This is a genomic window from Paradesulfitobacterium aromaticivorans, from assembly GCF_054657415.1.
Genome location: NZ_BAAHYT010000010.1, coordinates 1,087,236 through 1,144,553 on the forward strand (window position 1 = coordinate 1,087,236; position 57,318 = coordinate 1,144,553).

Consider the following 57,318-nt stretch of genomic DNA (forward strand, 5'->3'; position numbering starts at 1 on the left):
AGTCTATTATCGACCTTATAAGTTCGCGCACTGAAGGAGGGTCCCGGCTGGCGTTTGCTCAGTTAAGCGGTGGGCTCTCGGATAAAATACTGGGCGTGCGGGAACAGGTTTTGGAGATACTGGCCTTTATCGAAGCAGGGATCGACTTTCCTGAAGATGATGTTGAGGATTTAGACAGACAGGCTTTGCAAGAGCGCCTTCAGGCTATTCTGATTAAGGTGGACGAGATTCTGGCCGGGAGCAGAACAGGAAAGATCTTGCGCGAGGGGCTTATGACCGCAATTGTGGGGCTGCCTAATGTTGGTAAGTCAAGCTTGCTTAACTCCCTGGTGCAGGAAGAGCGGGCCATCGTCACGGACATACCGGGGACAACCCGCGATGAAATTCGGGAAGGTGTAAATGTTGGCGGGATTTTGTTGCAGCTTATAGATACTGCCGGTCTAAGGGAAAGTGCTGACCCGGTCGAACGATTGGGCATTGAACGGAGTTGGCGCTCGATTGACAAAGCGGATCTTATTCTCTTGGTAGTTAGAGCTAACAGCTCTTTAGCGCCGGAGGAGCAGAAAATTATTGAAGAACAGCCTGACAGAGTTATCGTTTTAGCCAATAAGGTCGATTTGCTTAAAGACCGGGCAGAATTTGCGCCGAGCTTTGATCAGGGAACTTGGATTCCGTTTTCCGTACATAAGCGTCTGGGGTTTAAGGAACTGGAAGCAGAGATTAAAAGCAGGGTGTATCGTGGGCAAGCGTTAAGTAAGGATGAACCCCTTTTGTCTAATGTCAGGCAAATTTCCGCTTTAGAAAGCTGTCGTTCCTCTCTGGGTTCTGCTTTAACTGCAGTGGAAAGCGGAGTCCCGTGGGACATATTATCAATAGATGTCCGCCAGGCGCTGCAGGCGGTCTCTGAAATGACAGGAGATGAAATTCAGGAAAATCTCCTGGAAACTATTTTCTCCCGATTTTGTATAGGAAAGTAGGACAGGGTTAAATGGAGTACTTTGCCGGAAAATATGATGTGATCGTTGTCGGTGCCGGGCATGCCGGGTGTGAAGCAGCTTTGGCCGCTGCCCGCATGGGGTGTGAAACTTTACTTGTGACCCTTAATCTTGACACTGTTGCCCATATGCCTTGCAATCCTTCGGTCGGGGGACCGGCTAAAGGGCACTTGCTACGCGAAATTGATGCCTTGGGCGGGCAGATGGGGATAGTAGCGGATGAGACTTCGCTCCAGGTAAGAATGCTTAATACCGGCAAAGGGCCGGCGGTCCATGCCCTGCGCGTGCAGTCAGACAAGAAGGCTTATCACCGCCGGATGCTTGCTGTCTTGTTGGCCGAGCCCAAGTTAACTTTGATCCAGGCCTTGGTTGAAAAGCTGGTTGTGCAGGAGGGCGGAATCGCAGGAGTCCTTACCCGTACGGGGGCCCGTTTTGAGAGCCGGAGTGTGGTGGTTACGAGCGGCACATATTTGCGCGGCCGCATCATTGTAGGTGCCGCCATGTATGAAGGCGGGCCTAATGGCCAGATGCCTGCAGTTAACCTGTCACATAATTTGTGCGAACTTGGGGTGGAACTGGGCCGGTTCAAGACCGGGACTCCGCCGCGGATACACAAGCCTTCGGTGGATTTTAGCAAGTTTTCTATCCAGCCGGGAGATGAACGGGCCTGGCGCTTTTCCTTCCTGCCCACTGTGAGCAAGTTTTGGCAGGGAGACGCAAGCAAACAGGTTCCGTGCTGGCTAGGCTACACCACCTCTCAAACTCATGAGATTATTCGCAATAACCTTTACCGTGCCCCTCTCTTCAGTGGGAAAATCGAGGGCATTGGCCCCCGCTACTGTCCGTCGATTGAGGATAAGGTTGTGCGTTTTGCGCATAGGGAGGCACATCAGATTTTCTTGGAGCCTGAAGGTTGGGAAAATAACGAGATGTATGTAGCTGGACTCTCCACCAGCATGCCTGAAGAGGTTCAGGTCGAGATCTTGCAAAGCATTCCCGGGCTGGAGCATGTCAAGATGCTGCGCCCAGGGTATGCGATTGAATATGACTATGTCAAACCACACCAATTGGCTTTGACGCTTGAGGTAAGGCAACTGCCCGGCTTGTTTACCGCCGGGCAGTTAAACGGCACCTCCGGGTATGAGGAAGCTGCAGCTCAAGGGTTAGTAGCCGGAATTAATGCTGCGCTTAAGATCCTGGGGCAAGAACCTTTTGTTCTTAGACGATCTGATGGATATTTGGGCGTGCTGGTGGATGATCTGGTGACAAAGGGGATTAAGGAGCCGTACAGGCTTTTAACTTCCCGGGCTGAATACAGGCTGGTTTTGCGCCAGGATAATGCGGATTTGCGCTTAACCGCCAAAGGAAGGGAAATTGGGCTGGTAAGTGATGAGCGCTGGCAGAGGTTTTGCGTAAAACGGGAAGGCTTAGAAAAAGTAAAATTACTATGGCAAGGCTCCATGTTTTCCCCTCAGAGAGAAGATGTGCAGGAAGTGTTAGAGCGCTCGGGATCTGCTCCGCTTAGGAGCGGAGTAAGTGCTGCTGATTTATTAAAGAGACCGGAGATTACCCTTTCACACCTTAAAGAGTTCCTCCCGGCGAGTTCGGACTGGGATGATGAAATTTTAGAAGAAGCAGAGATTGAACTAAAGTATGACGGATATATAGGAAAGCAAGTGCAGGAAATCGAACGGTTTGCTAAGCTGGAGGAGCGCAGTCTTCCGCCTTCTTTACTTTATGAAGATATCCGTGGCTTATCCACGGAGGGCAGGCAGAGGCTGATGGAAGTTCAGCCGTCTAATATTGGGCAGGCTTCCCGTATCACCGGGGTTACTCCGGCAGATATATCTGTACTTCTCGTCTATCTCGAACAAAGGCGCAGAGGTGGTTCGGGCAATGTTTAAAGATTTTGCTGCCTACTTGGAAGAAACCTCCACGGCCAAGCTGGGGGTTAAGCTCAGTTCTGTGCAAGTTGAACAATTCTGCCGCTATGGAGATATGCTTGTTTTTTGGAACGAGAGGGTGAATTTGACGAGTATTGTCGAACCAAGGGGAGTTATACTTAAGCACTTTATCGATTCTCTGGCGTTGGCACGCTGGCTTAGTGGCGGAAGGCTTGCCGACATTGGCACAGGGGCAGGGTTCCCGGGTATTCCCCTCAAAATCTGGCTGCCTGAGCTTGAGGTTGTACTCATTGATTCCCTGGGTAAAAGGGTTGAGTTTTTACAGGAAGTGATTAAGGAACTTAACTTAAAGGCCACGTGCGCGGTTCATGCCCGGGCCGAGGAGGCAGGCAGAAATAAGGACTATCGCGAGCAATTTGACTACGTTTCTTCACGGGCAGTTGCGCGGCTTCCGGTGCTCCTTGAATATGCTATTCCTTTGCTAAAGATTGGAGGGCGTTTTTTAGCTGCCAAAGGGTCACAAGTTGAGGAAGAGGTCACAGAAAGCAGTAAAGCGCTGGAAATATTAGGATGTAGAATCAGCGCGGTCGAGAAATTCAGCTTAGGTGAGGAGGCAGAACATCGCGCTGTGATCGTGGTAGAGAAAATGCGGTCTACTCCCCCGGCCTACCCGCGTAAGCCTGGGCTACCTGGAAAGAAGCCTTTGGGCTAGGCGCAGCCTGCCAACTCTATTATAAGCTGTGAATATTTTCGTAGCTCCCGGATGGGCGCTTTTTTTCTGTGGGTGCTTCTGGTACTATAAGGAGGGAGCAGCGACTGCAATTGCAAATCGCTAGGGGATGTCTCAGTTTTGCCGTGAATAGGGGTAAGTTTGGAGAAAAGAAGGTGCGCACTTATGACCAGGGTTATTGCCATTGCCAATCAAAAGGGAGGTGTTGCCAAGACTACCACTGCTATTAATTTGAGTGCTTGTCTGTCTGAATTGGGCAAGAGAGTGCTCCTTGTTGATTTAGATCCGCAGGGCAACGCTACCAGCGGGCTGGGAATCCCTAAACATAAGCTGACGCACTGTGTGTATGATGTACTTATTGACGAAGTACCGCTTGAAAATGTCCTAGAGAAAACAGATTCCCGAAATTTGAAGATTGCTCCGGCCCGCATCGAGTTAGCGGGGGCGGAGATAGAGTTAGTTATGCTGGAAGGGCGGGAGACGAAGTTAAAAGATGCGCTCTCTCAGGTTAAAGAGCAATATGATTTTGTATTTATCGATTGTCCTCCGTCATTAGGTTTGCTTACCCTTAATGCTTTGACAGCTGCCACGGATGTGCTTATTCCGGTTCAGTGTGAGTATTATGCCTTGGAGGGCTTAACCCTGCTTATGAATACGCTCGAAAGGGTGCGCAAATCTCTTAATCCTGGGCTAAACATTATTGGGGCTTTACTTACGATGTTTGATGCGCGCACCAACCTAGCTATTCAAGTTGTGGATGAGGTTAAGAAATACTTTCGGCACAAGGTGTTTCAGACTATTATCCCGCGTAATGTCCGGTTAGGAGAGGCTCCGAGCCACGGGAAACCGATTGTGCTTTACGATTCTCGTTCGCGAGGTGCGGAAGTTTACAGGGATTTAGCGAAGGAGGTTTTGGAGCGTGTCTAAAAAGGGTTTAGGAAGAGGACTCGAAGCCTTAATTCCGGACGAGGGGCCTCGGACTGAGGGGATACGGGAGCTAGCCATGCGGGACATTGAAGTTAATCCGGATCAACCCCGTAGAGAGTTCGATGAGGAAAGCTTGAAGGAGCTTGCGGATTCTTTGCGGGTGCACGGCTTGCTCCAACCCATTTTAGTACGGCCCGACGGTTCGAAGTTCATGATTATTGCGGGGGAGCGCCGTTTTCGGGCTGCCCGCTTAGCCGGATTTGAGAAAATCTCCTGTATTGTGCAAGAGTGCAGCGTGCAAGAAATGACGGAAAGAGCCTTGGTCGAAAATATTCAGCGGGCAAATCTTTCTCCTGTGGAAGAGGGTTTGGCCTACCGCAGGCTGATGGATGAGTTTAACCTGACACAGGAGCAAGTGGCGCAGAAAGTCGGGAAAGGCAGGCCCACCATAGCAAATTTGTTGCGCGTTATTCAGCTGCCGGAGCCGGTATTAAAGGTATTAAGAGAGGAAAAAATTTCTTTAGGGCATGCTAAAGTACTGGTTGGTTTGGATGACTCGGCCTTACAAGTTCTGATAGCGGACAAGGCTGCGCGCGAACAACTTTCAGTACGGGCGATGGAAGAACTGTTGAATAGTCTCGGTGGGAAAAAGGCTGAGACTAAGGTTACAAAGCAACTTCTTCCGGCCTTGCGCGGAGTTGAAGACAGGTTGAGATCTGTATTCCAGACCAAAGTTCGTGTTAACGGCAGTGAGGAACGCGGGAAGATCGAGATTGAGTACTTCTCTCAAGACGAACTGAATCGCCTTTTAGACTTGTGGAAGATTGAAATAGAATAAGAATGTTCCACGTGGAACATTAGCCGCAGAATTCCAGGTAATTGTTCCACGTGGAACATTGATGTCGGAATACTATAAAAGAAAGGACAAGAATACCTTGCTCGGTACAATAGTAAATACGGTTGCAATCGTGATGGGAGGCTTGCTCGGGCTATTGTTCGGCAGGGCCTTGACTGATAAGATAAAAACTACGGTCATCCAAGGGATTGGCTTAGCAGTGCTCCTGATTGGCTTAAGCATGGCCTTGCAGACCCAAAACCCCCTTGTGCTTATTGCAAGCCTGGTTATAGGAGGGATTATGGGGGAAATAATAGATATTGAGCTGCGTTTGCGCCGGTTCGGGCAGTGGCTAGAAAAAAATATCTCCCACGGTGGGGAGTCTGGGCGCTTTACAAAAGCATTTGTCACGGCCAGCCTGATATATTGCGTGGGTGCTATGGCAATTATGGGTTCCTTAGAGAGCGGGATTAAAGGCAATCATAGTATTCTGTATGCAAAATCAATGCTTGATGGTATTTCTGCTGTGGTGTTTGCGTCCTCCATGGGGGCAGGAGTAATAGTTGCTGCCGTGCCAGTCTTTTTATATCAGGGAGGAATAACGCTTTCAGCGGGTTTGATCCAAGGGGTTCTCTCGAGCACCGTGATAGCGGAAATGAGTGCGACAGGAGGCCTATTGATCCTGGGGATTGGCCTGAACATATTGGAAATAACTGAGATTAGGGTGGGGAATCTCCTGCCTGCAATATTCGCAGCCATCCCATTAACCCTAATATTAACAGCTCTCAATATCGGATGAACGAAAGAAGGATAACTAAATGCAATTAGATATGATTATCTGGCTGGTAATCGGAGTTCTGGCAGTATTGATTATAATTATGCTAATAACAGTGCTAATGCTCAGACGCCGCTTGCAAAAATTTGAAACTGCTTACTTAGCTTTGCAGACATTTCTCTCAGGTAAGAACCTGGATGAAATGCTTGAACAATATGTGACTAAAGTTCAAAGCCTGGAGAAGAGGCTGAGCGCAGCGGATGCCAGACTAGAGCGCACGGAAACTGCTGTGCGACGCTCGATCGACAGAACTGAATTACTGCGTTATAATGCCTTCGAAAACATGGGTAGTGATCTCAGTTTTGCCTTGGCAATACTTAATCAGGTAGGGGATGGAGTAATACTCTCTTCAATACATAGCCGGGAGGAATCGCGTGTTTACGCTAAACCTCTAATTAAGGGAGAGTCCAGCTATAACTTGAGTAAGGAAGAACAGGAGACTATAACGAAAGCGCTTGCCCGGGAGAAGTTATCCGATGGGTAATTCTACTGGGCACACCGATTTTTAACATAGGCGTGGGAAATGATTGAACTCATGGATTCTGCCATGTGCCATACCAAGCTGAGGCGGGTGTTCTGCAGGACCATATATTCCATAAAACCGCCGACATTTACGATCCCGGTTAAGTGGGCTTCGCCCACTTCAGGTAAATTCTTATGTACCCCTGCCCCCGGACGCAGCGGCCCTTCTGACAGGGTGATACAGCCTACTGAATCTAATCTTCCCAGGCAGGCGTCGATCGCAATAACAAACGGATTTACAAAAGATTTATCGATCATGGTTAAATGTTCCACTAAGTTAGTTGCATGCACGGGCTGATCCAAAGTGCCGAAAACATTGAGTTGGGGCAGGCCCAAACGGCTGAGATTAGTGCCAATTAGCGGCCCCAGGGAATCCCCCGTGGAACGATCAGTACCGATACATAGCACAATGGCTGGTCGTTGCTGTGCTGACTGAAACAAGTTGATTAAACGATTTTCCAGTTTGGCTGTGCCTAGGTTATCGTCCATATGTGCCTTCAATTTCTGTGGTTCGGTGAAAACTGAGAGTAAATTCACGGTAAGGCCCTGCGCTTTCATTTTAGGTATTCTCTTAGAATATTTCCAATCCTCAAACCATTTATGCATGAGATAGGCTTTTAGCCCATATGCATGATGCGAGGAGGGAAGTACATGAGCTGGAGAATAGCTTTTCAAGTCGCGGCTACTTATGTCGGGGCTGTTATGGGAGCGGGATTTGCCTCGGGCCAGGAGATTCAGCAGTTCTTTGCCCGTTACGGGGCATACGGGCTCTGGGGAATAATTATAAGCGCAGGCTTGTTTGCACTTTTGGGCTGGATGATGTTAGATCTGCAGGAGCGTTGGAAAATATATTCCTACTCTCAGTTCTTCAGACGCCTCTTTGGGCATAGATGGGGGCAACGTGCAGACGTTCTTGTCAGTGTCCTGTTATTTATAGGAATGCTCGCCATGCTGTCCGGAGCGGGTGCCCTCTTTGAACAGTACTTTGCGCTCCCGCGCTGGGCAGGGATTTTTCTGACCGGGGTGGTGATAGCTGCAGCGCTCTGGCAACGGGGAGAAGGAGTTTTATGGATTAATACAGTATTAATACCTCTTAAGTTTGTATTTTGTTTGGGTATAGGGGTTGTGGTGGTATTGTGGGCTCATCCCGGTGAAAGTGAAGGAGTAGCCCAACTGTCAAATCCGATAGTAAATAATTGGATTTTGGCTGCCGTGCTTTATGTTTCCTTTAACCTGACGTTGGCGATGGTGGTTTTTGCCTCCCTGGGCAAAGAAGTTCATAAACCCGGGGCGCGTATGGGCGCGATGTTGGGCGGGCTTGCCCTGGGGGCATTTGCCCTGGTCATTGCGCTTGCTCTCTTGCGCTTCCCGGAAGTGCAGGGTCTGGAAATTCCGATGGTAGCTGTAGCCGGAAAACTTGGAAAATGGGCGGCATTCTTATACATGGTCGTGCTCTGGTTGGCTATGGTAACGGCAGCAATCGGAAACGGGTTTAGTCTGGTCAGCAGGGTGGCAGCCGGCGGTTACCTTGGCTACGCTCAAAGTACCTTGCTGTTACTCGCTTTGGTAATGCCAATGGCTGGAATTAAATTTTCCCAATTAGTACAAATAGGTTACCCTATCTTTGGCTACGTTGGCCTCATCTTTCTGCCGACTTTGTTTTATAACTGGCTTAGGCGCTAGATGACTCCCGTGAAATGGGAGTCGACTAGCGATTAGCCATCGGATATTGGGTAAACTATCCTAAAGTGTGTGAGGGGTGAACTTGCTTGACTTCTTTATATGAACATGCCTTAGAGCAGATAGAAGCCGGGAAGCTCGCTGAAGCAGAGTCATCACTAAAACTCCACCTGCAGGCAAACCCCGGGGATGCCCAGGCTCACAATAAGTTAGGTGTAGTGTATGCGAAGGAAAATCGGTTTCAGGAGGCAGAAAGGTGTTTTGAAGATGCTTTAAGGTGTGATCCCGGCCTGCCTCACGCCTATAATAATTTGGGCAACTTGGCCCGCCAGGCCGGAGATGTGGACAAGGCCCGCGAATATTACGAGAAGGCAGCTTCCCTGGACCCGGATTATAGCGTGCCCCATCATAATTTGGCTGTTGTCTATAAACAGCTAAACTGCTATAGTGAATTTATACGGGAAATGAAGCTGGCCAAAAGATTAGACAATAAACATAAGTTAGGGGCTAAGAAGAGCTGGCGTCAGGTTTTTGCACACATTTGGCCAAAATCACAGCAATGAGGGGGAGCACAATGGATGACCGCCATTTTCTAATAGGGACTGCAGGGCATGTTGATCATGGCAAGACCGAGTTGATAAGAGCTCTCACCGGCATTGAGACAGATCGCTTGAAAGAAGAAAAACAGCGAGGGATCTCCATCGAACTTGGATTTGCGCACATGACTCTTCCCAGCGGACGGTCGGTTGGGATTGTTGACGTGCCGGGGCACGAACGCTTTGTGCGCCAGATGCTGGCAGGAGCCAGCGGTATGGATGTAGTGCTGTTAGTGATCGCTGCAGATGAGGGTATAATGCCGCAGACCAGGGAGCATTTAAGCATTCTGAATTTGCTGGGAATAAAACGTGGGATTGTAGTCTTAAGCAAAATTGATCTCGTCGATACTGAATGGCAGGAACTTATAGTAGAAGAGATACGGACAGACCTGGCGGGCACGCTCCTGGAGGATGCTCCTCTTTGCCCTGTCTCCGCCGTAACAGGAGCAGGGATACCGGAACTGATGCAAATTATCGAGGATCAGTTGGACGAGGCCGAGAGCAAAAAAGCTGACGGTCCGGTGCGCATGCCCCTTGACAGAGTTTTTAGCGTTCAGGGTTTTGGGACGGTGGTTACAGGGACCCTCTATAGTGGTACCGTAGAACTTGGTCAAGAATTAACAATTGAACCGGGGCACCTCTTGACTAAGGTCCGTTCCCTTCAAGTTCATGGGACAAAAGTGATTTTAGCCTATGCCGGACAGCGCGTAGCCATAAATCTGGCCGGGGTAGAGGTGGCCGAGGTCGAGAAGGGAGCAGTGTTGGCCACTCCTAAAGCTTTTGAAGTGGGAAATATCCTGGACCTTAAACTCTTAAATCTTGCATCTGCGGACAAGCCTATCGTGCAAAGGCAAAGAGTGCGTTTTCACTTAGGGACAAGTGAAGTGCTAGGCAGAATTCATTTGCTTGAACATGAGGAACTAGTACCTGGAGCGGAAGGGTATGCTCAGATTCTGCTCGAATCCCCGGTGCTGGCAGCGCCGGAAGACCGGTTCGTGCTACGTTTTTACTCCCCCGCATTTACGATTGGCGGCGGTAAAGTTTTAGGGGTGTCTGAACGCAAACAGAAACGCTTCAAAGAGGGAGTACTCGCGCAGATGGCACTCAAAGATCAGGGTGACCCTTTACAGCTTTTGGAAGAAGAACTTAATGAGCCGCGCACACTCTCTGAACTGGGAAATATCCTGCATGCTCCGGTAGCAGAGCTTAAAGAACTGCTCGGAGAACTAAAAAACCAGGAGAGGTTGGAGATCTGGCAGGAAGAAGGGTCGGAGCTTTTTTGGGCCAAAGCCCCTGCCACAGCCTGGCGGGGGAAACTTGGTGCCATTGTCAAACAATACGAGCAGGAATACCCTTTGCGGCTTGGCCTCGGGCGTGAAGAATTAAAGGCAGGCCTGGGGGTGTCCTGGGGCCACCGCCGGTGGCAGATAGTACTGGAGGAAGGAGCGAAGCGGGGCTATTACCGGATCAGCGGCGGGAAAGTCCAATCTCTGGCAGGTGCAGAGCTGTCGTCAGGGATTGCGCAAAGGCTGGATTGCCTGCGCGGGCGCTGGCATGAAGCCAGGCTTACTCCCCCCGAGCTTGAGGCTATTGCCGCAGACTGCGGCATTCCCAAAGGATCAGCTGTGGAATATGCCCAATATCTCTTGGAGTTAGGAGACTGGAGTATGGCAGGGGGATTTTACTTTGAAAAGCAAGTGCTGGAGGAGGCAAAAAAAGCGCTCGTCACATACTTAAACGAGCACGGAGAAGTTACGGTGGCAGATGTTCGCGAACTATGGAGCACTTCCCGTAAGTACGCTGTTCCCCTGCTCGAGTTTTTTGATCAGCAAAAGATTACCCGGAGATTAGGAGACAAGAGGGTTAAGTTTTAGACAACGGCTTTTTACAAAACACTATTTAGAGAGCAAAATTGCCAAAAGTGCTATCGGTAATTTATGGCAATGTGTTTGAAACACGAATTAGTTATTGACAAGGTATTTTCCTGCCTTTAATATAAAAAAGAAGTTTATAGTGGTAGGATGGTAGAACAGTAGGAGAAATGCCGCGAGAGCACTCCTATGGAGTGTTTTTTTGGTGCTTTTATATATTCCGACTGCCGTTTAACACCATTTCGCACTAATCTGAATTCATTGACAATTACTTTCATAAGTTTTACTATGCAAGTAGTACGGTAGAATGGAATATAAAACTACATAAGGGTAGTTTTGCCGCTGAACGACAAGGCTTAACCCGAGAATTATGAGGAGGGAAATATTGAACATGAAACTTAAAAAAGTTGTGGCTCTGGGATTAAGTTTGGTAATGGCACTGGCTCTTGCGGGCTGCGGCTCATCAACTGCTGGCTCATCAACGAATGGTACATCATCTGCAGCAAATTCAGGCACGGACAAAAAAGCAATCAAAATAGGGATTATCCAGATTGTTGAACATCCTGCATTGGACGCCGCGCGCCAAGGGTTCTTAGAGACGCTTAAAGCCAACGGTTATGAGGAAGGGAAAAACCTCACTGTTGATTACAAAAACGCGCAAAATGACCAATCCACACTCAATTCCATTGCGCAAAAATTTGCTTCAGACAAACTCGATTTGGTCTTAGCCATCGCTACCCCGTCTGCTCTGTCCATGGCCACCGCTTCGAAGGATGTGCCGATTCTCATCACCGCAGTTACAGACCCCGTCACGGCCAAGCTCGCAAATAGCATGGAAAAACCAGGCATGAATGTTACAGGAACTACAGATATGAACCCGGTTAAACAGCAGTTTGAACTTCTGAAGAAACTTATCCCTAATGCGAAGAAAGTTGGAGTGATCTACAATGCAGGGGAAGTTAATTCTCAAGTCCAGGTAAAATTAGTTAAAGAGGTAGCCGTCGGTATGGGCCTTACGATTGTAGAGGCTACTGTAACCGGTACTGCAGACGTGATGCAGGCGACAGAATCCCTGGTTGGCAAAGTTGACGCAGTCTATGTCCCCACTGACAATACGGTTGTAACGGCTGCCGATGCAGTTCTGAAAGTTACTGACAAGAACAAGATCGCGGTAATTGCCGGAGAAAGCAGCGTTGTAGATAAAGGCGGCTTAGGCACAATCGGGATTAACTACAAGAACTTAGGGAAACAAACCGGGGAGATGGCTCTTAAAGTCTTAAAAGGCAGCAAACCGGCGGATATGCCCATAGAAAGCCAAAAAGAGTTCGATACCGTAATTAATAAAACCAATGCCGCCCTGCTTGGCATTACCATTCCGGATGATTTGAAATCAGCTAAACTGGTAGAAACTAAGAAGTAAAGTATCTTAGATATAAGGCTTTGTAAGTGAGTTTTATTTGTAGAACGGCATTACGGTTGAACTACAAGCCATAGCAGATATTGAGGTGTTTGTAATGCCCTTGCAAATATGGTTGGGTACGCTCGAACAGGGATTAATGTACGCGCTCATGGTTTTGGGTGTGTACCTTACTTTCCGCGTTCTCGATTATGCAGATTTGTCGGTAGATGGCAGCTTCACCCTGGGAGCTGCCATTGCCGCTATCTTAATTTCTTCAGGGTACAACCCTTGGGCCGCTACAGCGCTGGCCTTTATCGGGGGCTTACTGGCCGGTATTTTCACCGGTGTGCTGCACACAAAATTTAATATTACTCCGCTTTTGTCCGGGATTCTTACGATGACTGCCCTCTATTCCGTAAACTTGAGGGTAATGGGCAAAGCCAACATTTCTCTCTTGCGCACACGCACGATTTTTACGGACTTCGAAAAGCTCCCCTTTATGGGAACGCATGGAGTGTTGGCCTTAACTTTAATTACGGTTATCATCGTTGGGATTGTCATTTATTTGTTCCTGGAGACGGAGATCGGCCTGGCCTTGCGGGCTACCGGGGACAATGAAATGATGATTAAAAGCCAGGGGGTCAACACCGATGTCATGAAGATTCTGGGTCTGGCGCTTTCCAATGGCTTAGTGGCTTTTGCCGGTAGCTATGTCGCGCAAAACCAGCAGTTTGCCGATGTCGGCATGGGCATCGGGATGATTATTGCCGGACTTGCTTCCGTAATTATCGGTGAGGTTCTGATCGGAACTTCGACGATTCTGCGCACGATCATTGCGGTCATAGTCGGCGGGGTTCTGTACCGGGTTATTATCGCGGTTGTGTTGCAGTTGGGCTTGAAACCGACTGACTTGAAGCTTGTTACAGCGCTCATCGTTATTTTCGCTTTAATCTCACCTGCTCTCAAAAAGAAGTTCAAGGCTAGAAACCCTGTCGCGAGCGGAAAGGGGGAGAATTAAATGCTCTCCATGCGCCAAATCGTTAAAGTCTTCAATAAAGGCACCATCAACCAGAAAGTGGCACTCGATCATTTAAGTCTCGAACTTGCTCCCGGGGATTTTGTTACTGTCATTGGGAGCAACGGTGCCGGCAAGTCTACCCTCCTTAATTCCGTAGCCGGGAATTTTCCAGTTGACAGCGGGGAGATTGTGATTGACGGCCAGAAAATTACGAATTTTCCCCAGCATAAAAGGGCTGCGCTCATTAGCCGCGTCTTCCAGGATCCGATGCTCGGGACAGCAGCCAGCATGACGATCGAGGAAAACATGGTGATGGCTTTGCGCCGGGGGCAGACCAGACGACTCAGACGGGCGATCAGCCCGCGCGAGCGCACTTTGTTTAAGGAAAAGCTCGTCCTCTTAGGCCTCGGCTTAGACAACCGCTTGACGAACAAGGTCAGCCTGCTCTCAGGCGGCCAGCGTCAGGCTCTGACCTTGCTCATGGCTGCTTTAGAGGAGCCAAAGCTACTGCTCTTAGATGAACACACTGCCGCGCTCGATCCCAAGACAGCGGAAAAAGTTTTGGATTTAACATCGAAGTTCATCGAAGGGGGAAACTTAACTACCCTGATGATTACGCATAACCTGGACCATGCCTTAACTTACGGTAACCGCACGATCATGATGCATGAAGGCCGGATCATTTTGGATATCAAAGGGAGCGAACGCTCTAACATGACAATCGCCCGCCTCTTAGAAATGTTCGAGAAAGCGAGCGGCACGCACATTAACAATGACCGCATGATATTAGCCTAGTCTTCAAGGGCTAGGCTAATATTATGCAAGGAGCTTTTTGTGTCCTGAAAGGATAAGCGCAAAATAGGATAATTTTGGATGTGGATACTATGAGTATGAGCACTAATTTACAAGTAAGTGAGTACAATTTACACGTATCACTGTCAACGTGGTACGTGGTAAATTTCTTTTGTGAGCGAGCTAAAAGCACGTTGACACACGGATAAGTTGCATATAAAATATTCTTAGAAAGTTAAATTTATCACAAAGAGGTGAGGCCTAAGTCAACAAGACTTTTGTTTATTGACTTGGGTCTTTTTGGTGTAAGCTAATTCGAGGGGGTGGTTATCAAAGACCGTAATTTTTCATATCGTTCACTTGTATGCTAAATACGGGTTGGTAATTGAAAGGAAGTGGTTACATGTTCGTGAGGCAATTAATGACGACAGATCTTATTACGGTAGCCCCAACTGATACGATTGCAGATACGATGGCCTTAATGCGGGAAAAAAAGATTCACCGCTTGCCGGTCGTTGAAAATGGAAAAATTGTTGGTTTAGTGACTGAGGGGGACTTGCGTGAAGTTTCTCCATCCCCCGCTACTACGCTCAGTATTTTTGAATTAAATTATTTGGTCGCGAAAACTACGATTCGTGAAATTGCCATTAAACACGTGATTACATGTAGCCCGGATGCCAGAATCGAAGATGTAGCACTAGTAATGCGGAACCACAAAATCGGAGGCCTTCCGGTTGTTGAAGACGGGCGTCTGGTCGGGATTATTACGGAAACGGATGTTTTGGATGCCTTCCTCAATATTCTCGGCCTTCGCAGCCCAGGTGACCGCATTGTGATCGAAACAACAGATAAAGTCGGTGTGATGTGTGATGTGGCTGCAACAACCAAGGAGTTTGGAGTGAATATAGCCAGCTTAGCCATCTACCATCCGGGAGAAGACAGGATTAAAATGCTGCTTAGATTAAGCGGGGAACGGGTAGAGGAAGTGGAAGGAGCTTTGACTGATAAGGGATATATCATTGAAAGCTAAGGTAAATTATCTTTGATTCATAACAAGATCACATAACCATATCAATGATAGGGCCGGATGATCCAACTGATTATCCGGCCTTTGCGAATGGGTTAATATGATATTTGCTACCTTAACCAAAATAGCATAAACTAAGTAAAAAGGGTTTTGAGGGAGCAGATAAAATGTATGTATTTAACAGGACGATCAACATCAACATACAGAGTGAGGATGAAGGAAAGACCGTTGCAGTTAACGGAGTGTTCATTGACAGTTTTCATGAAGTCTGTCTGACACTTCAGGTTGATATGGCTAATTTTGCGATCACGGCGGCCGATGGGGAGTTAAGGCGGTTTCCTCATCCTGACTGTAAACAGACCGCTAACAGGATACATAACTTAGTCGGGTTGAAGCTAGCCCGCGGAGTGAGAAAGCAGATTCTAGAAGCTGTAGGATCGCAGACTGGATGCACTCATTTGGCGGATCTGGCGTTGGAATGTGTGAAGGCTTTAGTGCAGGCAAAATACAGCCTTATGCGCTTGACTCTAAAGGAGGAAGATATCCTAAGGCAGACCGAAGACTATCTGAGGGGAAGCTGCTATCATTTCAGGGTAAACCAATAGTGAAGATATCTAATCCAATCGGATGGTGAAATACTATAACTTCTAAAATCAGAAAACAGGGCAAATAGCCTGCCCTGTTTTCCGTTGCTCAAACAAATTTTTTTGCTAGGATAAGTACAAAAAATTTAAGACGTATCTGACGAAGATTGAACCTAAGAATACCTAGATTAGGCCTTAGTGTAAGCAATTAAGACTTTTTGCACACCGGAACCGGAGTTCAGCTTTTGTTCAAGCGCTGTCACTTGATCCAGTTCTTGTTTTGACAAACGGGCAACTGGGTAAGTTTGGTCAGTCAAGCCTTCGACCTCCTCATTTTTCAGACTTAAGTATAGTCTTGCCTTAATTTTTGGTGGCAATACTACTTTTGCGAAATATTGCAAAAAGTTTTTAAAAGATATTTTGGCGAAGTAGATTAAATTATGTTATAATAACAACCCGGAATACAAAATGGGGATGGATGGTGGCTGGTGCTGCCCCCGGACTTCAAATCCGCGTGTCGGGACGCAGAACGTTCCGAGGTGTGTTCGATTCGCACGCATCCCCGCCAATTCAAAAGAAAATCAAAAACATTGCTAATAAAGTTTTAAGGTAGCATCGGTACTCCTTTTTCGTTTGTGTAAAAGGGTACGGGTGCTACCTTTTTGTTCTGGGGACCATTATACCGACTTTCTTGCAGGAATTTTTCCTGCCTGGAACGAATACTTATATTTCTTGAGATAGAATAGGGTATATTTAGTTTTCCTGCAGTGAGCGGACCGTTTGGAAGGGAATCAAGGCACTTTTTCGCTAGAGCTAAGAACAGGAGGATGGTATGAATCTTGTAGACGTCCTGATTATTGGTTTTATATTGCTTGGTGCTTTACAAGGGTATCGCAAAGGGCTTTTGACCGGACTTGTTAATTTGCTTGCCAGCATTGCGGGTCTTGTGCTTGCTGCCAGCCAATACTTGAATGTTTATAACTGGCTGGAAAGGACATTTTCCCTTCAGGGAATGCTTGAAGGGAGGGTATATAAACTTATTCTGCCCAGACTTGAGAGTCAACTGACTACCCAAAAGGGCTTAGGCGATGTATTGGCAGCTTTGCCGGATGGCTGGCGGGATTTGCTCGGCGGCTTACCGGCATTACCGAATCTCTCAGCGCAGACGATTCCGCAGTCGGTTTTCGAGGAAGCAGCCCACCGCCTAGCAGGGATAATTAGTCAGAATCTGCTCTACCTGCTGGCTTTTGCACTGGTGTACTTGGTAATTGTTACCCTGGTTCAGCTTGTCTGGGCCATGATTATGGCACCGTTTGGCATGGTCGGGGGTGCTGCCAACCGCGGAGGTGGGCTTGTTCTCGGCGGGCTTGGTTCGTTATTAGGTTTGGCAGTTTTAGCCGGATTAGTTTCTCCACTGGTCAAGCTTGGTTTTGACGGAAATGCGTTCACCCTTATCCAAAGTTCTTATTTATATCCCTATCTGCTTAGTATCTTTGATCTTCTCATCAAAGTATTTTCGGTAAAAGTAACGGAAAATTTCTGGCTTAATATTCCTAAAGGACTATGGTATTAAGTGCGCACAGGATTGAGCGCGCAAGATCTGCAGATACTAGCAGAGGGAAGTTAACATCTGAACTTGCCAAGCCTGAAGGATCAGACGGATGCCTTAAAGCGGTTAACCAAAGGTATCCGTCTGGTGAAGGATTGCTTACCCGAAGTATAGCTTAAGGAAGAAGAGTGCTATGACCGATTGGTTTACAGCCGCCTGGAATCTAAATTGGCAAGATATTGCCAGCAAAGCTCTAAACGAGCTTATTTATGCTGTTCTGGTTTTAGTTATCGCCAGAATTTCATACGGAGTTTTAGTTTACTTGTTGCACCGTCTTTTGCTGGTGCGCACAAGAAAAATTCTATTCGATGAAAGTAAAGCCAATACGATTTATCACTTATTGCGCAGTGTTGCCTTTTACGTGATAACATTCACCGTGATTGTGCACTTGCTTGAACGGGTGTTTAACTTTGATACCCGGACTTTACTGGCATCAGCGAGTGTGCTGGGAGTTGCGTTGGGCTTTGGGTCGCAAAGTCTGGTTAAAGATATCATAGGTGGATTTTTTGTCCTTTTTGAAAATCAATTTTCCGTCGGGGAATACATAAAAGTCGGGGAGTTTGCGGGGACTGTAGAAGAGATAGGTTTAAGAGCTACGCGTTTACGGGATTGGGGCGGGGAACTGCACATTATCCCGAATGGGAGCATTACGGCAGTGACCAACTATAATCGCGGCAAGATGCGCGCCATGGTGGACATCCAAGTTCCGTATGATGAAGATTTAGACCGAGCCATGGAAGTTATGCACGCAGTCTGCGAGGAGGTTAGCCAGGAATATCAGGATAAAATTGTTGAGCCTCCTTCTGTGCAGGGAGTGATTCAATTCGGGGAACGCAATGCTGTACTGCGGGTTATCGCTTATACTAAGGCTAATGAACAATGGGAATTGGAGCGGGAACTCAGGCGGCGGATTCATAAAGCATTTTTGGAGGAAGGAATACGGATACCACAGCCGCAGAATATTGTTATAATGGGTGAAAAATCACGGTAGGGAGGTAGCCCTTTTGATTCAGTTAAATGTCGGAGATGTCGTGAGGCTGCGCAAGCCACATCCCTGCGGCAACTATGACTGGAAAGTGATGCGCACGGGGATGGATTTCCGGATTCAGTGTCTTAAATGCAGTCATCAAGCGTGGATTCCGCGGGTCAAGCTTGAAAGGCAGATTAAAGAGATTCTTTCTAAAAGTGAGTAATTTGTATAATTACCAGGTATGAACTTGAATCAAATAACGGGCTTGTAGTTTTGAGATGGTTGCGTGGTAGTTTAACATAACATATAATCAGTACAGGCAAATTCAGGGCATTTTTTCACTTGGAGGGTACACATGAGTTTACAAGCTGGAATTGTCGGGTTGCCCAATGTGGGAAAGTCGACTTTGTTTAATGCTATAACGCAAGCGGGTGCAGAAGCGGCCAATTATCCCTTCTGCACCATTGATCCAAATATCGGAATTGTTCAAGTCCCGGATGAGCGGTTGCAGGTCTTAGCCGCAATGGTGAAACCGGATCGGATTGTTCCGGCTGCGGTAGAATTTGTGGACATTGCCGGCTTGGTAAAGGGTGCTAGCAAAGGGGAAGGGCTGGGGAACAGGTTTTTGTCCCATATCCGGGAAGTTGATGCCATTGTCCACGTTGTGCGCTGTTTTGAAGACAGTAATGTCGTGCATGTGGAGGGCAGTGTCGATCCTAAACGGGATATTGAAACGATCGAGTACGAACTGATCCTGGCCGATTTAGAGAGCGTGGACAAGCGCTGGGAGCGGACTTCTAAACTCTTAAAATCCGGGGACAAGAAAGCGCAGGCCGAAGTTGCGCTGTTGGACAGGCTTAAAGAGACCTTTGATCAGGGGCGTCCGGCACGTGCGCTTACTTTTACGGAAGAAGAACTGGAGATTCTCAAAAGTTTTCCGTTGCTTACGGCTAAACCGGTACTTTACGCGGCCAATGTGAGCGAAGACGGGATTAGCACGGCGGATAAAAACCCATATGTGCAGAAAGTACGCGAAATTGCCGTGGCCGAAGGCTCGGAAGCGGTGGTCATCTGTGCTAAAATCGAAGCGGAAATCGCTGAACTCGATCCCGAGGAAAAAGGGGATTTCCTGGCTGACTTAGGGTTACAGGAGTCAGGGCTTGACCGCTTAATTAGGGCAGCCTTCCGCCTTCTGGGGTTGATGACCTTTTTTACGGCAGGCCCGATGGAAGTAAAAGCATGGACAATTCGGGAAGGGACAAAGGCACCGCAAGGGGCCGGAGTTATCCATACAGATTTTGAACGCGGGTTTATCCGGGCTGAAGTTGTTTCGTATAAAGACTTTGTCGCTAACGGCGGGGTCGCCGGAGCCCGGGACAAGGGCTTGGTGCGCCTTGAGGGCAAGGACTATATTATGCAGGACGGGGATATCGTACACTTCAGGTTCAATGTTTGACACTCCTACGACTGAGGCCGTAAGGCAGAAACTAAAAAAACCTATGGAGGGGTTGCAGGGATAGCGAACCATTTCGACAGAGGAGCGTTAAGCGAGTGTAGTCGGCGAAGCGTTAAGACGCACCGAAGGTTCACATGCAGTAATACAAAGGGGTTTCGGATGCGTCAGCGGAGCCGACAAGCGAGTAGCTCCGGCGTCATGGTGAGCGCCCTGCAACTCCTCCATTGTAAATGAATTAATAAAGTTTGCGTTTTCTTCCTTAAACTGCTATAATTTTTTATTGGCAGCTTTGCCAAATCCCTGCTCCGCTAGACGGGGCCGCTAAGTCCGAGGGGAGGTGCACACATGCAAGTGTACGAAGTATTGTATATCATCCGGACTGATCTGGATGATGAGGCGATTGCCGCCGAAGTGGACAAGTATGGTGAGATTGTTAACACCAACGGTGGGTCTGACCTGTCCATTGACAAATGGGGCAAACGCCGCTTGGCCTACGAGATTAATGATTATCGGGAAGGGTATTATGTCCTGATGACCTTTAATGGCGAGGCCCGTACAGCGCAAGAAGTGGAACGGATTATGAAAATTTCCGATACCATTTTGCGTTTCTTGACTACCAAGAAAGAATAGTAGGAATTTTTAGGAGGGGTTCCCGTGTTGAATCGCGTCGTTTTAATTGGCCGTTTAACGAAAGACCCCGAGTTGCGTTACACTCCGAATGGGATAGCTGTTGCTAATTTTACCTTAGCTATTGACCGTAATTTCAAAAACTCGCAGGGCGAACGGGAAGCAGACTTTATTCCCTGTGTAGTCTACCGTCAATTGGCAGAACTGGTGACAAATTATTTGGCTAAGGGAAAATTGGCTGCTGTTGACGGCCGCATTCAGGTTCGTTCTTATAATGCTCAGGACGGGCAAAGACGGTGGGTTACGGAAGTTATCGCAGAAGATGTTCGCTTCTTAAGCCCGAAAGATTCACAAAATACCGGCACTGAACACGCTGCCGGCGCTGTTGGCAGTTATGGGCATGAAGTAAGCTTAGATGATGATATTCCGTTTTAGGCCATTTCGAATGGAGGGTAGGGTATGAAGCGTGAACGTGGACGCCGTCCGCGCAAAAGAGTATGCAGCTTTTGTGTGGATAAGGTAGAGTCCTTAGATTACAAAGAGACCGGTAAACTCCGCAAGTTCGTTACTGAACGCGGTAAAATTTTGCCGCGCCGCATCTCCGGTAACTGTGCCAAGCACCAACGGCAAGTGACAGTTGCGATTAAACGCGCGCGTAGTATTGCATTGTTGCCATATAGTGTGGAGTAAAGAAAAGGGAGCACGTCTCCCTTTTTTCGTTTTTAGCAGGAGAATTTTTGCCAGATAACGAATTCATTACCAAGGTGGAGTTTGCCCCAGTATTTATTTTTTGGGAGGAATCGGCCTTGGAGCAAATTGAAGTTGATGTAGTGAAGAGTTTAAGAACAATTGAGGAGCTTAAAGTTAATCTGCTTCAGGCACAATGGCTCTTTCAGCACGGTACTGTAAGCGGAGCGGAAAATGAGATGGTTCAGGGATTGGCGGACATGGTAGCCTTAAGCTACCTCGTGAGCAAGCGCTTAGGCTTTGATTTTTCCCGTTTGGACAGAACTTTGATCAAGCGCCTGGAAGAATGGCGGGCACAGGATATGGCGGGTCTTGAAAGCCAGTGGGGGGATTTGAGCTTGCTTTATAGCTACCTTGCCCCCGAAGATTAAGCTGGGAGTAATGCTTTAATGTATATCAGCGATGAGAAGGTCATTGATTATCTGGGACTGGTTCTGCTTTTGTTTCTGCCGCTGCTAGGAATAGCCTTGAACTTATGGGGCTGGTTCCTGGAAATTCTGATCATGCTGGCGGTATTTGTGGCGATCAGGCGTCACGGTCCCGGCAGGGCAATGTTATTCCTGGGCGCAGGCTATGTTTTACCTTTAATAATTCACGGTTTATCAGCCTCTGCGCACATGAGCTTTGTTCCTTGGGCTGCCATGTTGGCGGGGTTGGGGTTGCAGAAACTGTGGCCACAGCGGGTGGTCTACTTCTGGAGTTTAGTCTTAGCCGGAGTCTTAGGCTCCTTGCCTTTTGTAACGATTGCGCTTCAGAGTTTGGAAGCACAGTCAATTAAAGACTTTACCAATTATGCGCTTGAATTCTACCGCTCTTCCGGTATGCTTAGTGCGATTCAGCAACAGGGAGTGGACGAGTATCAGCTGCGCCTTTTTCTAGAGCAGTATCTTCCGTTCTATGTCATGTTAACTCCGGCATTTACTGCGCTTGCGAGCATGCTTGAATTTGGAGTGGTTGCTTATTTTGCCCGGCGCTGGTTTTATAAGAATGAGGGCATGGTTCCGTTTGCCCGCTGGCGTTTGCCCTGGTATGCGATCTGGGGGGCTATCCTTGCTCTCGCCAGCTACCTTTTGGGAGATGAGTTAGCCTGGCATGCTTTACGCGGAGTGGGGCTCAACCTAATGGTTGTGTATGTGGCTTTGGCTATGGTCATTGGGATCTCAGTCTACCTTTATTTTTTACAGTCGCCGCAGGTGCCCAGGTTCCTTAAGTGGATGCTTATTCTGGTCAATCTCTTTTATTTCTTTTTCAGTTTCGTCAGTATTATTATGTTCGGCCTTTTTGACATGGTGCTTAATTTTAGGAAGCTGCCTGAGTCGAAGGGTTAAACGATGTGGGGTGAGTTGAGATGAAGGTTATTCTGAAAGTTGACGTTAAAGCCTTGGGCAAGCAAGGACAAGTGTGCGAGGTTGCAGATGGGTATGCGCGCAATTTCCTGTTCTCCAAGGGCTTGGCGGTGGAGGCCACCTCCGGCAATCTCCAGGACTTGGCTCATAAAAAGGCGGTCGAAGAAAAACGCAAAGACAAGGAAAAGCAAGATGCGAGCGAGTTGGCTAGCCGACTCAATTCCCTGGTCGTGGAAGTGGGTACGAAAACCGGGGAAGGAGGACGCTTATTCGGTTCGGTCACTACGAAGGAAATAGCGGACGCTCTTAAGAAGAATTACGGCATCGAGCTGGATAAGAGGAAGCTGGAACTTAAAGAACCGATTAAAGCTTTAGGGGAGTATACGCTTGCGGCTAAACTCCATCCGGAAGTCAGCGCCCGCATACAGGTAAAGGTTATCGCCTCCTAAACTCAGACTGGAAGGGGACAGCGATGAAAGGGCTATTAACAAAATGGTTGCAGCATAATACTTGGAGCGAACGGTTGGACGACGAGGAGCAATGGCAGCGTGAGGTCGATGCCCTTTACGGATTGCTGGCAAATTATTACGGTTCTGATAAACTCGTGTTAAAAGCGAGTAAACTTGAAGCCTTGAGCCTAATGCGTTCAGATAGCCTGCCCGAGCGGGTGGCCGGGCTGCAAAAGCTTATTAGTGATGACCCTACGGTCAAGCCAACTCCCCGGAAGCAGGAGATCCCTGCGCTTCTGGATGAGATTGAGGAAGAGATTGCGGATTTATTGGCCCGCCGCTCGGTGGAAGACCGCTTGGAAAAAGCGGTCGCCGACAAAATGCAGGAGCGGCATGAAGATTATGTTAAAGACATAAAAATGCAGGTCCTGAAAGAAACTTCAAGCCCGGAAAATGCGCAGACTTTGAAGAAACTAGCGATGCTTGAGGTTATGAACCAGACTAAACTGGGGAGTCAGGCTGCGGATATTCTTCGCCCCCAGGCCGTGGAGGAGATTATTGGGCAAGAAAGTGCAGTCAGAGCCTTGCTGGCAAAGCTGGCCACTCCTTACCCCCAGCATATTTTGATTTACGGGCCGCCGGGAGTTGGAAAAACGTCCGCCGCCAGGGTGGCATTGGAGACGGTGAAGAAACATCCTCATTCCCCGTTTGCCTCTAATGCTCCTTTTGTCGAAGTGGACGGCACGACATTGCGCTGGGATCCCCGGGATGTGACCAATCCCCTCTTGGGCTCGGTGCATGACCCTATTTATCAGGGAGCTAAACGCGATCTGGCTGACACTGGAATTCCTGAGCCCAAGCTCGGTCTGGTGAGTGAATCTCACGGCGGGATTCTCTTTATTGATGAGATTGGGGAAATGGACAGTCTCCTTTTAAATAAGCTCTTAAAAGTATTGGAAGACAAGCGGGTGTCATTTGATTCATCTTATTACGACCCGGGCGACCCCTATATTCCACAGTATATTAAGAAATTATTTGAGGAAGGCGCGCCCGCTGATTTTGTCCTGATCGGGGCGACCACACGCGATCCCGGTGAACTTAACCCAGCACTCCGTTCCCGCTGTGCTGAGGTTTACTTTGTCCCGCTGGAACCTGCGGATGTTCAGAATATCGTGCGCCAGGCAGCTTTCAAACTGGGAGTGAGCCTGGAGAAAAATGTGTCGGAAATCATTAGCGAGTACGTGATTGAAGGCCGCAAAGCAACCAGCCTTTTGACAGATGCTTACGGCTTGGCGCGGTTTCGTAACCCTGAGCAAGAGAGGATTACGGTCTCCGGTGCCGATGTTTACGAAGTCCTGCGTTCAGCGCGCCTTACTCCCTATAATGCCAATAAGGCGGCATTCAAACCGGAAACCGGACGTATCTTGGGGTTGGGAGTGGCAGGTTTTGTAGGGTCTGTGTTGGAGATTGAAGTGATCACTTTTGCTGACCGCAACGGGAAAGGCTCGGTTCGTTTTAATGAAACGGCTGGGAGCATGGCCCGCGATGCGGTGTTTAATGCCACGGCGATGATCAGGAATCTGACGGGGGAAGACCTGAGCAATTATGACGTGCATGTTAATGTAATTGGCGGGGGCAAGATTGACGGGCCTTCGGCCGGGCTAGCCACAACCTTGGCTATTTTCAGTTCTCTCAAAGGACAGCCTTTGCGGCAGGATGTGGCAGTTACGGGGGAGATTTCCGTGCGCGGCAAGGTTAAGCCCGTGGGCGGGATTTATGAGAAGATTTTCGGGGCCAAGCAGGCAGGGGTGCGCTCGGTTCTGATTCCGGCGGAAAACATGGTTGATGTCCCGGAAGGGTTGCGTGGGATAGAGGTTATTCCTGTAAGCACGATTGAAGAGGCACTTAAACAGGTGCTGCCTGTTGGTGTATAATAGTCAGGTGATGAATTATTAATTTTCCTTCTCATAGGAGTTGTGGTTTTTCGTACAAGATTAAGGCCGGACAAAACGTCTCTGGCTTTTCTTTTTCTTTTTTACGGGAGGAGATGTGAGATGGAGCTGCCGAAAGTTCCACCCCAAAGCCTGGAAGCGGAGCAAGCGGTTTTAGGCGCTTTAATGCTAGACCCTCAGACCGGGAGCAGTGTCTTTGAAATTCTGCAGGCTGAGGATTTCTACCGTGACAATCACCGTTTAGTGTTCACGGCTATCAGGGGACTTTTTGAAAGCGGAGAACCCATCGACCTTGTTACGGTGGCGGAAGTGTTGCGCCGCGAAGGCAGGCTGGAACAGGTGGGGGGGCTTGCCACCATCGCGGAGATTGCTCGTTCTGTGCCCACAGCAGCTAATGCTGACCATTATGCGGTTATGGTTGGGGAGAAGTCCCTGATGCGGCAGTTGATCAGAATTGCTGCCCAGATTGCGGAAAGAGGGTATGAACCGGGGGAAGAAGCAACTCAGCTATTGGAAGAAGCGGAGAAAATGCTCTTAGAATTATCCCTCAAGCAGGTAAAAAATGATTTTATCCCTATTCGGACAATTTTACTGAATACATTTGAAAAGATTGAACATCTCTCTAACAATAAAGGGAACTTGACCGGGGTCCCGACTTTTTTCCATGAGCTTGACCGCATGACCTCAGGCTGGCAGGCAGCGGACTTGATAGTTATTGCTGCCCGACCTTCGATGGGAAAAACGGCTTTGGTCTTAAACATGGCTCAGAATGCGGCAGTAAGGTCCAAAGTCCCGGTAGTGGTCTTCAGCCTGGAAATGTCTAAGGAACAACTTGTACAGCGGATGCTCTGTTCCGAGGCTATGGTCGACCAGCAGCGGGTGCGCACAGGGGAGTTGTTGGACAGCGACTGGCCCAAGCTTACCCGTGCAGTCGGGCCTTTGTCGGAAGCGCCTATTTTTATCGATGATACAGTCGGTATTTCCTTGGCTGAGCTGCGTTCCAAGGCACGGCGGCTAAAAAGGGAGAACGGTCTGGGGTTGGTTGTTATCGATTATTTACAGCTAATGACGGTAGGGAAACGGGCTGAGAGCCGCCAGCAGGAAGTGGCCCAGATTTCGCGCGGGCTAAAAAGTATTGCGCGTGAGCTTAAGGTTCCGGTGATCGCCCTGTCTCAGCTGAACCGCGGAGTTGAGCAAAGGCAGGACAAACGTCCGATTATGTCTGACCTCTTAGAGTCAGGAGCAATCGAAGCGGATGCCGATGTTATATCTTTTATTTATAGAGACGAGTATTACCATCCCGACTCCGAGAAGAAAGGGATTGCAGAGATAATAGTGGCCAAACACCGCAACGGCCCGGTCGGGACTTTGGAACTGGGGTATCTTAAGGAATTTACTAAGTTTGTAAACCTTGATCGAAACCACTCCGGCATGTAAACGCGAACACAAACACAAATTAAGCAGTATTGTTAGGGATCATGTCGAATATTTTTCAGATGAAACAAGTTAATGTTCGATTTATTCATTGACAACGACCTTTAACATTGTTAATATTAAGCTGTTTGTGTTTGGTGCAGTTTAATCAATCGTAACTTTTCTAGTCTTGTGGCATGCCGTTTCCGCGCGTAAAACATGTGACGGACAGGTCGGAGGCAGAGGAGGATATAAAATTGAAACATGAAGTAGACGTTTTAGTTATCGGGGCCGGTCCTGCCGGCATTTTTACCGCTTTGGAGCTTACGAAACACCGGTCTGATTTGAATATTTTAATCGTGGATAAAGGAAATACAATTGAGAAGCGTAAATGTCCGGCCCGTGAGACAGGAGTCTGTAAAAACTGCACTCCGTGCGCCATCACCAGCGGCTGGTCTGGAGCTGGTGCTTTCAGTGATGGCAAACTTTCGCTCTCCCCTGCGGTTGGAGGCAGGCTCACTGAATATATGCGCGAGGGGAAAGCCCAGGAACTAATAGATTATGCGGATTCAATTTACCGAGGCTTTGGGGCCAGGGACTCTGTGCATGGGCTTGACACCAGAAGGGTTGAGGAAATTCAGTACGAGGCTTCCCGCTACAATATTCAGCTTATTCATTCCCCAGTAAGGCATCTGGGCACAGAACTGGCTGCCGAAGTTTTGCGGTCAATGTACGAACACCTGGTAAATAACACCAGGACGGAGTTTTGGGAATTATCAGAGGTTATTGACATCTTGACTGCTCCCGAGGGGATAACGGGTGCCCGCATTAAAAAACGGGGCCAGGAAGAGATTATCGAGGTTAGAGCGCGCTATGTTGTCGTCGCACCCGGGCGCGGCGGGGCCAGTTGGCTGACAGAGCAGACAGTGCGCCTGGGAATCGAGACGGAAAATAATGAGGTAGATATCGGGGTGCGGGTTGAAGTTCCGAACTCCATCTTAGACCATTTGACGAAGGATCTTTATGAACCCAAATTAGTGTACTACTCGGACACCTTTGAGCTCAAAACCCGCAGTTTTTGTGTCAATCCAGGCGGAGTGGTGTCAGAGGAACACTATGACGGAGGGATCGCTGTGGTAAATGGCCACAGCTATGCGGATCCAGCTAGGAAAACTTCAAATACTAACTTTGCCCTGTTGGTATCCACTCGCTTTACCCGGCCTTTCAACCAGCCGATTGAGTACGGTCGCTATATTGCCCGCCTCGCCAATATGTTGACTGGGGGAGGGGTAATGGTCCAGCGCCTGGGGGATTTGCTGCAGGGGAGACGTACGGATGAGAGCCGCCTGCGCAAGTCGACAACTGTTCCAACCATGAAATCGGCTGTGCCTGGGGACTTGAGCTATGTCTTGCCGGAGCGCTATCTTATTTCCCTGACGGAAACCCTGCGGGCTTTTGACAACATTGCTCCCGGTCTTTATTCCCGCAATACCCTGCTGTATGGGGTGGAAGTGAAGTTTTATTCTTCTAAAGTGAAGGTGAATAACAACTTCGAAACCGCTATCCCACGCCTGTATGCGATTGGGGACGGCGCAGGGATTACCCGTGGGCTGATGCAGGCTTCGACCACCGGGATCGTGGTGGCTCGCGACTTAGTGGATAAAGCCTGAATAAAAGTCCTGGCCTTACACGAGAGACGTCATGCCAAAAGGAATGGGATGAAAAAAGATAAAGTGAGCAATATTTAAATTAGATGTCCGGTCCGCGTAATGCGGCACCAACAGAGGATGCACTGCAGTTGGATTGCAACCTGCTGAAGGGTTCGAGTTTATCCGATGGCTAACTGCCACTAAGACTTCCGCTTCTTAAGCGGAAGATAAGTGGCACTAAGCCCCTGGATAAGTGCAACTAAACTTCAGATGGAGTTAAAACTCCACCTGAAGTAAGTTTTCTTTATAAGGGAGGAATCAGGATGTCTGCGGTTGTTTTAATAGGTGCGCAATGGGGAGACGAGGGTAAGGGAAAAGTTACGGATTTCCTGGCAGAAAAAGCTAAAATGGTAGTCCGCTATCAAGGGGGGAACAACGCAGGCCATACGGTGGTAGTCAATGGAGAAGAATTCAAGCTCCACTTAATTCCCTCAGGGATTCTTTATGAAGACAAAACGTGCGTGATTGGCAATGGCGTCGTGCTTGACCCCAAGGTTCTGTTGGAGGAACTATACTATCTTGAAAAACGCGGTATCAAAACCGGTCAGCTTTTAATCAGTAGCAATGCGCAAGTGATTATGCCGTACCATCGCTTGCTTGATTCCCTCGAGGAAGATGCCCGCGGGGAGCATAAGATTGGTACGACCAAACGCGGAATTGGACCTGCCTATATGGATAAAACTGCGCGCATTGGGATAAGGGTCAGTGATTTAATTGACAGGGACGAGTTTTCCGATCGATTGAAGCGTAATCTAGCGGAAAAGAATAATATCCTTACTAAACTTTATGGGCTTGAACCGCTCAAGTTTGAAGAGATTTTCAACGAGTACCAGGAATATGCTCTAAAGCTACGTCCGTATGTTACGGACAGCTCCCTGGTGATCAATGAAAGTATCCAAAAAGGAGAGAGAATTCTCTTTGAAGGAGCGCAAGGAACCTTGCTCGATCTTGATCATGGGACTTATCCTTACGTGACTTCCTCCCACCCAATAGCGGGCGGGGCTTGTATCGGGGCTGGAGTCGGGCCTACCCGCATCCAGCGGGTGGTTGGGGTAGCCAAGGCCTATACCACCAGAGTCGGGGAAGGACCGTTTCCTACGGAGCTCCTGGATCAAACAGGAGAAATCCTGCGCGAACGCGGGCATGAATTCGGCACAACCACAGGGCGCGCCCGCCGCTGCGGTTGGTTTGACGCGGTTATTGTCCGGTACGCGGCACGGGTTAATGGTTTGACGGATTTAGCTATCACTAAGCTTGACGTGCTAACCGGGTTGGAAAAGATCCGAATTGGTGTTGGCTACAGGGCTGGCAATGAGGTTATTTACGAGTTTCCGCAAAGCCAGAAAATTTTCCGGGACAGCCTGCCGGTGTATGAGGAAATGCCAGGCTGGAACGAAGAAATTACTGGAATCAGGCACTTTGAAGACTTGCCTGCAGCCGCGCAAAATTTTATCCAGCGCGTGGAGCAATTGACTCAGGTACAGGTTACCTTGGTAGCCGTGGGGCCGGGAAGGGAACAGACAATTGTCCGGGGTAATATTTTTTAGAAAAATATTTTTGAGCAGAAGCTTACTCAGAACTCTTGACAGCTTATACACTTTCAGGTAAAATCCTAATTTGTGACGTCCCATTTTTACCGTGGAGGGACGAGGTATAGTTGAGCCATTAGCTCAGTCGGTAGAGCACCTGACTTTTAATCAGGGTGTCCCGCGTTCGAGTCGCGGATGGCTCACCATTCTCGAGGTTCGTGGTTCGATATTCGTCGTTCGAACGAAAGAAAATCATGATATAATCTCTAGTCTCGAACATCGAACATCGAATATCGAATATCGATTTACGCCCCGGTAGCTCAGTCGGTAGAGCAGAGGACTGAAAATCCTCGTGTCGGCGGTTCGATTCCGTCCTGGGGCACCACTTATACATTAAACCCTCCTGCTTCCTCTTTTCTCAAAGATGGAACAGGAGGGTTTTTTAAGCAACAATATGGTTCACAGGTCTGAGTGAGGAAACGACTTAAGTGCTTAGAGCGGTGCCGATAGAGCTTGCTCCGGAGTGCCATAATAAATTCAGGAGCTGATCTAACCACTGGCTTTGGGCGTATCCCAGCGGATGATGTGTACCGGCATATTGCTGAGCCAGTTGGACTAGCCGAGATTTTTCCTCCTCTATTTGTCTAAGCGCTGGTTACAGTTCTCTGCCTAATTTAGTTGTCGAAGTTCAATAGGGTGCAGATCCGGTCTGATAGATTTTGGTTCCAAAAAACATAAAAATTATAAAGATTGTGAGCGTGTTGACAGAATGTAAAAGCCAGTTTATACTTATTATCGTTCTCTTATTTTGCGGATGTGGCTCAGTGGTAGAGCATTGGCTTCCCAAGCCGAGGATCGCGGGTTCGAATCCCGTCATCCGCTCCATCAGAAATTTAGACGTCGCAAGAAGTTGCGACGTTTTTGGTACCATCAAACATTTTCATGGCTAAATAATTTAAATTAATACCAAGTACCTTGCTAAGACACCAAAAATGTACTAAGATATTCCAGGGGAACTTGCAAACTTACATATAATCGCATTTGAATGATGTGGAGAGAGGTATGTAGAGGTGGAGCTGGAGTTAGATATCCTGTTGCAAATGATTGAGGAGTCAAGGCGGCGGATGAACGAGTCCGCCAGAGAAAGATCACTTACAGACCCTGACGTGGTGCAGATTAGTCAGGGACTTGACCGTCTGCTTAATCAGTATTATTCGATTGTAAGCAGAGCCGGTTAAGCGGACGAAGTTAAACAAGTGGTAGCGCCTCGGCCTTGGCCGGGGTTTATTTTTTTTGCTATTGAAAAGGCCGAAGGACAAGAGTATTATTAATTAGGATATCTAAAAATGAATTGTTAAAGATCTTCGTTAGGTGAGGCTCCTACATGGATATAGGCTGCTGCCCTGCCCCATCGAAAGATGCCCAAGGGTTAACAGGTATTACCGAAATAAGGTTTTACCTAATGTAGCTGGATTCAATCCAAAGCTGTGTAGTGCCAAAGCTGAACGAGTGAAGATGCAAGTAAAGCCGTTGTTGGCTTTATATTCCCTTTCACTCGTAGTGAAAGGGTTTTTTTAGTACTAAATTTGTTAGAGCCATTATATTCTGAAAGACGGAGGTGGTTGGTGTGGACGGAGACCCGTGTAGTATGTTAGCAGTTAAGACTGAACAAGCCGGATACACCGGCCAGGCCTAAATTTTGCCTGTGTAAGCACGTGCACGTTAAGTTAAACTCAGCTCGTGTCAAGATGCACTTGTCAGGCAGAAACTTAGGTTATTTAAGCTTCTGAAATCGCATACTAAACTAGTCAAGTAAGAAGGGACTAATGGCTATGATGGAAATATTGAAATCTGCAGTGGATGGGCTGGTAACCCTAGACTGCTATGAAGATGGAACATGGGTGAACCTTGTTAATCCGACTGAGGAAGAAGTCCTTAAAGTAAGCAGCACGCTTAAGCTCGATCCGGACTATGTGCGGGCAGCTCTGGACGAAGAAGAACGATCTCGTATTGAGATTGATGACGATGGTTCCACCCTGATACTCGTCGATATTCCAATCGCCGAGTATGATGGCAACTCTCCTTTTTACACAACCATTCCCCTCGGCATTATCATAACTGATAGAAGCATTATTACTGTTTGCCTGAGAGAAAACCCGATCATCAAGGACTTCTTGGATAATAGGGTCAAGACATTTTACACTTACAAAAAAACCCGCTTTATTCTGCAAATTCTGTATCGCAATGCAGCCAAATATCTGCAGTATTTGAAAAGGATCGACAAAGAAAGCAGTCTGATCGAAGCCAAACTCCATAAATCCACTAAGAATAAAGAGCTTATTCAATTACTTGAGCTTGAGAAAAGCCTTGTTTATTTCTCAACCTCCCTCAAATCTAATGAAATCGTACTTGAAAAAATGCTGCGCACAGAAAGTATCAAAAATTACCCGGAAGATACTGAGTTACTGGAAGATGTCATTATCGAGAATAAACAGGCAATCGAAATGGCCAAGATTTACAGCGACATTTTGACAGGGACAATGGATGCTTTTGCCTCAGTTATCTCGAATAACTTAAACATCCTCATGAAGTTTTTGGCTTCAGTAACCATTGTGATGGCTATTCCTACCATGATCGCGAGTTTTTTCGGCATGAACGTAAATGTTCCGTTGCACGACAATCCCCACGCTTTTGCAATCATTGTGGTTATTGTTGTGGGGGCCTGTGTCGTAGCAGCGCTGGCTATGGCGAAGAAAAAGATGTTTTGACACAAGATGTTGTGACAGTGCTTTGCCATTTAACTTGCCCGCATGCTATAATCAGGGTAGTTTGAGATGGGAGGAGGGGTTTGGGTGTCCAAGCACATTCAAACAGTTGTGAAAGCTAATCTAAGCGCAACACTTAAAACCGGGGGTTGTGGGGAGTGCCAGACTTCATGTCAATCTGCCTGCAAGACTTCCTGCACGGTAGGCAATCAAGTGTGCGTGAAGTAACTGTCCATTGGCCTAACTTTAATCAATAATAACATCAGGGAAGCATCTGACCGGAACCCGCCTTTCAAGGATGGGTTCTCTTTCTGTTTGATGTAAAGTAGTATTAAGGTATTCAGGAGTCAGAATTCAGTATCCAGTATTCTTTGGGTCTTAAGCCCTTGATTTATTCGCAAAAATTATTCTGACTACTGACTACTGGCTCCTGACTCCATAGTAGTTAAGATTAGATTGTGTGAGAGAGAGGATAGAATGCTTAATTTAGAAGGATATCTTATTAAGAAAAATGTCCATGCTTACAGGCAGGGGGATATTTTCATAGCCTATGATGTTAATTCTGGCTCTATCCATATATTGGATGAGGCTGCTTATCAAACGATTAAACTCATGGAAGAATTACAAGAGAAGGGTCAAGCGGTTACTGGCGCAAACCTGCTTAGCTTAGCTAGAGCAAGTTCATTTAATACTATGGAGGATACTGAAGGTTTAGGCACGGATCCTTTGCGTCAGGAGCTAGAGGAGATCCTAAGCGAGTTTGCAGAGTTACAGCAAGAGGGGACACTCTTTGCCGGGGAAGCGCCGGAAAATCCTCCGTCTTATCCCGCAAAGCCGGTGGTTAAGTCGATCTGCCTCCATGTTGCCCATGACTGCAATTTGCGCTGTGAATACTGTTTTGCGGGAACTGGGGCATTCGGAGGAGCGCGCACATTGATGGAGTTTGAAACCGGTGCGAAAGCAATAGATTTTGTGCTCGAGGCCTCAGGGCACCGTTCGCATTGTGAAGTGGACTTTTTTGGGGGAGAGCCTCTCCTCAATTTTCCAGTAGTGAAAGAGCTGGTGCACTATGGGCGTGAAGCGGCGGCTAAAGCTGGCAAGAGCATAAAATTTACCTTGACCACCAACGCTGTGCTTCTGGATGATGAGGTTCAGGCTTTTTTAGAAGCGGAAGATATAAGTGTAGTCTTAAGCCTGGACGGCCGCCCGGAGGTTCACGACCGCATGCGCCCATATGCGGATGGGCGTGGAAGTTACGAGGAAGTGGTTCCCGCTATCCGCAAGTTTGTGGCGCAAAGGCCGGAAAGTTCTCCCTACGCGGTTGGGACATATTACTATGTGCGCGGCACCTATACCCATTTCAATCTGGATTTTGACCGCGATGTCTTGCACATGGCTGAGCTAGGGATCGGGCAAATTTCTCTGGAGCCTGTGGTCGCCGGGCCGCAAGATGCTTACGCTTTTCGGGACGGAGATTTGGAGGAGGTCCGTGCGGCCTATGACCGGTTAGGGGAAGAAATACTTGTCCGCCGTCGGCAGGGACGGGATTTTAACTTCTTCCATTTTAATGTGGGTTTAGACCAGGGACCCTGCCTGCCTAAGCGTTTGGCTGGGTGTGGGGCCGGACATGAGTACGTGGCAATTTCTCCGGAAGGGGATCTCTATCCCTGCCATCAGTTTGTCGGCCAACAGCAGTATAAGATGGGGTCGCTTAATGGAGATGACGGGGTTAAACTTGATACCGGGCTGGTGCAGGCTTTTCGCTCGGCCCACATTTATGCCAAGCCCGCTTGCCGGGAGTGCTGGACTCGCTTTGCTTGCAGTGGGGGTTGCCATGCGGCCAATACCGCCTTTACCGGTGACCTGACCCAAGTGTATACTTTAGGGTGTGAACTTCAGCAGAAACGACTGGAAGTCGCGCTTTATCTGAAGGTTAAGGAACTGCAGGCTTAAGGAGTTTTTCAAGGTAGTCAGTATTCAGCAGTCAGTATTCAGGAGACAGAATTCAGGCTCCCATCCCGTACTCCTGACTCCTGTCTCCTGAGTAGTTACAAGAACTTTAAGATACGGCGGAGGTGTGCACAGTTATGAAGATGATGCGCTCAGCTTGTCCCTTGAACTGTCCGGATAGCTGTGGTTTTCTGGTTGAAGTTAAGCAAGATGGCCTGCGCCTCCACGGAGACAGGCAAAACCCAATTACTAAGGGTTTTATCTGTTCCAAAGGGCAAGCTTTGCTTGACCGGGTCTCTTCCCCTGACCGCGTGCGTTTTCCGCTTAGACGCAAGGGGGAAGGCTGGCACAGAATTTCCTGGGAAGAAGCATATGAGCTCTTAGCTGGGAAAATTCAGAGCACCCTTGACAAGACCGGACCCTGGGGGATTCTCCATCATTATGACTATGGGCACAATGGCGCTCTGCGCAATCTCGACCGCCGGTTTTTTCAAGCTTTGGGCGGAGTGACGGAGCCGGGCGGGAGCATGTGTTGGGGAGCGGGATACCGGGCCCAGGAAATCGATTTTGGCGCGGTCTACGCCAGCGACTGGGAAGACCTGTATCATGCCAAAACAATCATCCTTTGGGGCAGGGACCCGGCTCTTACCAATATTCACTTAATGCCACACCTGGTGGAGGCCAGGAAGCGGGGTGCCCGCCTCTTTGTGATTAATCCGGTCAAGGTCAAAAGTGCGGACTTTGCAGATGAGTACATTTCAGTCCGGCCTGGATCTGATGCAGCCTTGGCTTTGGGCTTAAGCCATATAATTCTGGGGGAAGGCTGGCTTGACTGGGAGTTTGTGCGGGAGCATGTCTACGGCCTGGAGGAGTTTGCTTTGCGCGCCAAGGAGTTCCCGCCTGAGCGAACTGCTGAACTTACCGGAATAGACATTCAAACACTAAGCTCCCTCGCTTATACGATCTCTCATGGCAAGCCGGTCTCGATTCTTCTCGGTTTCGGGCTCCAGCGTTACCAAGGAGGGGGCGGCACAGTAAGGGCGATTGACGCCCTGGCAGCTGTCACCGGTAATGTGGGAGTTTCTGGCGCAGGAGTGCAATATGCCCATCAATATCATCGCGGTCGCCTTAATACGGTGCTTTTGCCTCCTCAAAATTATCGCTCCCGCATAATACTGCACGCTCGTTTGGCAGAAGAATTGGACACAGCGGAGCCGCCAATCGAACTGGCGGTAGTTACCCGTTCTAATCCTTTGGTGCAGCAGCCCAATTCTGTGCTGTGGCGGGAGGTTTGGCACAGGATTCCCTTTAAGGTCGTCCTGGATACAGTTATGTCTGAGACGGCGCGCCAGGCTGATCTCGTGCTCCCAGTCACAACTGTTTTTGAAGAGGAGGACTTGATTTACACTTCCTGGGGTCCGCTGATCCAATACGCACAGCAAGTTATTGAGCCGCAGGGGGAAGCTAGGCCTGAACCGGAAATTTTCACGGAGCTAGCGCGGCGGCTGGGCCATGAACAGGATTTTTCGTTTACAGCCCGCCAATGGCTTGAATATATCATTGAACCATTAAAGCCTTTTGGGATTACGCTCGCAGAATTGAGCCAGGGGGCTGTGCGTGCTCCTTATATACCCCAGGTCGCGTGGGCGGAGAGGAAATTTCTCACTCCCAGCGGCAAAATAGAACTGGCCAGCGCCAAGGCCAGAGCCGAGGCAGGAGATGCGGTTGCTGCCTTTGTGCCCGCGGGTAGAAGCCAGGATGCCCGCGAATTCCCCTGGTACCTGGTGACACCGCATCCGGCCAAGGGTTTGCACTCCCAGTTCCAAGACAGTGACGTGTTTACCCTCTATATTCATCCTGAGCTCGCAGCTAAACGCGGTTTGCGGCCGGGAGACTGGACCCTGGTGGAGACCAAGGTCGGTCAGCTTAAGGCGCGTGTGGCCGTGTCTGAAGATATCCATCCGGAAGCAGTGGTTGTCCCTGAAGGGGCGACGGTCGAGGGTTTTGGGGTCAATCAGTTGATTGCGTCAGAGCTGTCTGATCTAGGACAGGGTACCTCGTATTATGATGTGCGTTGTGAAATCCGTAAATGGTATTTGGACTAAGTGCTGACATTGCCTTAGGATTTAGGGACTGAATTTGTGATTTCATGGATTCGATTATACGAGGGGGTATGTGACTGTGAAACGCAGGCACCGCATTGGAGCGATGGTCCTGGCTATTGCTATGGCTTTTAGCATGGTGGGCTCGGCTATTTTGAGTTATTTTTATGGCGGGGGGCTTCCGGCGGGTAACCCTGCGGCAGTGAGCGCCCCTGATCCGGCGCGCGAATTTGCAGACCTGAAAAGTTCGGCCCAAGCTTTAACTGAAGCGGTTAAGGCGAACCCAGACAATCTCGAGCTCCAGACGCAGCTAGGCAATACCTATTACGACTTGGGGATGATGGCCTTTGATTTGGCTCCGAATGAGGCTAAAGGGTATCTGGAACAGGCTGTCACGGTCTATCAGACTGTGCTCGCAAGTAAAAAAGATATTAATATCACAGCCGATCTGGCAACTGCTGCTTTTAATGCCGGGAACAATGATCTGGCCGAAAAGAGTTTCCAAGCGGTTTTAGCCGAGAACCCAGATTTTTACCCCGCCTTGTTCAACTATGGCAGGTTTCTCTTTGATGCCAAAAAGGACTATGCAGGGGCTGTGCGCGTGTGGCAGAAGGCCTCAGGAGTGAGCTCCTCAGACCAGGACAAGCAAATTCTGCAGACTCTGATCGCGGCAGCGCAGGATCAGATGGAAGCTTCGTTGACTGGAAAATAATGTCCGGAGGAAGGAGAAATTCACCTTGCATTTCGCAACACTGGCCAGCGGAAGTTCGGGCAATGCAATTTTGGTAGGTCAGGGTGAGCGCAGTTTTCTGGTAGACTCGGGAATCAGTATGAGAAGCCTGCTACATAACCTGACTCTTCTTAATGTTCCGCCTGCCCAAGTCGAAGGGATTATTGTGACTCACGAACATATTGACCATATCAAAGGTGTTGGTGCTTTAGCCCGTAAATTAAAAATTCCTATCTATACGTCACAGGCTATTTGGGGAGAAATGGAACAGTCTGTCGGAAAACTGGCGGATAATCAGCGCATTGAAGTAAACAATAAGTTTAGCTGTGCCGGTTTAGAAATAGAAATGTTTGCGACCTCTCATGACAGCAAAGAAAGTTATGGTTTGCGGATCGAACGCCGTCTGCCTGGTCAAGCAGTGCTTGCTCTTGGGATTGCTACGGACAGCGGTATAATTACGGAAGAGATGCACCGCTGCTTAAAGGAATGTGATGCCTTGGTCGTGGAAGCTAATCATGATGAGGACAAGTTGTGGCAAGGGTCTTATCCATGGTATCTTAAGAAAAGAATCAGCAGCATCTATGGGCATCTGGCCAACCGGCAGTTGGCTGAGGGGCTTCTGGAGTGGATTGGAGAAAACACGCAAAGGGTAGTTTTAGCCCATTTAAGCGAGGAGAATAACACACCTGAACTTGCTCTCACTACTGTGGTCCGGACTTTGCGAACTTCCCGCTCTCTAAGAAACAATAAAGAACTACGCCTGCGGGTGGCACCCCGTTATACTCCGCATGAATTAATTGTGTTGCGTGAAAACTAGGAAGAGGAGGAAAAGTGGTCATGAGCTATTATGACAATTCCAATTACTCTAATGGTCGGAAACCGCGCTCTTTTCCGCTTATTGTAGTAGCTCTCATCAGTGCACTCTTAGGCGGATTAATTGGCGGGTTGTTTGCTCAAAATCTCTATGGCAAGCAACAAACCAATACATCCCCGCAAGTGATTTTGGGGCAAAGTGGTTCGCCGCCCGTAAGCGTTAACCCTAATTCTGCAAACTTTCCGGTAGTGGAGATTGCGAAAGCGGTAGGACCGGCAGTAGTGGGTATTGCTAACTTTCGGACACAGGGAAGTTTTTTTGGCGGGTCGGAATTAGCGGAAGCGGGCAGCGGGTCCGGTTTCATCGTTGATGCCAAAAACGGGTACATTGTCACAAACAATCACGTAATAGAAAAAGCGGAAAAAGTCGTGGTAAGCCTGGCCGATGGGCGCAATGTCAATGGTAAAGTGGTTGGGGCAGATACACGCACAGACTTGGCTGTTGTCAAGATCGATGATACGAAAAACCTGACGGCAGTACATCTTGGGGACTCGACCAAGCTCCAGGTGGGGGAACCGGTTGTGGCGATTGGCAATCCGGGCGGACAGGAATTTGCCCGCTCAGTAACGACAGGAGTGGTCTCTGCGACCAACAGGTTTTTAATGCTTCAAGGGGAATCCAGTTTTAACTTGATTCAGACGGATGCGGCGATTAACCCGGGCAATAGCGGAGGGCCGTTAGTCAACTATCAGGGGCAGGTGGTCGGAATTAATTCCGCCAAGAATCAGGAACCCGGGTTTGAAGGAATGGGTTTTGCTATTCCTATTTCTGATGCCATGCCTACCGTACAACAGTTGATCGAAAAAGGATATGCCAGTCATCCGGGACTCCTGGTTCAGATCGATGACCGTTATACAGTGGAGTACGCCTCGCAAAGAGGGTGGCCTGCCGGCGCTTATGTAGCGCAAGTTTCGTTAGGCGGACCGGCTGATAAAGCAGGGATTAAAGCAGGTGATGTGCTCACGAAAATCAACGGCGTTGAAATCAGCAATTCCCTTGAGCTTACACACGAACTGTTTAAGTACAAGCCGGGTGACAGTATTACCGTAACGTACTTCCGGCAGGGAACGAGCAAGGATGTTAAGGTGGCGCTGGGAGAGTTAAAGTCGTGAGTTCCCAAAGTTTAATATTTACCATAGCAAAATGATTGGCGAAAGATAACCAGAAATGGAGGCACCACGCCTCCATTTCGTATATCCAATTCAAAAGGATGATTAAGCGATGCTTCAAATAAAAGTCGTTGCTGTTGGAAAAGTCCGCGAAAAATTCTTACAGGATGGGATCAAGGAATATCTGAAACGACTTGGTCCGTTGGCACGCCTGGAGATAGTGGAAGTTCCGGATGAACCTTGCCCGGAGCGATTATCTGCGGGTGAAGAGGAGAAGCTGAAAACTCAGGAAGGAGAACGGATTTTACGGGCAATTTCCCCCCAGGATTATGTGATCCTTTTGGATATTGAGGGCAAACAGTTGGCCTCCCCTGGAGTTGCCCGCTTGTTAGAGGACCTCGCTATGGATGGGCGCTCAGCTTTAGCTTTTGTTATTGGCGGTTCCCTTGGGGTGTCTGCGGCTGTTAAAGAACGTTCCAACATGCGCTGGTCTTTTTCCAAGCTCACTTTCCCTCATCAGTTAATGAGGCTGGTTCTCCTGGAACAGGTTTATCGGGCTTTCAAAATTAGCCGGGGAGAGCCATACCATAAGTGACGGCGAATTCAGATATCAAGGTACCGGAGGGATTTTTCTTAAAAGGGAGAAGAGATACAGGTGAATATTCAAATATTCGGTGTCAAGAAATGTTTTGATACGAAAAAAGCCGAACGTTACTTTAAAGAGAGAAAAATAATATACCAGTTTGTTGATTTAACGATGAAGGGGCTAAGCAAGGGGGAATTGCAGAGTGTCAAGGCTGCTGTAGGCTTAGAGAAGCTAATTAATAGAGATGCTGCGGATTATAAGAAGTTAAATATGGATCGGATAATAAGCACTAATGTTAGGGAAGAGATTATTTTAAATCATCCCAGCCTTTATAAAACTCCTATAGTACGTAACGGCAAACAAGCTACAGTAGGATATGAGCCGGATGTATGGAAGTCTTGGGAGTAGTTGGAGGTTTAGCCGTTGAAAAATATTAAAGCTGAAGCTTGGGTAAAGGTGTTAATTGCTGCCCTAATACTTTTTGTTATAGCAGTAATTTACTTTCTAAATCCGGGATTTTTCCCGAAAATGTGGATGGTTGTATCAAGTGGAAATGTTAAGGCGGTAGAAGAGTATTTACGTTCTTATGATATGTGGGCAGTGGTATTCAGTTTCTTGCTGAATGTTCTGGTTAATGCTTTAGGTTTTCTACCCTCTATCTTCATATCTACGGCTAATGGTGTTTTGTTCGGTGTAGTGCCAGGAATAATAATCTCCTGGCTGGCAGAGTGCGTGGGCGTCATTTTGAGCTTCATGCTGATGCGAAGTGTTTTGCGCGACTCTGCTAAGAAGCTTATTGCAAAAAGCGCATATATGCAGAAATTGGATGACTTCAGCGGAGAGAATGGGTTCAAAATGATGCTGGTCGCTCGAACACTTCCATATTTTCCGTCAGGTATTGTAACTGCAGTCGGTGCGCTGAGTAAAATAAGTTTCCGCGACTATGCTTTAGCGACTCTTATTGGAAAGTTCCCATCAACCGCGTTAGAAGTTATCATTGGGCATGATGTTGTTAACTATGAAAAAAACATGGGGCGACTATCAATTGTAGTTGTTAGCGTGGTTACAATTTATCTAGGTCTTTGGTTGACTAGGCGAAAAAAACATAAACATTAAACTGACCCGGCGTTTTATCCACATATTTTTATGATGTCCCAGGAAAACTAAGCGGGAATTTCCTAGTAACGGCACAACCTCAGATACATTTGAGGTTATTAAAATGGTGTGAATTAGATGGTCTAAATTAGATTGCCTTATATAGAGAAAGGAGCTAGCGTGAACGATTTTACTTTTCAATCACGGACAAAGATAATATTCGGCCGCGGTGTGGAAAACCATGTTGGTCAGGAAGTTAAAGAATATTTGGGTCAAGGGGGCAGGCTGCTTTTGCATTATGGCGGAGGCAGCGTTAAACAGTCCGGGCTTTATGAGCGTATAGTAAACTCTCTTAAGGCCGAAGGAATTGACTACCTTGAACTGGGCGGGGTTAAACCGAATCCCCGTTTAAGTCTGGTCGAAGAAGGGATAAAGCTTTGCCGCGCAGAGAGGATTAAATTTATTTTGGCTGTGGGCGGAGGGAGTGTGATTGACTCAGCCAAAGCCATTGCCATCGGTGTTCCTTATGCGGGCAAGGTGTGGGATTTTTATGAGCGTAAAGCCAGGCCCCAAGCAACCCTGCCTGTAGGGGTAGTCTTAACGATTGCCGCCGCCGGAAGCGAAGCCAGCAATAGTTCGGTCATAACCAATGAGGATGGCTGGTTAAAGAGGGGGCTTGGCGCAGAAATTACCCGCCCCAGGTTCGCCCTGATGAACCCGGAACTCACGTTCACTTTGCCGCCTCATCAGACGGCGGCCGGTGTTGCCGATATCATGGCTCACATTATGGAAAGATATTTTACGAATGTCACGAATGTGGATCTGACGGACAGGCTGTGTGAGGCGACTCTTAAAACGGTTATCTATAATGCCCCTATCGTCTTGGAGGAGCCGGATAATTATGATGCCAGGGCGGAAATCATGTGGGCAGGGACAATTGCGCATAATGATCTCCTAAGTACCGGACGGGAAGGAGACTGGGCTTCGCATGGGATAGAGCATGAGTTGAGCGGAATTTATGACGTGGCCCACGGTGCAGGTCTGGCCACAGTTTTCCCGGCCTGGATGAAATACGTGATTAAGCATAACATTGACCGTTTTGTCCAGTTTGCAGTGCGTGTTTGGAATGTGGAGTATTCGTTTGATGCGCCTGAACGCACGGCTTGGGAAGGAATTGAACGTTTGATTGAATTTTTCCGGACAATTGGGTTACCGGTTACTCTGACAGAACTCGATGTTCCGGAGGACAGGCTTGAGGAAATGGCAGCTAAATGCACACACTCCGGCCCGGTAGGGAACTTTATGAAGCTCAATAAGAAGGATGTCTTAGAGATATTACGGCTTGCGCGCTCCTAGTGAATACATAATACATGACCAAATATAGTTTACTTTCCTTCCGCTTTTTTGCTTTAATGAGAGGGTAAGTTATTTTATTCGTTATCCTAAACAGACTCTGTTCTGATGAAGCAAGAACGATCGATTAGAAATGGAAGGAAGGTGGGCTTGATGGCAGTTGAACTGAAGTTGCCACCGGTACTGGAAATTATTCGCGGCAATATCGTCAAACATGGCAATCCCCTTGCCCTTAAGGGCCCTGAAATCTCTTCTTGGGCAAAAGGGTTGAATTTACCAATGCGAGGAGATATTCTTTTTTACACGGGTGGGGAGTACCAGCTTCTTCCGTACATTGATTCCCTAGTGAAGACGATGACCTATGTCGATCAGGGGAGCAAAGGGTTTTCCCTCATGATGGGTGCGCGCAATCTCTTAAACAAGGCCGGTATCAGCGCCGAAAAAATGTACGCGTCCGTGCTGGCTAAAGACAAAGAGAGATACAACGCGGTTTCATATAAAGCGGCTGTTATCTTACAGAAATTAGGATATAATCTCTGCTATGGCGGGGAACAGGAACTGTACAGCGGGGCACTGCTTTATGAATTAGGGTACTGGCAAGACCTTCAGGAGTATGCACCGCGAGTGGCAAGTGTTATTAAGCAAAGCGGAGCCAAGACAATTGTATGCCTTTCCCCGCATGCGGCTGAGGTTTTTAAGTTTGTTTATCCGAAAATAATTGGAGATTTCAAACTTGAGGTCAAAACTTTTATTGAGATGGTTTGGGAACAAAGGCACAAACTCCCATCCTTAAATTTCAATAAAACGGTCGTCATTCACGACTCCTGCCGCTTGGCCCGTGAGCTCGATATTGAACAGGAAATAAGGGATATTTTGGGGGCTGTAGGGGTTCAGGTACGTGAGGCTCAGTGCCGGGGGAAATGGACCACTTGTTGCGGCGGCCCGAGCAAGCTCCTATTCCCAGAGGTATCCCATACTATTGCCGGACGCCGGGTAGCCGAGCTTGAGCAAACAGAAGCAGAAGTTATTCTCACAGCCTGCCCTTATTGCTTGTCAGCTCTCGAAGGAGCTCAGGAAAAAGAAAGCAAGACAGCAATTGAGGACTTAATCGAATTCCTCTATAGGGGGGTTAAGGAATGAAAATCGATTTGCAGAGCGAATTTAATGACTATACTAAGAACTTGAATAAGGCCAGTAAGGACCAACATATTAATACAGCGATCACAAGAGCGGTTAAAGCCTACCGCAGTACAGTCGCGGAAACCCTGGAACGATTTCCCCATACCCCTGAATTGGCAGCCGAAGTCCGGGAGATCAAGACACACTCCATGGCTAATAATTCAGAGCTTCTCGCTCAAGCTATGGCTTCAGTCGAGCGCAATAAAGGAAAAGCCTTTTACGCCAAAGATCAGCAGCAGGCTCTGGAAATTGCCGCAGGGATTATTGGAACTGGCAAAACAGTTGTTAAAGGTAAGAGCATGCTCGGAGAGGAATTGCACCTGCGCGAGTATTTGGAAGGGAAAGGGAATGAGGTTTGGGAAACGGATTTAGGGGAGTTCATTCTCCAGCTTAAGCATGACCGTCCCATGCATATTCTCTCTCCTGCGATACATGTGCCTAGGGAGCAGGTAGCAGAAATTTTCAGTAAGTTTTTTAATAAAGAAGTTCCCCCTGATATTGCCGAGGAAGTGGGAGTAGTCCGGGAATTCCTGCGCGAGAAGTATTTCAGTGCCCACGTGGGGATCAGCGGCGCTAACGTCGTAGCAGCCGATACCGGGGCTGTGGTTATTATCGAAAATGAGGGCAATGTTAGGCTGGCCAGTGGTGCTCCGCCAGTGCATCTTGTGATGGTGGGGGTTGAAAAAATAGTGCCCACTTTCCAGGAAGCGATGAAAACGGCTGAAGTAACCTGGCGCTACGCCCAGTACGGTGTGCCTGGTTATGTCAACATTGTCAGCGGTCCCAGCAAGACGGGCGACATTGAAAAGGTCACAACCTACGGAGCCCATGGACCGCGGGAGTTTTATGTGATCTTTGTGGACAACGGACGCAGTGAGATGGCTGGGGATGAAAAGTTCACCCAGGCCTTGCATTGCTTGCGCTGTGGTGGCTGCATGTATGAATGTCCGGTGTTCCAGGTTACTGCCGGACATTTCGGGCACACCTACCTGAGTGGAATCGGTGCGGTCTGGACAGCCTTTGTCTCCGGGATAGAAAAAGCGGCTCCACTAGTATATACCTGTTTGCGTTGTGGGCGTTGTGTGGAAAGGTGCCCGATGCAAATTAATGTGCCTGCAATGATAGGGGAACTAAGAAACCGGATTGTGAATGGAGCGGCACAGGATGAAGACGACCTCCCACGAGTGGCTCGCAGTTAACTTGGGAATCAGCCTAATTTTTTAATAGTAAAATTTGAATATAATTAACTATAGCGACAGCGTGCCCATTATGCGTGCCCGAGTAGGGGCACGCTTTTTCTTTGTACTTCTTCCAGAGAGATTGCAGCTAAGGATGCGTATGCCCGTGTAAGCAAAAAGAGCGCTCTCCTAGAGCGCTCTCATGCTTTCGGGACGCAATACTTCCGTCCGGTTATGGTTAAGAATGTCCTCGATTGTGTGTAAAAGCTGTTCCTTTTCCTCGGGTAAGTGAGCTTTAAGGGGAACGTAGTTGGAGGCATGATTGCTGCGAAAGGTGCAGTCAGTTAATTCAAGGTTTTGCACGAGGGAGTGAATTTCGGCCAGAGATTCTAGTGGATTTAAGAGGGTTAAGGCTCCTGCTTTGACCGTACGGGCGATTGGTGCCTCCGGTTCCACCATTAGGGTTAAGGGTGCCAAAAAATCAGGGTTGATAGTGCTTATCACTTTGGCGGTTTCGCGGGCATGCTCTGCGGAGAATTCCTTGCCTCCAAGCCCGGCAATCACTGTGCAGGAGAGAGTGAGGCCGTTGGCCTTGACTTTTTGTCCGGCGGCAGCCATCTGCGCCGGAGTCACCCCTTTGTGCACAGCTTTAAGAATGCGTTCACTTCCGCTTTCCACACCCAAGTAGACAATGCTCAGGCCGTGTGCTTTGAGGTGAGCTAGTTCCTCAGGGGTTTTGGCCAGGATATCTTTAGCCCCACCGTAAATTCCTACCCGCTCGAGCCGGGGAAAATTCTGATACAGTCGGTCGAGCACGGAAGTTAAAAGCGGGGTATCCACGGTGAGGGCGTCTCCATCAGCCAGGAAGATGCGCTCGGTAGTGGGGTGGTATTCCTTGGCCCAGGTAATGATGTCGGAGATTTCTTGCTTATTTTTTATACGAAAACGTTTATTTTTATAGACACTGCAAAAACTACAGGCATTATGACGGCAGCCTACGGTAATCTGTAAAATGAGGCTGAAAGCCTCGCTGGGTGGTCGGTAAATCGCTCCTTCATACAACACGGCAATGCTACCTCCTGATTATAAACAACATTCGGTATTCGCAAATCCAATGGTTTGTGGTTTGTGGCTTCACTAACCTAATATTACCACAGAGACAGGGGATTTGGAACGCTAAACCGGGGGGAGATGAAGAGCAGCCATGTCATCGGAACCGTCCGTTTGACATGTAAGTGCATCCATGGATAAATTTTTAGTTCCTCAGCCAAACTAAGGAAGAAATCTAAAGCGGGGTGAGGGTATGAAGGAAGTACGCGTTAGGCCCCTGGGTCTTGCCATTATCGGAGTGGTCTTAACTTTAATGCTGACCGCAGTGGCATATGCGGCTTTGGGTGACCATGTCTTGGGCAGGGGGGCGAGGGGTCCGGAAGTGAGTGAACTGCAGCAAAAACTGGCACGACTGGGGTATGTAATAGGTCCGATTGACGGCAAGTTCGGGGCCAAGACCCAGGCCGCAGTCACGAGGTTTCAGCGGGAGCGGGGCTTGAAGGTGGATGGGGTCGCCGGCCCCCAGACTATCAAAGAACTTAAACTTCTTAGCGGGGAAAGCACGACCGCATCCGGCAAACCGGTGGGGTATAAAAACAGTGATGTCAATTTATTGGCCAGGCTTGTCAACGCCGAGGCCAGGGGGGAACCGTACAAGGGCCAGGTCGCGGTGGCAGCGGTAGTTCTCAACCGTATTAAAAGCTCTGAGTTTCCCAACACCATCGCAGATATCGTGTATCAGCCGGCGGCTTTTTCCAGTGTTAGTGACGGCCAGATAAACTTAGCCCCCGATTCGTCTGCCATCAGGGCGGCACGTGAAGCTATGACGGGGGTGGACCCCTCGTATGGAGCACTATTTTTCTTTAATCCGGCTAAAACAAAAAATAAATTCATTTGGTCCCGGCCGCCAATCATTAAAATCGGGAACCATCTGTTTACACGCTAGGGGGAAAAGGAATGCGTAGGAATTTTTGGCTGGGTACTTTGGGTGCAGCTTTAGTCCTCTCTCTGGCTTGGGGATACAGTCAATACCGCCAAGCGGAGAACTTTCGTTTGACCACGGAAAACCAGTATCGTCGGGCCTTTACAGATTTGTCGAGCCACCTCGATCAACTTGAGACTGATCTCGCTAAAAGCCAGGTCGCCACTGGAGCCAATCAAAGGATACTTTACTTAACTCAGGTTTGGGGAAATAGCGAGTCAGCAATGAAAGATTTGGCTCAGCTCCCAGCTGAGCAAGTTGGGATTAGCTACATCGACCAGTTTCTTAATCAGACAGGGGATCTGGGCCGCACTTTGGCTCAAAGAGTTGCAGGTGGTGGGCAAGTTGCCCCGGCGGAAGAAAACATGCTCAGGGATGTCCACGATAGGGTGGCGGTGGTTAGCCGTAAAGTAGATGAGATCTCAAATCTTATGAATACGGAGCAAACGGCCTGGCTTACAAAGTCTCCTACCCTGCGCCAACGCTTAGGACTGGGCAAAACGCAGGTGGCGGAAGCCGCTGCTGAGGGCCAGGAGGGTCCCCCTCAGTCCGTACGCGGCGGCTTGGAACAATTGGATGCGAGCCTGCAGAAACTTCCACCCTTTAGTTATACGGGGGAGTTTTCCACCAAATACGTGGATAAGCCCCTGGGGCTCCCCTCCGGTGAGGTCAGTCGTGAACAGTCACAGGCAGCGGCCAGGGATTTTCTGACGAAAATAGGGTATGCGGCTGACAACCTTGAATTTACCGGGGAGACTCAGGGGCCTTTTGCAGGATTCCAGTGGAAACAGGGGGATGCCTCACTCGAAGTGAGTAAGAAGGGGGGAGTTGTGACGATTTACCGCGACCAGCGCGAGCCGCAGACCCGCACACTTGCTCCTGAGGACGCCAAGAGCAAAGCTTTGGCCGCGCTCAAGGCCTTGGGCTGGAACACCATGGTTCTAACTTCCAGCGAGGATTTTGGATCTTACCTGCAATTAGAGGCCATAAGCGAGCAGGACGGAGTCAGGATTTACCCTGATAAAGTCCGCCTAATGGTGGGGCTTGACAGTGGGAAGCTGGTAGGATTCGATGCTACTCCGTATTATGCTTACCACACGGACCGCGATGTCAGTAAAAACAAAGCCCTGTCCGCGGATAATGCCAAACGCAAACTGCGCTCGGATTTCCAGGTGAGCGAAAGCAGGCTCGCACTTATTCCCAAGATGGGCAACCAAGAAGTATTTTCCTGGGAATTCAGAGGAAAGTACAAGGGCGAAGAGTATTTGCTGTATATTAATGCCCTGAACGGAAATGAGGAAAAAATCCAGCGCATTATCAAGACCCCGCGCGGGGAGTATCTACAATAACCCATGCATCAGGATTAAAAATGTCAACGGGCTGTGTAGCCGACAAGCTCTTTTCAGGATATAAAACGTGCTAATCTGGCAAGACTAATTGAGAGGGGGAGAAAACCTTCCTCTCTTTATTTATTTTAATTTTGGCTAGCGCAGCCATTGCTAATAGATATTTAGCTTCTACTCGAAAATTATTTTTGCGGAAAGGATTTTTTCCCTGCGGTGCAGAATACCCGCTTAATTATAAAATCAACTTGACAGCACAAGGAGGACATATTAGTCTAAAATATGACCTATTTGTTGACGATGAATTAGTAAGTCATAATAGTTTAAGGATTATCATAAAGGGGGAGCCTCCCGATGAGCACCTATGAAAAAATAAAAGAACAGATCATGCTAAATTTGCACGAAGCTGTTGCTAAGGCCAAAGCTAAGGAAGAGCTTGTGTTTGAGAGCCTGCCCCAGTTTGTGTTGGAAGAACCGCGCGAGCGGCAGCATGGAGATTTGGCTACGAATTTGGCGATGCTGCTGACTAAGCAAGCCAAACGGGCACCGCGTGAAATAGCAGATATTATCCTTAAAAATCTCAGTACGGATGGTACGTGGATTGAGGGTTTTGAGATTGCCGGTCCGGGATTTATTAACTTCCGCTTGAACCCGCGCTGGCTTACCGGGGTTATCCCCGAGGTTCTGCGTCAAGGCACGGATTACGGCAGGGTTAACCTTGGGCAGGGGCAAAAGGTACAGGTAGAATTCGTGAGTGCCAATCCAACAGGGCTTTTACATATGGGAAATGCCCGCGGTGCTGCTTTGGGGGACAGTCTGGCTTCCCTTTTGGGCATGGCAGGGTATGAAGTACAGCGGGAATTTTATATTAATGACGCGGGCAATCAGATTCAGAATTTTGCCCTTTCCCTTGAAGCCCGTTATCTGCAGCTCCAGGGCCAAGATGTTCCTTTTCCGGAGGGAGGGTATCACGGGGAAGACCTGATTGATACGGTCAAAGGGGTAATTGCCAAGGTTGGAGACAAATATTTGAATGTTGAATCTGAGTTGAGACGTGAATTCCTGGTACGCTACGCCCTTGATGAAAAGCTCGGGCAAATTCGCGAAACGTTAAAGGAGTTCGGGGTAGAATATGACGTTTGGTTCAGCGAGCAATCTCTCCATGACTCTGGAGCGGTGCGCACTACGATGGAAGAATTGGAGAAGCGTGGGTATATTTATGAAAAGGAAGGAGCTTTATGGCTTAAATCTACTGAGTTTGGAGACGAAAAAGACGAAGTGGTTGTGCGCAGTAATGGTATCCCTACTTATTTTGCGGCAGATATCGCATATCACCGCAATAAATTTGAGCGTGGTTTCAGCCCCGTAATCAATATCTGGGGAGCGGACCATCATGGCCATGTCGCCCGCATGAAAGGCGCAATGTCTGCCTTCGGATATAATCCGGACTCCTTGCACATCATTTTGATGCAGTTAGTACGCCTGATTCAAAACGGGGAAATCGTGCGCATGTCCAAACGCTCCGGCCAGTATATCACCCTGCGTGAGTTAATGGATGAAGTGGGGAAAGATGCCGCCCGGTTCTTCTTCATTATGCGTGACCCGGACTCAACGGTCGAGTTTGACCTTGACCTGGCGAAGTCCCAGTCTGCCGACAATCCTGTGTATTATGTTCAATATGCTCATGCCCGCTTATGCAGTATTTTGCGTCAGGCTGAAGAAACAGGAGTCATTACGGAGGAACCGCCGTCAGCCGGAGAACTGGAACGGTTAAACAGTCAGGAAGAGGCCGACCTTTTGAAAAAGATCGCCGATTTGCCGGGGGAAATTGCCCTGGCAGCGCGTTTGATGGAGCCTCACCGTCTGGCCAGGTATGTGCTTGACTTGGCTTCTTCCTTTCATACCTTCTATAACAGCCAGCGGGTACTGGTAGAGGATGAGGGTTTGCGCCGGGCCCGCCTGGCTTTGGTGCGCTCCACCAAACAAGTGCTGGCTAATGTCTTAGCCGTATTGGGAGTTAATGCTCCTGAAAGGATGTAAATTCCTAGCAGGAAATTTTCACGGTTTGCTCGAATATAATTAATCCATAATGAGGAAGGCGGTGGTAAACATTGTCTCAATCTTTCAGCCAAAAACCGAAGCCATCTGAAGTTGACATTGTGTTTGAAATTTTGCATACGCAAGGTCGGCCTCAGCACTACTATAACCTTGTGGAAGAAGTGCTTAGCCGGATGGGCCTTTCCCAGGAACCTCAGCGGATTGCCGCAGTACTAACTCAGATCAACCTCGATTCTCGGTTTGCTTATGTCGGACAGGGGGAATGGGGTCTTAAGGCCTGGGTGCCGCAGCGTAGTTCCCGGCGCTTGCCCTCTCTGGCAGTTGCTACGAAAGCGGAAGATCATCATGAGGATGCCGGGGAAAGGCCGGGTCTTGATGAGACTGGCAAGGAAACGTCAGACGAGTTAGATGATCTCGAACTGGGCCTTGAGGATGATGAAATGCTTGAACTAGACGAGGATGGAGAGCTTGATGAAGAAGTTCTCGAAGATGCTGAGGAGGGTAGGGAGGACAAATGGGGGTAGGAACCTCAACTCAATAAACCTCACTGCTTGACATTGCCCGTAAAGCTAGCTAGAATAAACACCAGTGGGTAAAAATAGGGCTAGTGCGTATTGCGGACTAGCTTTTTTCATGTTGGGAAAGGATTGGAGTTGAACTATGGCAAAATTCATATTTGTAACCGGCGGAGTGGTTTCTTCCTTAGGCAAAGGAATTACAGCTGCTTCTTTAGGTTGTTTATTAAAAAATCGAGGCCTGAAAATAGCAATTCAAAAATTTGACCCATATATCAACATAGATCCTGGAACCATGAGCCCTTATCAGCACGGGGAGGTTTTTGTGACCGATGATGGCGCAGAGACTGACCTTGACTTGGGGCATTATGAACGCTTTATCGATGTTCCGCTCTCCAAAAACAGCAATGTCACCACCGGCAAGATTTACTGGTCGGTTATTAGCAAGGAGCGTAAAGGAGATTACTTAGGAGGGACGGTTCAAGTCATCCCACATATTACAAACGAAATTAAGGAGAGGCTTTACCGGGTGGCACGGGAAAGCCATCCGGACATCGTGATTACAGAAATTGGTGGTACCGTAGGAGATATTGAATCTCTGCCTTTCTTAGAAGCCATCCGGCAGATACGCAGTGATATTGGCCGCGACAACGTGATTTATATTCACGTTACCCTCGTCCCTTACTTAGCAGCTTCCGGTGAACTGAAAACGAAACCCAGCCAGCATTCCGTTAAGGAACTTAGGGCAATCGGTATTCAACCCAATATCTTAGTTTGCCGTTCGGAAAAACGGGTGTCAAACGAGATGAAAGAGAAATTATCCTTGCTCTGTGACATAGACCGGGCAGCAATTATTCAGCTTGTTGATGCGCCTACCATTTATGAGGTACCCCTGCTCGTCCAGGAAGAGGGCCTTGATGACATCGTTTTACGCCAACTGGGGCTTGAAGCTCCGGCGGCGGACATGACCGAGTGGCGTGCCATGGTGGAAAAAATCAAGTCTCCGGTAAAAGAGACGGAGATTGCACTTGTCGGGAAATATGTGGAGCTTCCGGATGCCTACTTAAGTGTTGCCGAAGCCTTGCGCCACGCCGGCACTGAGCATGGGGCCAAAGTAAAGGTGCGCTGGGTTAATGCCGAGGAAATTGAGAGCACGAATGCGGAAGAATGTTTGGAGGGAGCGGACGGGATTTTGGTGCCCGGCGGCTTTGGGGATCGCGGGATTGAAGGGAAAATCTCCGCCATCCGCTACGCCCGCGAGCATAAGGTGCCATTCCTCGGAATTTGTCTTGGAATGCAATGTGCAGTGATTGAATTTGCCCGCCATGTTTGCGGGATGGAGCGGGCCAATAGTACAGAGTTCGATGCGGACACGCCCTATCCGGTTATCGATATTTTGCCCGAGCAGAGAGACATTGAGGACAAGGGCGGCACGATGCGCTTAGGGATTTCCCCGGCCAAACTCAAAGAAGAGAGTAAGGCTTTTGCAGCTTACCAGGACGAGGTTATCTATGAACGGCATCGCCACCGCTATGAGGTCAATAATCAGTTCCGCGCCGAGCTGGAACAAGCGGGTCTCTTCTTCTCCGGCACTTCCCCTGATGAGCGCCTGGTGGAGATAACAGAGCTCCCTGACCATCCTTGGTTTGTGGCTTCCCAATTCCATCCGGAATTCAAATCCCGGCCGAATAGGCCTCATCCGCTCTTCCGGGAATTTGTGAAAGCTACTTTGAGGTAAGCTTAGGCTTTAGCTTAAGTCTGAAAATAAACGAAAATGGTTTAGAATATAACAAACGAAGCAAGAGCAGGATCTTTAGGACTGCTCTTTGTCTTATTGCTTTAAAATACGAAAGGAATAATAATTATGGCAGACGTTAAAGAACGCAATATTAAAGCAAGCTGGCTTGAAGACCCGGAGCGTGAGCGCTTTAATTCCTTTTTGGCCCGCCATCCCAAAGGTCATGTCTTGCAGACCTGGGAATGGGGTGAGATTAAAAGTCATACCGGCTGGACCCCGTGGCGCCTGGTGCTCGAAGAGGGGGGGCAGGTTGTGGCTGCGGCTTCGATCTTGGAACGCAGGCTGCCTTTTATAAAAACCCCCATTTTTTACGCTTCGCGCGGGCCCGTACTTGACCTTGAAGATCAAATCCTATTTGACCGCCTCCTGGCAGAAATCCGTATGCTTGCCCACAAACGCGGGGCCATTTTCCTTAAGCTGGACCCTGACGTACCTTCTGCAGACAAGGAACTGGAACAATACCTGCACTCCCGGGGGTTTCGCTCGGCAGAGACAGGAAAAGGGTTTGAGGGTGTACAGCCGAAATACGTATTCAGGCTTGATATTGTGCCGGATGAGGATACTTTGTTAGGCAATATGCACCAAAAAACCCGTTATAACATCCGCGTGGCTCAGAAAAAAGGGGTAAAGATCCGCTTGGGCACGAAGGAAGATCTGCCTGAGTTTTACAAAGTGCTTAAAGAAACGACAGAGCGGGACCGCTTTCTGGTGCGCGCTTATTCCTATTTCGAAGATCTCTATGACACCCTGGTGCCTGCAGGCTTGGGCCAGTTGTTCATCGGGGAGTATGAGGGACGGGTTGTGGCCGGGACGCTGGCTTTTGTCCTGGGGGATAAGGCCTGGTATATTTACGGAGCTTCGTCTAACAGTCACCGCAATGTCATGCCTAACTACCTCATACAGTGGGAGATGATACGCTGGGCCAAATCTTTGGGGTGTACGCTCTATGATTTCCGAGGGGTGCCTGGGGATCTTGATGAGGACAATCCTCTGTACGGGCTCTTTCGTTTCAAGAAGGGTTTTAACGGGGAGTACACGGAATTCATCGGGGAATGGGACTTGGTATACCGCCCCTGGGTGTATTACTTATGGACTCGGTTGGAACCCCTGTACTCCGATGTCCTGAAACCGCTGATCGGACGTTGGCGGAGGAGGTGAAACGATGGCTGGGATCTGGATTGACATCGACCTCGATGCCATAGCGGCCAATTACCGGGAAGTCGTTAAGCTGGTAAAGCCCCCGGCTCGTTGCATGGCAGTGGTCAAGGCTGATGCCTATGGCTTAGGGTCTGTGGAAGTAGCGCGTACCCTGGCCGCAGAAGGGTGTGAAGCCTTTGCCGTAACCACGGTGGAGGAAGGGCTGATCTTGCGCCGTCACGGTATTAACGGGATTATCCTTGTTCTAGGTCCGGCTTTGCCCCAGGAGTGGGCTTTAGCGCTGGAGGAGGATTTGCACCTTACTGTGGCTGATACGGGCGTAGTTTTTCAGCTTGAACAAACTTGCCGGAATATGAGCAAAAAAGTGCAAATACATCTTAAACTTGAAACCGGCATGGGCCGAACCGGGTTTGGGCTGCAAGAACTCGAGGGGCTGGCTGAGCTTCTGCTTAAATCTCCTCATTTGGAGGTCGCCGGGGTGTACACGCATTTTGCGCGCGCGGCTCAGCGTGATCATGAGTTTACGCAACGGCAGTATGAACGCTTTGGGGCGGGAGTTGCCGCTCTGGCTGGCCATGGGATCGTGCCCGGGTGGAAACATGTATGCAACAGTGGAGCCTTCCTTGATTATCCTGAGTATCATCATGATTTCGTGCGTGTGGGTACGCTCTTGATCGGACATGTGCCAGGACCCGGATTCAGCGATAGACTCACCCTTAAGGATCCTTGGGCCGCCAAAACCAATATTCTCTACGTTCATCGGGTGCCTAAGGGGACGCATGTAGGATACCAAAGTATCTATAAGACCAAAACGGAGACGAACTTGGCTGTCATCCCGGCCGGGTATGCCGACGGGTTTGGGGTGGTCCCGCATCTCGTTCCGCAAGGAGGATGGGATTTAATTAAAATTATTATTAAAAACATTGCCTCTTTATTTGGCTTGACCTTGGGCAAGGAAAGAATCGAACTCCAGGGACGTTCTGTTCATGTTGCCGGGAAAATAGGAATGCAGCTCACGGTGCTTGACGTAGGGCAGGTGAACTGTGCTCCCGGAGATGAGGTAAAAATTCCACTCCGGCGCACGCAGGCCAATCCGCGCTTGCTCAGGCAGTATTGGCGCGGAGGCAGGATTTATGCAAAGCGCACGCTCACAGAAGAAGGAGTTTCCCTTGTGCAGGCAGAATAATTTACTTAGCAAAAATGTGAGCTACTGAGTAAAGGGGATGATAGATTGGGTAAGATTCTAATTGTGGATGATCAACTTGGAGTGCGCCGCCTCTTATACGAAACATTCCGTGAAGAAAACGATGAGGTAGAAATGGCTGCTAATGGAACTGAGGCGTTACAACTTCTACATAGTTTTCATCCTGATCTGATTCTCATGGACATGAAGATGCCAGGCATGAACGGGATCGAGACTTTGCGCCAAATCCGCCTGCAAGACCAAAAAGTAGGGGTTATCATGATGACTGCGTATGGAGATATCCAGAATATGGAGCAGGCACAGGAACTGGGGATTATTCACTACATAAGCAAACCGTTTGATCTATTTGAGCTGCGCGATAAAGTGCGAGAGATTTTAGCAGAGGCCAGTTAGAATGAATGTGCCATGCTCATGATCTTTGAGCAAATTTACTTATATTGGGCATGGAACAATTTTAGTAAAGAAGCCTTCGGCTAATTTATAAACTCTGCCGAAGGCTTTAGCTATGGTCATTTCCTTACCGTCTGAAACTTTATTAACGGCTTAAGCCCGACTTTCGAAATTTAAGAAGCTTAAAGTTTTTACCTTTTGGCAGGAAAATATTCTTAAATGCCGAAGTATTATGCTGTACAGAAAAGAGGTGGGAATTGTGGTTCTGGCGACAACGACTACTATCGCCATCCAGTGTCCGCAGTGTGGAGAATTAGAATTTCAGGCGCTCTCCCTCTTTGCTTTCTCAAGGCAAGGAAGGGTTAATCTTAACTGCCAATGTGGTGCCAACTTGTTAGCTGTCGCCAGTCTTAATCGGAAGGAGTTCAGTTTGGCTTTTAATTGTGCTTTTTGTGGTCAAACTCATTATATACGCTTAAACCGTCGTTTGATTTGGAGTAAGGAGGTCCTGCCGCTCATGTGCCATGAGGTGGAAGCCGCGGTCGGATTTATGGGCCCGAAACAAAAAGTGGCCCAATCCTGTCAGGAACGGGAGAAATCTATTGCCGAACTGGCCACGGAGCTGGGGTATGAAGAGGAATTTGAAAACCCTGAAGTGATGCTCAGGCTTTTGGATCACCTTCATTACTTGTCGAAAAACGGAGCCTTGGGCTGTAGCTGCGGCAATAATCATTTAGCGTTTGAACTCTTGCCTGACCGCATAGAATTATATTGCGAATCCTGCGAAGCGCTTGGAATCATCTACGCTGACAGTGCGGATAAAATCAGGCCGGTGGAGAGCATGACTTCTATCTTTTTGGAGGAGAATAAGACATGGTTAATTAACCGTCTTGTGCGGGGGCAGCACCTGGCAAAGGCGAATGAGGAGGAATAAGTATGAGTTTAGTTCCTGTTGCACACTTGCTTGCAGAAGCCGAACGCGGAGGGTATGCCGTGGGCGCGTTCAACTGCAATAACATGGAAATTGTGCAGGCGATTGTGGCGGCGGCTGAGGCTGAGAACGCTCCTGTCATTATCCAGGCTAGTCAGGGGGCAATCAAATACGCGGGGATCGAATATATCACGGCTCTGACGAAGCTGGCAGCTGAGAATGCTGCTGTTCCCGTAGCCCTTCATCTTGATCACGGCACCAGTTTTAATCAGGTCATGCAGTGCATACGCAATGGTTTTAGTTCAGTCATGATTGATGGCTCCAAGCTAACGCTTGACGAAAATATTGCACTTACCAACAAAGTAATTGAAGCCGCCCGGCCGCTTGGAATTTCGGTTGAGGCTGAACTCGGCAAAATCGGCGGTACGGAAGATGACATCAGCGTAGATGAGCGGGATGCTTTCTTCACTAACCCGGAGGAGGCAGAAAAGTTTGTGAAAGCTACCGGGGTTGACTCGCTGGCAGTGGCAATCGGCACGGCTCACGGCCAGTACAAAGGAACCCCGAAACTGGACTTTGAGCGGTTGCAGAAGATTAAAGCGCGTGTTAGCATTCCAATCGTCCTTCACGGTTCCTCCGGGGTCCCGGACGAGGCGATTAAAGAAGCAATCTCCTTGGGAGTGCGCAAGGTTAATATTGACACGAACATCAGAGAGGCCTTTGTCTTAGCGGCCCGCCAAGTACTTAACGATAATCCTAAGGAAATTGACCCGCGCAAAATGCTCGGGCCGGCAAGGGAAGCTGCTACAGCAATCATCCGGGATAAAATCCGGGTTTTCGGCAGTAATAGCAAAGCATAATTTGCGGCTGCCTGAAATAAAATAAAAAAACTTTTTAAGATGGAGGTTTCACTCCATCTTACGTTTATCTCGACTTTTCCGGAGATTTTATCCGATAAGATTGAATAAAAGATATGATATAGGGGTGAATGAAGTGGAGTTTTTCTTAGATTCGGCCAACCTTGAGGAAATCACTGAGGCCTGGAACATGGGTGTTATCGCCGGTTTGACAACCAATCCAACCCTGGTGGCGAAAGAGGGCAAAGATTTTCACGCCCTTTTGCACACGATCACCGGCATAGTTGACGGTCCTGTCAGTGCTGAGGTTATTGCTTTGGACCATGAAGGCATGCTGAGAGAAGCCCGGGTTTTGGCCGGGATTCATCCCAATATCGTAGTCAAGATCCCGATGACTGAGGCAGGACTACGCACAGTAAAAGTTTTGGCCGGGGAAGGGATTAAGACCAATGTCACCCTGGTATTTACTCCGGTGCAGGCTCTGCTCGCGGCCAGGGCCGGGGCGGCATATGTCAGTCCATTCTTAGGGCGGCTGGATGATATCGGAGAAAACGGGCTCAAAGTAGTCGAGGACATTTGCGAGATCTTC

Annotated in this window: 58 protein-coding genes, 4 tRNA genes and 1 riboswitch (2 of these 63 running past the window's edge); of the genes, 58 read left to right on the forward strand and 4 right to left on the reverse strand. The window is 48.6% G+C overall.

Annotated features, from left to right (window positions below; translation table 11 throughout):
* The 7 genes from mnmE to ACYQ2N_RS11055 form a co-directional block, all read left to right on the forward strand.
* On the forward strand, window positions 1–977 hold the 3' portion of the coding sequence (gene mnmE / locus ACYQ2N_RS11025; RefSeq protein WP_459999280.1) for a tRNA uridine-5-carboxymethylaminomethyl(34) synthesis GTPase MnmE. 388 nt of this gene lie to the left of the window's left edge; only the last 977 of its 1,365 coding nucleotides appear in the window; its start codon lies off the left edge, out of view; its stop codon occupies window positions 975–977.
* Between the two features lie 11 nt (window positions 978–988).
* Window positions 989–2,899, forward strand: a complete 1,911-nt coding sequence (gene mnmG / locus ACYQ2N_RS11030; protein WP_459999281.1) for a tRNA uridine-5-carboxymethylaminomethyl(34) synthesis enzyme MnmG — start codon at window positions 989–991, stop codon at window positions 2,897–2,899.
* Complete coding sequence (gene rsmG, locus ACYQ2N_RS11035) at window positions 2,892–3,611, forward strand: 16S rRNA (guanine(527)-N(7))-methyltransferase RsmG (RefSeq protein ID WP_459999282.1); 720 nt, start codon at window positions 2,892–2,894, stop codon at window positions 3,609–3,611. Before mnmG ends, rsmG begins: the two co-directional genes overlap by 8 nt.
* Before the next feature lie 183 nt (window positions 3,612–3,794).
* On the forward strand, window positions 3,795–4,556 hold the full coding sequence (locus ACYQ2N_RS11040) for a ParA family protein (RefSeq protein WP_459999283.1): 762 nt from the start codon (window positions 3,795–3,797) through the stop codon (window positions 4,554–4,556).
* Window positions 4,549–5,394, forward strand: coding sequence for a ParB/RepB/Spo0J family partition protein (locus ACYQ2N_RS11045; protein WP_459999284.1), 846 nt, complete (start codon window positions 4,549–4,551; stop codon window positions 5,392–5,394). The genes ACYQ2N_RS11040 and ACYQ2N_RS11045 overlap by 8 nt, the downstream gene beginning before the upstream one ends.
* A 97-nt stretch (window positions 5,395–5,491) precedes the next feature.
* Entirely contained in the window at window positions 5,492–6,190 is a 699-nt protein-coding gene (locus ACYQ2N_RS11050) for a DUF554 domain-containing protein (protein WP_460000518.1), read from the forward strand.
* A gap of 19 nt (window positions 6,191–6,209) precedes the next feature.
* A complete protein-coding gene (locus tag ACYQ2N_RS11055) occupies window positions 6,210–6,710 on the forward strand; it encodes a DUF4446 family protein (protein ID WP_459999285.1) in 501 nt (166 codons plus the stop codon).
* Between the two features lie 2 nt (window positions 6,711–6,712).
* Here ACYQ2N_RS11055 and yyaC read toward each other — a convergent pair whose 3' ends face one another.
* The gene (yyaC, locus tag ACYQ2N_RS11060; RefSeq protein WP_459999286.1) at window positions 6,713–7,306 is read right to left on the reverse strand and encodes a spore protease YyaC; all 594 of its coding nucleotides are present in this window, start codon (window positions 7,304–7,306) and stop codon (window positions 6,713–6,715) included.
* Between the two features lie 93 nt (window positions 7,307–7,399).
* Here yyaC and ACYQ2N_RS11065 point away from each other — a divergent pair, with 93 nt between their 5' ends.
* From ACYQ2N_RS11065 to ACYQ2N_RS11100, 8 genes are all read left to right on the forward strand, one after another.
* On the forward strand, window positions 7,400–8,431 hold the full coding sequence (locus tag ACYQ2N_RS11065; RefSeq protein WP_459999287.1) for a YkvI family membrane protein: 1,032 nt from the start codon (window positions 7,400–7,402) through the stop codon (window positions 8,429–8,431).
* An 86-nt stretch (window positions 8,432–8,517) separates the two neighbouring features.
* The gene (locus ACYQ2N_RS11070; RefSeq protein ID WP_459999288.1) at window positions 8,518–8,991 is read left to right on the forward strand and encodes a tetratricopeptide repeat protein; all 474 of its coding nucleotides are present in this window, start codon (window positions 8,518–8,520) and stop codon (window positions 8,989–8,991) included.
* Between the two features lie 11 nt (window positions 8,992–9,002).
* Entirely contained in the window at window positions 9,003–10,898 is a 1,896-nt protein-coding gene (gene selB / locus ACYQ2N_RS11075; protein ID WP_459999289.1) for a selenocysteine-specific translation elongation factor, read from the forward strand.
* A 388-nt stretch (window positions 10,899–11,286) separates the two neighbouring features.
* Complete coding sequence (locus ACYQ2N_RS11080) at window positions 11,287–12,315, forward strand: ABC transporter substrate-binding protein (RefSeq protein WP_459999290.1); 1,029 nt, start codon at window positions 11,287–11,289, stop codon at window positions 12,313–12,315.
* Window positions 12,316–12,409: 94 nt separating this feature from the next.
* Window positions 12,410–13,312, forward strand: coding sequence for an ABC transporter permease (locus tag ACYQ2N_RS11085; protein ID WP_459999291.1), 903 nt, complete (start codon window positions 12,410–12,412; stop codon window positions 13,310–13,312).
* The gene (locus ACYQ2N_RS11090) at window positions 13,313–14,107 is read left to right on the forward strand and encodes an ABC transporter ATP-binding protein (protein WP_459999292.1); all 795 of its coding nucleotides are present in this window, start codon (window positions 13,313–13,315) and stop codon (window positions 14,105–14,107) included.
* A gap of 400 nt (window positions 14,108–14,507) precedes the next feature.
* A complete protein-coding gene (locus tag ACYQ2N_RS11095; RefSeq protein WP_459999293.1) occupies window positions 14,508–15,134 on the forward strand; it encodes a CBS and ACT domain-containing protein in 627 nt (208 codons plus the stop codon).
* 164 nt (window positions 15,135–15,298) lie between these two features.
* The gene (locus tag ACYQ2N_RS11100) at window positions 15,299–15,736 is read left to right on the forward strand and encodes a DUF2889 domain-containing protein (protein WP_459999294.1); all 438 of its coding nucleotides are present in this window, start codon (window positions 15,299–15,301) and stop codon (window positions 15,734–15,736) included.
* Window positions 15,737–15,903: 167 nt separating this feature from the next.
* On the opposite strand, the gene ACYQ2N_RS11105 is transcribed toward ACYQ2N_RS11100, so the two are convergent.
* Window positions 15,904–16,032 (reverse strand): hypothetical protein, encoded by a 129-nt coding sequence (locus ACYQ2N_RS11105; RefSeq protein WP_459999295.1) that lies wholly within the window; start codon window positions 16,030–16,032, stop codon window positions 15,904–15,906.
* Window positions 16,033–16,185: 153 nt separating this feature from the next.
* Here ACYQ2N_RS11105 and ACYQ2N_RS11110 point away from each other — a divergent pair.
* From ACYQ2N_RS11110 to ACYQ2N_RS11190, 17 genes are all read left to right on the forward strand, one after another.
* Window positions 16,186–16,283 (forward strand) — tRNA-Sec (locus ACYQ2N_RS11110).
* A gap of 264 nt (window positions 16,284–16,547) precedes the next feature.
* A complete protein-coding gene (locus ACYQ2N_RS11115) occupies window positions 16,548–17,288 on the forward strand; it encodes a CvpA family protein (RefSeq protein ID WP_459999296.1) in 741 nt (246 codons plus the stop codon).
* Window positions 17,289–17,457: 169 nt separating this feature from the next.
* On the forward strand, window positions 17,458–18,315 hold the full coding sequence (locus tag ACYQ2N_RS11120; protein WP_459999297.1) for a mechanosensitive ion channel family protein: 858 nt from the start codon (window positions 17,458–17,460) through the stop codon (window positions 18,313–18,315).
* A 13-nt stretch (window positions 18,316–18,328) separates the two neighbouring features.
* Window positions 18,329–18,517, forward strand: a complete 189-nt coding sequence (locus ACYQ2N_RS11125; RefSeq protein WP_459999298.1) for a DUF951 domain-containing protein — start codon at window positions 18,329–18,331, stop codon at window positions 18,515–18,517.
* A 132-nt stretch (window positions 18,518–18,649) separates the two neighbouring features.
* Complete coding sequence (gene ychF / locus ACYQ2N_RS11130; protein WP_459999299.1) at window positions 18,650–19,750, forward strand: redox-regulated ATPase YchF; 1,101 nt, start codon at window positions 18,650–18,652, stop codon at window positions 19,748–19,750.
* Window positions 19,751–20,095: 345 nt separating this feature from the next.
* Complete coding sequence (gene rpsF / locus ACYQ2N_RS11135) at window positions 20,096–20,380, forward strand: 30S ribosomal protein S6 (protein ID WP_459999300.1); 285 nt, start codon at window positions 20,096–20,098, stop codon at window positions 20,378–20,380.
* Between the two features lie 24 nt (window positions 20,381–20,404).
* Window positions 20,405–20,812: a single-stranded DNA-binding protein gene (gene ssb, locus ACYQ2N_RS11140; RefSeq protein WP_459999301.1), complete on the forward strand. Its 408-nt coding sequence runs from the start codon at window positions 20,405–20,407 to the stop codon at window positions 20,810–20,812.
* A gap of 24 nt (window positions 20,813–20,836) precedes the next feature.
* Window positions 20,837–21,067: a 30S ribosomal protein S18 gene (gene rpsR, locus ACYQ2N_RS11145; protein WP_459999302.1), complete on the forward strand. Its 231-nt coding sequence runs from the start codon at window positions 20,837–20,839 to the stop codon at window positions 21,065–21,067.
* A 125-nt stretch (window positions 21,068–21,192) separates the two neighbouring features.
* Window positions 21,193–21,495: a MazG-like family protein gene (locus ACYQ2N_RS11150; RefSeq protein ID WP_460000519.1), complete on the forward strand. Its 303-nt coding sequence runs from the start codon at window positions 21,193–21,195 to the stop codon at window positions 21,493–21,495.
* Between the two features lie 18 nt (window positions 21,496–21,513).
* On the forward strand, window positions 21,514–22,452 hold the full coding sequence (locus ACYQ2N_RS11155; protein ID WP_459999303.1) for a DUF2232 domain-containing protein: 939 nt from the start codon (window positions 21,514–21,516) through the stop codon (window positions 22,450–22,452).
* A 20-nt stretch (window positions 22,453–22,472) separates the two neighbouring features.
* Window positions 22,473–22,919 (forward strand): 50S ribosomal protein L9, encoded by a 447-nt coding sequence (gene rplI, locus ACYQ2N_RS11160; protein WP_459999304.1) that lies wholly within the window; start codon window positions 22,473–22,475, stop codon window positions 22,917–22,919.
* 23 nt (window positions 22,920–22,942) lie between these two features.
* Window positions 22,943–24,853 (forward strand): Lon family ATP-dependent protease, encoded by a 1,911-nt coding sequence (gene lonC, locus ACYQ2N_RS11165; RefSeq protein ID WP_459999305.1) that lies wholly within the window; start codon window positions 22,943–22,945, stop codon window positions 24,851–24,853.
* Window positions 24,854–24,973: 120 nt separating this feature from the next.
* The gene (gene dnaB, locus ACYQ2N_RS11170; protein ID WP_459999306.1) at window positions 24,974–26,308 is read left to right on the forward strand and encodes a replicative DNA helicase; all 1,335 of its coding nucleotides are present in this window, start codon (window positions 24,974–24,976) and stop codon (window positions 26,306–26,308) included.
* A 233-nt stretch (window positions 26,309–26,541) separates the two neighbouring features.
* A complete protein-coding gene (locus ACYQ2N_RS11175) occupies window positions 26,542–27,954 on the forward strand; it encodes an NAD(P)/FAD-dependent oxidoreductase (RefSeq protein ID WP_459999307.1) in 1,413 nt (470 codons plus the stop codon).
* Window positions 27,955–28,256: 302 nt separating this feature from the next.
* Window positions 28,257–29,540 carry an adenylosuccinate synthase gene (locus tag ACYQ2N_RS11180; RefSeq protein ID WP_459999308.1) on the forward strand — a complete coding sequence of 428 codons (1,284 nt, stop codon included), beginning with the start codon at window positions 28,257–28,259 and terminating at the stop codon, window positions 29,538–29,540.
* A gap of 112 nt (window positions 29,541–29,652) precedes the next feature.
* A tRNA-Lys gene (locus ACYQ2N_RS11185) sits at window positions 29,653–29,728 on the forward strand.
* Between the two features lie 103 nt (window positions 29,729–29,831).
* Window positions 29,832–29,907: transfer RNA gene (locus ACYQ2N_RS11190), tRNA-Phe, on the forward strand.
* Between the two features lie 99 nt (window positions 29,908–30,006).
* On the opposite strand, the gene ACYQ2N_RS11195 is transcribed toward ACYQ2N_RS11190, so the two are convergent.
* Window positions 30,007–30,162: an aspartyl-phosphate phosphatase Spo0E family protein gene (locus tag ACYQ2N_RS11195; protein ID WP_460000520.1), complete on the reverse strand. Its 156-nt coding sequence runs from the start codon at window positions 30,160–30,162 to the stop codon at window positions 30,007–30,009.
* A gap of 170 nt (window positions 30,163–30,332) precedes the next feature.
* On the opposite strand from ACYQ2N_RS11195, the gene ACYQ2N_RS11200 reads away from it, so the two are divergent.
* The 15 genes from ACYQ2N_RS11200 to ACYQ2N_RS11270 all read left to right on the forward strand — a co-directional run bounded on the left by ACYQ2N_RS11200 (window position 30,333) and on the right by ACYQ2N_RS11270 (window position 44,464).
* A tRNA-Gly gene (locus ACYQ2N_RS11200) sits at window positions 30,333–30,407 on the forward strand.
* 185 nt (window positions 30,408–30,592) lie between these two features.
* On the forward strand, window positions 30,593–30,760 hold the full coding sequence (locus ACYQ2N_RS11205) for a Spo0E family sporulation regulatory protein-aspartic acid phosphatase (protein ID WP_459999309.1): 168 nt from the start codon (window positions 30,593–30,595) through the stop codon (window positions 30,758–30,760).
* Window positions 30,761–30,878: 118 nt separating this feature from the next.
* Window positions 30,879–31,043: riboswitch (M-box (ykoK) riboswitch) on the forward strand.
* A 311-nt stretch (window positions 31,044–31,354) separates the two neighbouring features.
* On the forward strand, window positions 31,355–32,290 hold the full coding sequence (locus ACYQ2N_RS11210) for a magnesium transporter CorA family protein (protein ID WP_459999310.1): 936 nt from the start codon (window positions 31,355–31,357) through the stop codon (window positions 32,288–32,290).
* Between the two features lie 84 nt (window positions 32,291–32,374).
* On the forward strand, window positions 32,375–32,515 hold the full coding sequence (gene scfA / locus ACYQ2N_RS11215) for a six-cysteine ranthipeptide SCIFF (RefSeq protein WP_459999311.1): 141 nt from the start codon (window positions 32,375–32,377) through the stop codon (window positions 32,513–32,515).
* A gap of 249 nt (window positions 32,516–32,764) precedes the next feature.
* Window positions 32,765–34,240, forward strand: coding sequence for a thioether cross-link-forming SCIFF peptide maturase (gene scfB / locus ACYQ2N_RS11220; protein WP_459999312.1), 1,476 nt, complete (start codon window positions 32,765–32,767; stop codon window positions 34,238–34,240).
* Window positions 34,241–34,374: 134 nt separating this feature from the next.
* Entirely contained in the window at window positions 34,375–36,342 is a 1,968-nt protein-coding gene (locus ACYQ2N_RS11225; protein ID WP_459999313.1) for a molybdopterin-containing oxidoreductase family protein, read from the forward strand.
* A 76-nt stretch (window positions 36,343–36,418) separates the two neighbouring features.
* Window positions 36,419–37,051: a tetratricopeptide repeat protein gene (locus ACYQ2N_RS11230; RefSeq protein WP_459999314.1), complete on the forward strand. Its 633-nt coding sequence runs from the start codon at window positions 36,419–36,421 to the stop codon at window positions 37,049–37,051.
* A gap of 25 nt (window positions 37,052–37,076) precedes the next feature.
* Window positions 37,077–37,886, forward strand: coding sequence for an MBL fold metallo-hydrolase (locus tag ACYQ2N_RS11235; protein ID WP_459999315.1), 810 nt, complete (start codon window positions 37,077–37,079; stop codon window positions 37,884–37,886).
* A gap of 20 nt (window positions 37,887–37,906) precedes the next feature.
* Entirely contained in the window at window positions 37,907–39,055 is a 1,149-nt protein-coding gene (locus ACYQ2N_RS11240; RefSeq protein ID WP_459999316.1) for a S1C family serine protease, read from the forward strand.
* 109 nt (window positions 39,056–39,164) lie between these two features.
* Entirely contained in the window at window positions 39,165–39,647 is a 483-nt protein-coding gene (gene rlmH, locus ACYQ2N_RS11245; protein ID WP_459999317.1) for a 23S rRNA (pseudouridine(1915)-N(3))-methyltransferase RlmH, read from the forward strand.
* Window positions 39,648–39,707: 60 nt separating this feature from the next.
* On the forward strand, window positions 39,708–40,046 hold the full coding sequence (locus tag ACYQ2N_RS11250) for an arsenate reductase family protein (RefSeq protein WP_459999318.1): 339 nt from the start codon (window positions 39,708–39,710) through the stop codon (window positions 40,044–40,046).
* A 15-nt stretch (window positions 40,047–40,061) separates the two neighbouring features.
* Complete coding sequence (locus ACYQ2N_RS11255; protein WP_459999319.1) at window positions 40,062–40,754, forward strand: TVP38/TMEM64 family protein; 693 nt, start codon at window positions 40,062–40,064, stop codon at window positions 40,752–40,754.
* A gap of 159 nt (window positions 40,755–40,913) precedes the next feature.
* Complete coding sequence (locus ACYQ2N_RS11260) at window positions 40,914–42,089, forward strand: iron-containing alcohol dehydrogenase (RefSeq protein WP_459999320.1); 1,176 nt, start codon at window positions 40,914–40,916, stop codon at window positions 42,087–42,089.
* 150 nt (window positions 42,090–42,239) lie between these two features.
* A complete protein-coding gene (locus tag ACYQ2N_RS11265; protein ID WP_459999321.1) occupies window positions 42,240–43,226 on the forward strand; it encodes a (Fe-S)-binding protein in 987 nt (328 codons plus the stop codon).
* The gene (locus ACYQ2N_RS11270) at window positions 43,223–44,464 is read left to right on the forward strand and encodes an LUD domain-containing protein (protein ID WP_459999322.1); all 1,242 of its coding nucleotides are present in this window, start codon (window positions 43,223–43,225) and stop codon (window positions 44,462–44,464) included. The genes ACYQ2N_RS11265 and ACYQ2N_RS11270 overlap by 4 nt, the downstream gene beginning before the upstream one ends.
* Window positions 44,465–44,632: 168 nt before the next feature.
* Here ACYQ2N_RS11270 and ACYQ2N_RS11275 read toward each other — a convergent pair whose 3' ends face one another.
* Window positions 44,633–45,508 carry a radical SAM protein gene (locus ACYQ2N_RS11275; RefSeq protein WP_459999323.1) on the reverse strand — a complete coding sequence of 292 codons (876 nt, stop codon included), beginning with the start codon at window positions 45,506–45,508 and terminating at the stop codon, window positions 44,633–44,635.
* Between the two features lie 298 nt (window positions 45,509–45,806).
* Here ACYQ2N_RS11275 and sleB point away from each other — a divergent pair, with 298 nt between their 5' ends.
* From sleB to fsa, 11 genes are all read left to right on the forward strand, one after another.
* Window positions 45,807–46,439 (forward strand): spore cortex-lytic enzyme, encoded by a 633-nt coding sequence (sleB, locus tag ACYQ2N_RS11280; RefSeq protein WP_460000521.1) that lies wholly within the window; start codon window positions 45,807–45,809, stop codon window positions 46,437–46,439.
* An 11-nt stretch (window positions 46,440–46,450) separates the two neighbouring features.
* Window positions 46,451–47,824 (forward strand): PepSY1/2 domain-containing protein, encoded by a 1,374-nt coding sequence (locus ACYQ2N_RS11285; RefSeq protein WP_459999324.1) that lies wholly within the window; start codon window positions 46,451–46,453, stop codon window positions 47,822–47,824.
* 348 nt (window positions 47,825–48,172) lie between these two features.
* Entirely contained in the window at window positions 48,173–49,858 is a 1,686-nt protein-coding gene (gene argS / locus ACYQ2N_RS11295) for an arginine--tRNA ligase (RefSeq protein ID WP_459999325.1), read from the forward strand.
* A 71-nt stretch (window positions 49,859–49,929) separates the two neighbouring features.
* Window positions 49,930–50,400: a DNA-directed RNA polymerase subunit delta gene (rpoE, locus tag ACYQ2N_RS11300; RefSeq protein ID WP_459999326.1), complete on the forward strand. Its 471-nt coding sequence runs from the start codon at window positions 49,930–49,932 to the stop codon at window positions 50,398–50,400.
* Window positions 50,401–50,536: 136 nt separating this feature from the next.
* On the forward strand, window positions 50,537–52,129 hold the full coding sequence (gene pyrG, locus ACYQ2N_RS11305) for a CTP synthase (protein WP_459999327.1): 1,593 nt from the start codon (window positions 50,537–50,539) through the stop codon (window positions 52,127–52,129).
* 126 nt (window positions 52,130–52,255) lie between these two features.
* On the forward strand, window positions 52,256–53,347 hold the full coding sequence (locus ACYQ2N_RS11310) for a lipid II:glycine glycyltransferase FemX (RefSeq protein ID WP_459999328.1): 1,092 nt from the start codon (window positions 52,256–52,258) through the stop codon (window positions 53,345–53,347).
* Window positions 53,348–53,351: 4 nt separating this feature from the next.
* A complete protein-coding gene (gene alr / locus ACYQ2N_RS11315; protein ID WP_459999329.1) occupies window positions 53,352–54,533 on the forward strand; it encodes an alanine racemase in 1,182 nt (393 codons plus the stop codon).
* Between the two features lie 45 nt (window positions 54,534–54,578).
* Entirely contained in the window at window positions 54,579–54,944 is a 366-nt protein-coding gene (locus ACYQ2N_RS11320) for a response regulator (protein ID WP_459999330.1), read from the forward strand.
* Between the two features lie 256 nt (window positions 54,945–55,200).
* Window positions 55,201–55,875: a hypothetical protein gene (locus ACYQ2N_RS11325; protein ID WP_459999331.1), complete on the forward strand. Its 675-nt coding sequence runs from the start codon at window positions 55,201–55,203 to the stop codon at window positions 55,873–55,875.
* A 2-nt stretch (window positions 55,876–55,877) separates the two neighbouring features.
* Complete coding sequence (locus ACYQ2N_RS11330) at window positions 55,878–56,732, forward strand: class II fructose-1,6-bisphosphate aldolase (RefSeq protein ID WP_459999332.1); 855 nt, start codon at window positions 55,878–55,880, stop codon at window positions 56,730–56,732.
* 133 nt (window positions 56,733–56,865) lie between these two features.
* Window positions 56,866–57,318: the 5' portion of a fructose-6-phosphate aldolase gene (gene fsa / locus ACYQ2N_RS11335; RefSeq protein ID WP_459999333.1), read on the forward strand. The gene runs 192 nt beyond the window's last position; only the first 453 of its 645 coding nucleotides appear in the window; it begins with the start codon at window positions 56,866–56,868; its stop codon lies off the right edge, out of view.

Bases quoted from the DNA above. Each gene is read 5' to 3' on its own strand.
- pyrG (WP_459999327.1), top strand. From the start codon at position 50,537: ATGGCAAAATTCATATTTGTAACCGGCGGAGTGGTTTCTTCCTTAGGC.
- ACYQ2N_RS11330 (WP_459999332.1), top strand. From the start codon at position 55,878: ATGAGTTTAGTTCCTGTTGCACACTTGCTTGCAGAAGCCGAACGCGGA.
- yyaC (WP_459999286.1), bottom strand. From the start codon at position 7,306: ATGAAAGCGCAGGGCCTTACCGTGAATTTACTCTCAGTTTTCACCGAA.
- rpsR (WP_459999302.1), top strand. From the start codon at position 20,837: ATGAAGCGTGAACGTGGACGCCGTCCGCGCAAAAGAGTATGCAGCTTT.
- ACYQ2N_RS11270 (WP_459999322.1), top strand. From the start codon at position 43,223: ATGAAAATCGATTTGCAGAGCGAATTTAATGACTATACTAAGAACTTG.
- rpsF (WP_459999300.1), top strand. From the start codon at position 20,096: ATGCAAGTGTACGAAGTATTGTATATCATCCGGACTGATCTGGATGAT.
- alr (WP_459999329.1), top strand. From the start codon at position 53,352: ATGGCTGGGATCTGGATTGACATCGACCTCGATGCCATAGCGGCCAAT.
- ACYQ2N_RS11095 (WP_459999293.1), top strand. From the start codon at position 14,508: ATGTTCGTGAGGCAATTAATGACGACAGATCTTATTACGGTAGCCCCA.
- ACYQ2N_RS11100 (WP_459999294.1), top strand. From the start codon at position 15,299: ATGTATGTATTTAACAGGACGATCAACATCAACATACAGAGTGAGGAT.
- ACYQ2N_RS11065 (WP_459999287.1), top strand. From the start codon at position 7,400: ATGAGCTGGAGAATAGCTTTTCAAGTCGCGGCTACTTATGTCGGGGCT.
- argS (WP_459999325.1), top strand. From the start codon at position 48,173: ATGAGCACCTATGAAAAAATAAAAGAACAGATCATGCTAAATTTGCAC.
- ACYQ2N_RS11265 (WP_459999321.1), top strand. From the start codon at position 42,240: ATGGCAGTTGAACTGAAGTTGCCACCGGTACTGGAAATTATTCGCGGC.
- dnaB (WP_459999306.1), top strand. From the start codon at position 24,974: ATGGAGCTGCCGAAAGTTCCACCCCAAAGCCTGGAAGCGGAGCAAGCG.
- ACYQ2N_RS11120 (WP_459999297.1), top strand. From the start codon at position 17,458: ATGACCGATTGGTTTACAGCCGCCTGGAATCTAAATTGGCAAGATATT.
- ACYQ2N_RS11040 (WP_459999283.1), top strand. From the start codon at position 3,795: ATGACCAGGGTTATTGCCATTGCCAATCAAAAGGGAGGTGTTGCCAAG.
- ACYQ2N_RS11240 (WP_459999316.1), top strand. From the start codon at position 37,907: ATGAGCTATTATGACAATTCCAATTACTCTAATGGTCGGAAACCGCGC.
- rsmG (WP_459999282.1), top strand. From the start codon at position 2,892: ATGTTTAAAGATTTTGCTGCCTACTTGGAAGAAACCTCCACGGCCAAG.
- rlmH (WP_459999317.1), top strand. From the start codon at position 39,165: ATGCTTCAAATAAAAGTCGTTGCTGTTGGAAAAGTCCGCGAAAAATTC.
- scfB (WP_459999312.1), top strand. From the start codon at position 32,765: ATGCTTAATTTAGAAGGATATCTTATTAAGAAAAATGTCCATGCTTAC.
- ACYQ2N_RS11115 (WP_459999296.1), top strand. From the start codon at position 16,548: ATGAATCTTGTAGACGTCCTGATTATTGGTTTTATATTGCTTGGTGCT.
- ACYQ2N_RS11180 (WP_459999308.1), top strand. From the start codon at position 28,257: ATGTCTGCGGTTGTTTTAATAGGTGCGCAATGGGGAGACGAGGGTAAG.
- ACYQ2N_RS11310 (WP_459999328.1), top strand. From the start codon at position 52,256: ATGGCAGACGTTAAAGAACGCAATATTAAAGCAAGCTGGCTTGAAGAC.
- lonC (WP_459999305.1), top strand. From the start codon at position 22,943: ATGAAAGGGCTATTAACAAAATGGTTGCAGCATAATACTTGGAGCGAA.
- ACYQ2N_RS11155 (WP_459999303.1), top strand. From the start codon at position 21,514: ATGTATATCAGCGATGAGAAGGTCATTGATTATCTGGGACTGGTTCTG.
- rplI (WP_459999304.1), top strand. From the start codon at position 22,473: ATGAAGGTTATTCTGAAAGTTGACGTTAAAGCCTTGGGCAAGCAAGGA.
- sleB (WP_460000521.1), top strand. From the start codon at position 45,807: ATGCTGACCGCAGTGGCATATGCGGCTTTGGGTGACCATGTCTTGGGC.
- ACYQ2N_RS11090 (WP_459999292.1), top strand. From the start codon at position 13,313: ATGCTCTCCATGCGCCAAATCGTTAAAGTCTTCAATAAAGGCACCATC.
- ACYQ2N_RS11210 (WP_459999310.1), top strand. From the start codon at position 31,355: ATGATGGAAATATTGAAATCTGCAGTGGATGGGCTGGTAACCCTAGAC.
- ACYQ2N_RS11285 (WP_459999324.1), top strand. From the start codon at position 46,451: ATGCGTAGGAATTTTTGGCTGGGTACTTTGGGTGCAGCTTTAGTCCTC.
- ACYQ2N_RS11085 (WP_459999291.1), top strand. From the start codon at position 12,410: ATGCCCTTGCAAATATGGTTGGGTACGCTCGAACAGGGATTAATGTAC.
- ACYQ2N_RS11055 (WP_459999285.1), top strand. From the start codon at position 6,210: ATGCAATTAGATATGATTATCTGGCTGGTAATCGGAGTTCTGGCAGTA.
- ychF (WP_459999299.1), top strand. From the start codon at position 18,650: ATGAGTTTACAAGCTGGAATTGTCGGGTTGCCCAATGTGGGAAAGTCG.
- selB (WP_459999289.1), top strand. From the start codon at position 9,003: ATGGATGACCGCCATTTTCTAATAGGGACTGCAGGGCATGTTGATCAT.
- ACYQ2N_RS11225 (WP_459999313.1), top strand. From the start codon at position 34,375: ATGAAGATGATGCGCTCAGCTTGTCCCTTGAACTGTCCGGATAGCTGT.
- mnmG (WP_459999281.1), top strand. From the start codon at position 989: ATGGAGTACTTTGCCGGAAAATATGATGTGATCGTTGTCGGTGCCGGG.
- ACYQ2N_RS11080 (WP_459999290.1), top strand. From the start codon at position 11,287: ATGAAACTTAAAAAAGTTGTGGCTCTGGGATTAAGTTTGGTAATGGCA.